The following is a 53,401-nucleotide window of genomic DNA, read 5'->3' on the forward strand; positions in this document are numbered from 1 at the left end:
GGTAAAGGAAAGCCCCGCGCCGGCCTCGACATCGGTGGCGCCAGCCCGTTCCAGCCATTGCCGCCAGACCGGCGCGCGCGCATCGTGGCGGCGCAGCGTGCCCCAATCGTAGTGGATGAGCGTCGCGTGCTTGAGGTCCGCGGCACTGGCCGGCGCCAGTCGCGGCACGCAAACCGGGGCGAAACGATCGGCGAACAGCGGTTCGGTGACGAGGCCCGGATAATCACCGCCGCCAAGGCGGATCGCAGCATCCGCATCCACCTCCAGATCGACCATCCGGTGGGAGGCGTCCAGCCTCAGCGTCCACTCGGGATAGGCTTCGCGGAAGGAACCGGCAAGCGGCGCCAGGCGCTTGGCGACGAAGGCGACGGTGGACGTCAACCGCGCCACCTTGCTTGCCTCCTGCCGGCGCATGTCGGCGATCGCCTGCTCGAAACGGTCGAGGCCATCACGCAGCACCGGAAAGAGCACCTTTCCCGCAGTGGTCAGCCGGACCTGCCGCGTCCCTCGTTCGAAGAGCTTGGTCTCCAGCCTCTCCTCCAGCTGGCGGATCTGGTGGCTGACGGCAGTGGCCGAGACGTTCAGTTCCTCGGCCGCCAGCTTGAAGCTCATCCGCCGGGCGGCCGCTTCAAAGACCCTGAGTGCGCCGAGCGGCGGCAACTTCCTCATGATTTCCTCAATGGATGAACTCAGCTCATCTGTCGGCTGAGAAATCACTCTTTGTCAGCCGCTGAATGCCCAAGCATATTAGGATCAACAGCCAAGGCAACAGCGCCAAGCTGAGAAAATCTCAAGCATGAAAGGACATCTTATGTCTCTCGAACAGGTCGTCACCCAGCCGGATCCCTACGCGCCCTTCCTGCTTTCCCAGGCGATCAAGGCCAATGGCTTCGTCTTCGTCTCCGGTCAGGCGGCAATCGGCGACGACGGCAAGCTCGTCGGCGTCGGTGACTTCGACCGCCAGGCCGAACAGGCGTTCCGCAACCTCGACCGGGCGCTCAAGGCGGCGGACTCTGGGTTAGACAAGATCGTCAAGGTCACGATCTTCCTGCGCTCCATGGAGAATTTCGCCAAGATCATCGAGCTGCGCCGCACGTGGTTTTCCGCCCCCTATCCCGCCGACAGCATCATCGAGGTCTCCTCGCTCTATTCACCGGACGCGCTGATCGAGATCGAAGCGATCGCGCTCGATGGAGGCAAGTGACATGAACGCACCGTTTGGCATCGCGTCCCCCGCCTTCACCGGCACCCGTCTCAAGGGGCTTGATTTCGCCAATCGCCTGTCCGTGGCGCCGATGACCCGCATCAGCGCCACGGCGGCCGGCGCGCCCAGCGAGCGCATGCAGCACTATTACCAGCGCTTCGCCCGCGGCGGCTTCAGCCTGATCACGACCGAGGGCATCTACACCGACAAGGCCTATTCCCAAACCTACAAGGACCAGCCGGGCCTGACCGACCGGGAACAGGCTCTCGCCTGGCGACCGATCGTCGAGGCCGTTCATGCGGAAGGCGGGCGCATCTTCGCGCAGCTCATGCATGGCGGCGCGCTGGCGCAGGGCAACCCGCACAGGCCCGAGACGGTGGGCCCCTCCGCCGTCCGGCCGAAGGGCAGCCAGTTGACCGGTTATCACGGCGACGGCCCCTATGCCCTGCCGCGCGAAATCAGCGATGCCGAAATCGCCGAGGCGATCGAAGGGTTCGCCAGTGCCGCCCGGTTTGCAATCGAGGTTGCCGGTTTCGACGGCATCGAGATCCACGGCGCCAACGGCTATCTGCTCGATCAGTTCTTCACGGACTTTTCGAACCGGCGGGCGGATCGTTGGGGCGGAGATATCGTTGAGCGGCTCGGCCTGTCGCTCGAAGTGCTGAAGGCAGTGCGCGTGGCGATCGGCCCCGACGTCCCGCTGGGGCTGCGGCTCTCCCAGGGTAAGGTCAACGACTTCAGGCACAAATGGGCAGAACGCGAACAAGGTGCAGCCCGCGTGTTCGAGGCGCTCGCCGAAAGCCCGGCAGACTTCGTGCACGTGACCGAGTTCGAAGCCTGGAAGCCGGCCTTCGAGGGCGGCGACGCGTCGCTCGTTTCCCTCGCCCGCCGCCACGCGCCGCGCCTGTTCATCATCGCCAACGGCAGCCTGCACGATCTCGACCGCGCCGAGGAGGTGATGGAAGCCGGTGCCGACATGATCGCGCTTGGCCGCGGCGCGCTCGTCAATCCCGACTGGCCACAGCTCACCGCGAAACGCACCGCTCTGCGTCCGTTCGACCTGCCGTTCCTTGCGCCGATCAGCGATATCAAGGACAGCGAACTGGCTCTCTGAATGCAGAGAAACGGGCGCGCCCCGCAGGAGGCGCGCCCGTCAACTGTCCTAGTGATTGCCGGCTCCAGGCGGTCACCCCGCCGCCACGAAGCGATAGGCCGCCCCGTTGCGCTCCGCCCGCCCGATCCCCGGATAGGCCCAATGATAGCCAAGCAGCGCCAGCCGCTCCGACGCGGCCCGGTCGATCAGGGCCTTGCGGTTCTTCAAGGCCAGCTCCGCATCCGTGTCGAAGCCGAAATGCCAGTCGGGGTGCTCAAAGAAGACGATGTTGCTGGTGACCGCATCGCCCGTGATCACCAAGCCCTCATGTCCGGCGCCGTCACCGCCGGAAAGCTGAAGCGAGATATGACCGGGTGTGTGGCCCCGCGTGTCGAGCACCTGCATGCCGCTGACGATTTCGTCGCCGGGCTTCACCAGGGTCAGCCGGTCCTTGACCGCAAAGAGATCGCGCTGCGCACCCTTGGCAAAGCCATGAAGCACCTGCGGCATGGTCTTTTCGAAGTTGGGATCGGTCCAGAACCGCCATTCCCCCTCCGAAACGAAGTACTGCGCATTCGGAAAGGCGAGCGTGCCGTCGGCGCCAACGGTGCCGCCCGCATGGTCGGGATGGGCATGCGTCAGCACCACCTTCGTCACCGCACTCGGGTCGATGCCGGCCGCAAGCAGATTGGCGTGAAGCTTGCCGGCGCTCTCCTGGAAACGTGTGCCCGAGCCGTCGTCGACCACAATCAGATCGTCGCCAGTGCGAATGACCGGAATATTGGTGTGAAACGGCGCCTTTTCGGGAGTGCCGCCAAGCCGGCGCATGATCTCCGGCCGCTCTTCCGCCGTTGCATCCGGCAGCACGATGCTGACCGGCAGCATGATGAAGCCGTCGCTGACGACGGAAATATCGAAGCCGCCATGCCGGAAACGTTTGATATCTGCGGCATGGGCACCTTTCGGCAGCAGGGCGGAGGCTGCAAGCGCACTGGTGCCTGCAAGGAATTCACGACGGCCGGGGCCGGAGACGTCGGTGGGATTGTGGGAAGAGGTCATGGCTCTGATCCTTGGCTGAAGCGTTTGACATAGGGTGCCGGCGCCACCTGCGAGGCGGCACCGGCGAACAACCATCAGGCCTTGGCGAAGGCGAGCAGGTCGACGTTGAGCTGGTCCTTGTGGGTGTCGGTGATGCCGTGCGGTGCGCCGGCATAGACCTTGAGCTCCGCATGCGGCACCAGCGTCTTCGAGGCCCGTGCCGCCGCATCGATCGGCACGATCTGGTCGTCGTCGCCATGGATGATCAAGGTCGGCACGTCGAACTTCTTCAGGTCCTCGGTAAAGTCGGTCTGCGAGAAGGCGACGATCGAGTCATAGGTGTTCTTGTGTCCCCCCATCATGCCCTGCAGCCAGAAGCTGTCGATCATGCCCTGCGAGGCGACCGCACCCGGGCGGTTGAAACCGAAGAACGGGCCGGACGCGATGTCGCGGTAGAGCTTCGAGCGATCCTTCAGGCTTGCCGCCTGCAGGCCGTTGAAGACTTCCTTCGGCAGGCCGCCGGGGTTCCTGTCGGTCTTGACCATCAGCGGCGGCACGGCCGAGATCAAACCGGCCTTGGCGATCCGGCTGGTGCCATGGCGGCCGATATAGCGGCTGATTTCGCCGCCGCCGGTCGAAAACCCGGCAAGGAAGATACCCTTCAGATCGAGCGCGTTGATCAGATCCGCGAGGTCGTCGGCATAGTGGTCCATGTCGTTGCCGTCCCAGGGCTGCGACGAGCGGCCGTGGCCGCGGCGGTCATGGGTGACGACGCGGAAGCCGTTGGCGGCAAGGTGGAAGGCCTGCGCTTCCCAGCTGTCGGACGACAGCGGCCAGCCGTGGCTGAGCACGACGACCGGGCCATCCTTCGGACCCCAGTCCTTGTAATAGATCTCGACGCCATCGCGGGTGATGATGCGGCTGCCCATGGTGTTTTCTCCCTTAGTGCCGGAGGCGCCGGCGGTTGCTGCGGTGGTGGATGCGGCCTTGGCCGGCGTGTTCATGGCATTGACCGCGGCTGCCGTGGCGGCAGCGCCAAAGGCGGCCGAGAGAACCGTGCGGCGGGAGATGCCGTTGGAAACGCTTGCGGAAACTGCTTTTGCCTGTGTCATTGTCCTCACCTCTTTGATCTCTGTTGCTCGGGCTTCCATTCGGCGGAAGCGATGGTTGAATTGATAAATCGGTGGGCCTAACCTCTCGACCGGCAAAGCTGACAACGATGGGGGCAGAAGTGACAAAACGACCCGAAAACGAGCCGGCGGAGATCGGCATCGTCGTCTATCCCCGCGCCCTGATGTCGGCGATCCATGGGCTGACCGACATGTTCCAGGTGGCGAGCATGCAGTCGGTCGAGCAAAGCGGCAGAGACGCGCCGCAAATCCGCATCAGCCACTGGAAACTTCAGGAAGATGGCTCGGTATCGAAATCGCGCGACACCCACGAAGGCCCCTCCTCGGGCCTTGTGGCCCTGATCCTGCCGCCGACGCTCTCCGATCTGCCGGTCGGCGATCGCATCGGTGCCCTGCCCGCCTTCGTGCGCGAACAGCATCAACGCGGCGCGACGATCTGCTCCGTCTGCGGCGGCGCCTATCTGCTGGCAGAGTCCGGCCTCGCCGCCGGCCGCACCATCACCACCCACTGGTCGCATCAAGACCTGATCTCCAACCGCTACAGCGACATCCGCGTCGACACCGACAGGCTGCTGATCGACGAAGGCGACATCATCACCGCCGGCGGCATGATGGCCTGGATCGACCTCGGCCTGAAACTCGTCGACCGGTTCCTCGGAACCGACGTCATGCTGGCAACCGCACGCTACATGATCATCGACCCCGGCGCGCGCGAGCAGAGCTATTACAGCGTCTTCGCCCCGAAGCTCGATCACGGCGACACGATCATCCTGAAGATCCAGCACTGGCTGCACGGCGCCAACACCAAGGGCGTGACGCTGCAGATGATGGCCGACCGCGCCGGTCTCGGCGACCGCACCTTCCTGCGCCGTTTCCAGAAGGCGACCGGCTTCAACCCGACCGAATATTGCCAGCGGCTACGGATCGCCAAATCCCGCGATCTGCTGGAGCGCTCACATCTCTCGATCGAGCAGGTTGCCTGGCAAAGCGGCTATGACGACACCAACGCCTATCGCAAGATATTCCGCAAGATCCTGGGTCTCTCACCGAAGGAGTATCGCCTTCGCTTCTCGGTTTCGGAGAGCGTCCGCACTTTGGGCGCTCCGGCAAATCCGATACCGGCCGTGTGATCATCGACGGGCGAAACCCTTTAGAGCACCAAACGCAAAAAGCGCCGCGCACCCTTTCGGGTGCGCGGCGCTTTGATTAAAAGACGTAGGTCAAGCAGCCCTGAGCGCTAGGCTTTTCCGGCAATCACGAACACGATCCGCCGGATCGCTTCGGCAAAGCTGACACCGAGGGCCATCGCAGCAATTCCCGTCACTCCTAGTGCGCCAATACCCATGAGCTTCCACCGCCTGACGTCATCAGTCACCGGCTTCATATCGGAGATTTCGGCACCGATAGCGGAAGCCGACGCTTCCAGTTCGTTGACCCGCTCGGCGAGTTCATCCATGCGCCGGTGAACACTGGCCTGACTGGCGGCAGATTTATCCTCCGCCCGCCTGGCGCCATCCTCGATCCGATGAATGGACTCCTGCAGGCCGCGCATGCCGGCAACCAGTTCTCCCAACTGGCGATGAACAACGATATCGATTTCAGCCAGCGACATGATGGTCTCCCCCGTGCTTCGCGCATTCGGCCTTCGTCCAGATATCCGCGGCACAAAGGCCGACGACCGTGCGATCGATCCGGCGCTGATCCGCTGCCGATGCTCCGCGCGCGCCGACAAGATCAGTTCCGACCACGGCGCGCAGCCCGGGAGCACTGGCCGGACGCGAAGTCCCACAGCCTGCCAGCATCAAGGCAGGAATCGTAATCAAGGCGCTTCCCACGAGCGCGGCTCTGAGCGTCATTGTTCTGCCTTTCGATGGCATTGGCGTAGGATCGTGCGCCGTCCGCGCGAATTTCATGGATGAGCCAGACGAGACCCGCCAGGATGAGGCCTGAGATGAGGAGCTTCGGCCAGGCAAACATCATTTCGCCCAGCCAAGGCGTCGCGCCAGCACGTACCAGCACTCCGAGAGAATGCCCGCACAAAGCCCGATACCCACCTCCATCAGCATCTGCACGTCGGGATCATCGGCAAGCACCAGCCCCGCCTCCGGCGCCAGCAGCCCTTTAGCCACGAGCAGCCCCGCGCCGTAGCGCAGCAGGATACGGATGACGACAGCACTCATTTCGTCCACCGCCCAAGAAACCCGGCAACCGCCTCGATGAGACGGCGCAGGCGATTGAATTTGGCCCCGTGCGAAGCGTTGACGCCTTCCATGTCGGGCGCCCTTTCGACCGAGCCGGGCCGCAGCACGACAACAACGGAGGGATCGGCCGAAGCGCTCTCGCGACCATATCCGGCCGCACGCAGCGCCGCCTCGAAGGCGCGGCCGTAGGCCTCGATCTTCGGCCCGTTCTGCCTGATATCGCCGTTGATAATCGCGCGTGAGGCGGCATAACGATAGCCGGTCGCGGCTGGAGACCGGCTATCGTCCGTGTCGAAATCAGTCAGTCGCTTGCCCGTGAAAAGCCCGTGCACCATGCCGTCGAAAAGAATGCGAATGGCCGTTGCCGGATCACAGGCACGATCCGGCATCTCCACCAGACCAAACTTGCCATAGTTCGCGCGACCGGTAATTTGCGCCAGTCCTCGCCCGCGAAAGACCCACCCGTCGTCGTCTTCGACATTGCCAAGCCGCCCGCCATAGACCCGGTTCGCAAGCTTGCGCGGATTGCCCGCGTAGGGTTCCGCGCTCGCAAGCGTCGGAAATCGCGCCGGCCATACTTGCATGAGCCGCCCTGCCGAGTAGTTCAGATTCTCCTCGACCGGCCGCATTGTGCCGCCGGTTTCGTGATGGGCCTCGGCGAGAATTGCGGCCAGATGGCAGAGGCCTACCGCACGCCGGCGCCCCTCCAGGACGACCGCGTCCAGGCTTTCGAACTGCTTTGCAGAATAGGACTTGAATACACCCGACGCGGGATCGCGCATCCGCATCCCGGTCCCAGGCGCAAAGCGCTGCGGCAAACGGGTGGTCCCAGCCGAAATCGAGCCCGCCGATCTGCACCCAGTGTCGTGGGATCTCGAAGGGTTCGACCCGGATCTGCTCCTCCGTCACCGGGAAGATTCTTCCCGACCCGAGCGTCGGCACCCCCTTGGTGCGCGCTTCCTTCTCATGCGCGGGGTAGCTCGCGACGATCTTCGCACGTTCCTCGGGCGAATAATGTTCGGCATCGTCGATCGTCATCGTCACCACGGTCCGGTCGTCTGATGGTTCCAGCAGATAGCGGCTGACGACCGAGCTCATGCCTTTCAGCGGCGTAAACGTCACGGCGACCGATCCACCGGTCGCATTGGTGCGGGTGATGCCCTCGAAATAGACGTCTTCCGGCGGCTCCTCGTCGAACCAGACATAGTCGACGGTGTTCGCCTGCCATTTCGCCCGGCCCTGCTCGTAAGCCTTCAAGAGCAGCGTCGAGGTGCCGCCCGAAGTGTGCCGCACGGTCACGCTGTCGAGCGCGCCGGAAGCGCTGGAGCGCCGGGTCCAGCCTGAGATCGCCGCCTTCGGCAGATAGCCCGTGCCCCAATCCTCCTCGCTCATCGGCGGGCCGACGAGCAGCCGCTGCACGCCATCGCGTGTCAGCTCGTGCGATTCCGAACCGCCGATCATCGTGATCGGCCGGTCGAACCGTCGGCCCGCCCACCAAGAGGGATAGTCGCCTGTCAGATGCATCGCCGCTTCCGCGGCCCCCGCCAGCGTCTTGCCGAGCTGGTTGCCGGCCATGAACAGCCGCTCGCGAAAGGTAGCGCCGGCCTCATGAAATGCTGTCTGCTTCGTATAGGGCTGGTAATAGCGCAGCCTATTCGTGTTCTGCCGCCGCCCGATCTCCATCGCCAGTTCCACCCGCTCCCTGAGAAGCGAGGAAAGGCCTGATGGTCTGGTCGAGCTTGCGGATCCGCTCGAGGAGTTGTTCATCCGTCATCTCGCCCATCTGGTTTGGATTGATGGTCACGTCCTTCGGCATCAGCGCCGCTATCGTCTTCAGGAAGTCGTTTGGGTTCTTCTCGATCAGCGCGTGGATCGCGGCCGCCCCTCGGCTCTCCCAGGCCGAAAGCATGTCTTCGAGAAAGAGTTCGCCGAGCTTGGTGCGGACCGCCTTGCGCGTGCGCGCCCGGGGGACGGCCCCATCCCCTCCGGCGCGCGGCAGAAAGCGCCCGGTCTTCGGGTCCTTTGCGGGTTTCACTGTCATGGGATTTGCTCCGGGGCACGAGGCGATTGCTCCTCCTGCGCACGTTGGATCGGCCGCCGCTTGACCAAAAGTTGCATTCTGCCATCAAAACCGACCGGTAGCGGCGGGATTTGGAGGCGATCGCAGGTGATCCGGCGTTTGTGGACGAAACTGCTCGGCATGTTCGAGAGGCCGGCTCCGGCCCTGCGTCCAGCGCGACCCCGAGAAAGCGTTTCGCTGGTGGTATAGTGCTGCGCGTCAAAATCACCGCGGCGCACAATTGATGGTCGCCGTAGCCTTTGAACTCGGTATCGTCGTGACGGCTGATCTACCGGAAGCAGCCTATTGGGCGTCGCTCTCCTATTTCAATGCCCGAGGCGATCCGGAAAAACTGGAGATCGTCGATCCCTGTTACCGGTCGGTCCCGGACAAGTTGACCTACGAACAAAAACTGGCGCTCATAGAGCGGCTCGAGCGTCAGGTTGGGCGGGATTAACGGGTGGCAAGGGCGCTGTTCGTCCGCGACCGCCGAGCGGCACTTCGGTCTCGGCGCCCGCGCCTCGCACACAGCAAGCGTGACAGCCGATCACAGAAAAATGCGTGTGTCACGCCGGATGTCACGCTTGCAACCTTGACTTCAGGTTGCATTCGGTCATCAATACCGCTCACCGGGTTGCCCCACATCGGGTGCTTCTGGCGCAATGCATCGCAAGCGCTCCTGCTCTACCGGCAGCGGCCAGGGAAAAGTCAAATTAGTTCAAGATTTTAAGCAGTTTTTCAGCCTAGCAGTCCAGCCGCGGGAACCATGCAATGAATGCAACAGGTGCCAGATGATCCGCAACACGTTCAGCAAGTTGAAGACCATTTTCACCCCGCGGCCGTCCGCAACGAATATCTCGCCCAGGTTGCTTGAACTGGCGACGTCAGGAAATGTCGATGCCCAGGCGAAACTCGCCGAAATCTATTTCAACGATGGCGGCGCGGAACACTATGCGGCCTCGCTTCATTGGAACCGCCAGGCCGCCCGCCAGGGTCATCCGGCTGCCCAGGCCCGCCTCGTGACCATCTATCAGAGAGGCCTCGGCGTCGAGCGCGATCCGAAGGAAGCCTCGCGCTGGCTGCGCAGCATCGGGCAGCCCCGCCCGCGACATGAGACCGGCGCCTCCGTCACCGGCAAGATTGCCAAGCAGGAAGCCTAAGGCTTTCGCGTAAAAGTGGGCAGCGGTATTGCCGCAACGACATGCATAAAAACAAGATCTTAAAGCCTGTCGCGTGAGCCCTTTCCACGCGACCAGCTTTAGGGCTTTCGCACCAGAACATGCGGCGATCTTGCGACAGCAGCATGCGGGCGCCGAGGACGTGAAGCCCAAGTGCGGATCCGAAAAATCGCGAAGCGCCGTGATGCCGTAGCGGCCGTCGTCACCCGCGTCTCAGCGGTCGCAGCCGGCGCCGGCGCGGATTTGAGTTTTTTGGATATCGGCATCAGCGCCCAGGCAAGGCCGCGCCAATCCGCCGGAATCAAAAAGGCCGTTTCAATGACGAAACGGCCAGCCTGTAATATCCTTAGCCCGCTTCCGTTCGCTTGGCAAGCCCCTTTGCCAAAATTTGTTTCTGTTTTGTTCGTTTTCTTCCTTTACCCCCGCCCCGCCTCTTTGCCAGCCCATGTGCGCGATCGGTGGTACAATCGCGAGCGCCATGCAAGGCCGCTGGCGCCATGTCTCCTTCCTCAACGGATCCGGGGCCGGCGGCGGCATGGTTGATCCGTTTCGATGAGGAAGCGGTTGATCCCGCTCCCACGACCACGGGAGGTTCCCATGACACGACAATACCTGATCGCCGCTCTATGCGCGGCACTTCTTGCTTTTACCGGCTGCACCACCGACCAGGCGAGCCGCGCCAGCACTCCTGCTCCGAACCCCAGTTACCAGGGCATGCAAGGCGTCCAGGGCATGAGTCAGGGCGGCGGCGGTGCTGGCGGTTATTGAGGTCGCTGATGCTTCGTAGACGGCGAAGCTGGCGGGGCTCGACGTTGGTCCAGATCGCCCGCCCGCAGTGTCGCTCCCGTGCAAAGCCTCGGCCGAACGCACCGCGCACCGAAGCCAATCGGATTGAACATCTTGGGCCGACATGCGTTGAGTAACCATGACGCGCATTCTCGCTGCCGCGCCATTTGTTTGCGCGCATTCTGTGTTAAGCTTCCCCTTGGGAGGAAAATGCCATGGAGAATTTCTTCGCACTCGCCGCCATCGTCGTCGGCTCCGCAATCCTGGGGCTCGCGCTCGCCTACGGGTTTCGTCGCAAGGACGCGCACCGCCCTCCCGAACATGACGACGCCCGGTTGAAGTTCTAGAAGACGTTGAAGTTCTAGAAGACCGGGCTTTTCCGACCTCGCCGGTCCGCGGCCGCTCCGCTTGTCTGCCTCTTCGCGGGGTTGCCGCAATGAGCGATTCCTAGCAGACGCCTCCCCTGCAAACGCGCGACGCGGCAGAGTTCGCCCGATATCATCGACAGGATGTCTGGCTCGATAGCGCGTGCTTGGGATGCCGATTGCATCGCGGACCAAGACTTGGAAAACGACAGGAGCCGGATGCGATGTCCCCCAATCCGCACGGCCACGCCCCCTCATTGAACCACCTCCAATCTTGAGATCTTGAACGCCCAGACCGGAACCTTTTCCGCGCGCCTCGGCTTATTCCTGGCAAACCGCCAGCAAGGAGATGCGACGATGAACAAGGCAAACCCGAAATCCCGTGACCGAGAGACACCGGAAGACGTGCCCCCGTCTGGCGAAACACGCGCAGTGCCGATCGGTAAGATCCCGCCCCTCCCCGTCGACCAGCTTCCCGCGGGAGACGATCCGACGCCGGTCGACCACGGTCGCGTGCCGCCCGTTCCGAGCCGCGACGAAGCCAATATCGATCCGGACGATGCACTGCCTGACGACCGCGAAGAGAAGATCCTCGAGGATGATCCGGGGCGCGAGAAAACCCGCTTCGACGAGGAGATGCCGCGCAGCAGTCGATAGAGGCTGCGTTCCCACCCATGCCGGGCCGCGTTCCCTCAGCGCATGTGAACGCCAGAAAACAAAAAAGAGGCCCGCCGGTCAGCGACCGGCGGGCCTCCTTAAAACACGCTCGCCTCAGAAGTAGGGCGAATAGCACTGCTGGCGCGGGCCACCATAGGGCTGGAACGAGTTGTCCCAGGCACGGTAGGAGCGATAGCGCGCATAGCACCAGTCGGCATGGCGCGGGTTGACGCCGGTCTCGTAGCGACGCGCTGGCGGAGCGGCAATCGCGCCGCCGATGATGACTCCGGTGCCGAAGGCCGCCAGCGGATACCACCAGCCGTCATTGTGGCGGCGATAGCCGTAGCGCTCGTAGCGATAGCCGCGGTGGCCGTTATAGTAGCCATAGCGGTAGCCGCCGTCCCAACCCGGACGCGGACGATAGCCGCCATGCCAGCCTGGCCGCGGGCGGTAACCGCCGTCCCAGCCGGGGCGCGGCCGATAGCCGCCGTGCCAGCCCGGCGGACGCCGGCGATGGTGACCGCCGTTCCATTCCCGGTGCTGCACCAGTTGAACGTCGCTCTTCTGCACCCGCTCGATGGCAACAGCCGGCAGGGCGTTTGCCGGCGTGATGCCCGAAAGAGCCGTTATCGCCGCAAGCACGACGATGCCAATCTTCTTCATTTCATCACCTGTCCGTTTGTAACAGGTGCGAGTTTTGGTCGGGGCGACGTGAACCCACAATGAATGCGACAATCCTAATATGGACCGCAACTCATAGGTAGCATCGCAATACTCCAGGGTGACACTGCCCCTGGGCAAGCCCGCCATCCCCGGCGATGGCCTGCCATACCCGGGTTGCCCCTGTCATCCCCTCAGGTGCGCGCCCCCGCCTTGCCGCGCAGCTTCAGCGCATGGGCGATCAGCGTCTCCACCACCTGGCCGTAGGCGATGCCGTCGGCTGCCAGCGCCTTGGCGTACATACTGATATTGGTGAAGCCGGGAATGGTGTTGATCTCGTTGATCATGAGGCTTCCATCGGCGCGCAGGAAGAAGTCCACCCGCGCCATCCCCGCGCAGTCAAGCGCCCGGAATGCCCGCGCGGCCATGTCCTTGGCCTCGGCGATCACCTCTTCGGAGAGTTTGGCGGGCGCCTCGACGACTGCGCCGCCGGCATCGACATATTTGGCGTCGTAGCTGTAGAAACCGTGGCTCGCAGCCGGAATGATTTCGCCCGGTCGCGAGACGGTGAGCTGTCCCTTCGCATCCTCCAGCACCGAGCACTCGATCTCGCGGGCCTGGACGAACTCCTCGATCAGCACCTTGTCGTCGTGCCGGAACGCCTCGTTAAGCGCCGCCTGAAGCGCGTCCAGACTGTCGACGCGGCTGACGCCGACGGAAGATCCCTGCCGCGCCGGCTTGACGAAAACCGGCAGTCCCAGGCTTTCGAGGATGGTCTCGCTTGAATAGGCGTCGCCCGCATGAAGGCCGATCGCCCGCGCAACGGCAATGCCTTCGGCCACCAGCAGGCGCTTGGCGAGCGCCTTGTCCATGGCGACCGCCGAAGCCGCGACACCGCAGCCGACATAGGCGACATCGGCAGTTTCCGCATAGCCTTGCACCGTCCCGTCTTCGCCGAAGGGACCATGCAGAACCGGAAAGATCAGGTCGATCGCCGGCAGCAACCCTTGGCGGCCGTCGGCCGCGATGGTGACCGCCCGCCCCCGTCCGCCGGGGATTAGCGCCACCTGCGTTCCCGACACGGGGATCGCCTTCGGCAGTTCCCCGTCTTCGAGATCGACCAGCATCCAGCGGCCATCCCTGGCGATCCCGATCGGCACGATCTCGTAGCGCGTCCGATCGAGCGCCGCGACGGCGTTGCGCGCCGACATCAGCGAAACCTCATGCTCCGCCGACCGGCCACCGAACAGCACGGCAATGCGCAACTTACCTGTCATGATCCTTTTCCCTCCAGAATCGTGGTGCATCGTGCGCAACCAAGCGAGCGAAGATGGCAAGAAAAGGTCGAGAGACGCGGCATCAGCGCGGGAGGAATATTTTCCTTAAGGGCAGCCTTGCCGCTTGAATTCCGCCGAACGAAATACAATTGATGCGCGAACACTGGTTTGAAGGAGAAGCTGCCGATGGCCGAGGTCCTCGTATTCCACCATGCCCAGGGGCTGACACCCGGCATGCACGCTTTTGCCGACGACCTGCGCGCGGCCGGGCACGTCGTCCACCTGCCCGATCTCTTCGAAGGACGTACATTCGCGAGCATCGAGGAGGGCGTTGCCCATATCGAGGCGGTCGGCTTTGAAGAGATGCGCGAGCGCGGCGTGCACCTCGCCGATGCCCTCCCCGAAAACCTCGTCTATGCCGGCTTCTCCTTCGGTGTCCTGCCGGCTCAGAAACTCGCCCAGACCCGCCCCGGCGCCCGCGGCGCCCTGCTCTTTTACTCCTGCATCCCGATCAGTGGCCAGTGGTCCTTCGGCCCCTGGCCGGCCGGCGTACCCGTTCAAATCCACGGCATGGACAACGACCCGATCTTCGTCGGCGAAGGCGATATCGACGCCGCCTGCGAGATCGTCGAGAAGGCAGAGGACGCCGAACTGTTCCTCTATCCGGGCGACCAGCACTACTTCGCCGACAGCTCGCTGCCCTCCTATGACGCGGCGGCAAGTGCGCTGGCGATGAAACGGATACTTGCCTTCCTCGAGCGGATCTGACCGGCGCCTCGAAAGCCCGACGATCGAGCGGCGCTGCCATGATCAGACAGCGCCGCTTCTCATTTTCCGGTTCAGTTGCCGGTCGGCATCGGCAGACTGAAGCCTTCCTTGCCGAGCTCATCGCGCAGCCACTGGAACTGCTGATACTTCGAGATTTCGATCGGACCGGTATAGGTCCCGCTTTGAAGCTTGCGCGGTGGATATTTGACGTAGGTCATCATCAATTGCTTGATGGAGTCGCTGATGGTCACCATCGTCCAGGTGCGCTCGGTGTAGTTGTTCATGAAGATGTCGTAGCGCTCCTGCGGGTCCTGCCAGAGGTCGAAGATCTGCGGCACCGTCGCCACATATTTGTTCGGACCCTTCCAGCCCTGATTGCTGTCGACGGCAAGGCCGCCGGTCGCCTGTCCATTGTCGCCACGCAGGTTGAACACCGCCTTGTAATTGCCGACGCGGGCAGCGCCGGGAGACAGTTCGTTCTCGGTGAAATAGAACCATGAGTTCCGTTCCGACTTGCCGGTTCCCAGAAGCACTGGCGACATGTCGAAGCTGTCGAAGATGATCGGCTGGCCCTCGCGGTCCTTGTCCGGCAGAGCGACACCGGCAACCGAAGCAAATGTCGCCATCAGGTCGAGGCCGCCGACGATGTCATGGTTCTTGGAGCCGGCCTTGATCTTGCCCGGCCAGACGGCGATGGCGGGAACGCGGTTGCCACCCTCGCGCACCGTGCCCTTGGTGCCACGAAACGGCGTATAGCCGGCGTCGGGATAGACATCCTGCCAGGCGCCATTGTCGGTCGTGTAGAAGACCAGCGTATTCTTGTCGAGGCCGGTCTCGCGCAGCTTGTCCATGATGCGGCCGATGCGGGTGTCCAGCTCCACGATGCTGTCGGCATATTTCGACTTCGACAGCGATTTATGCTCGAACTCGGGCGCCGGCATGTTCGGCTGGTGCACCTTCATGAAGTTGACGTCGATGAAGAACGGCTTGTCGGATTTCGCAGCGTCGTCGAGAAACTCGATGGCCGCCTTTTCGACGTAGCTGTCGAAATAAGGGATGCCGACGACCCCTGCCGCGCCATTGACCGTGGGCGTGTCGATATACTGGCCGTTGATCTTGAAGTCCTCGACCGCCGTTTCGCCGGCCTTACCGGAGAGCGCGCCCTTGGTGACCTTCTGGAACATGGCCCTGAGCTTGGGGTCCATATCCGGGAACCAGGTCGGGTCGGCGTAAGTGTAGGCGTTGAGGTGGTAAAGGCCGCAATACTTCATGACGTCGAAGCCATGAGCGTTCGGCAAGGCATAGTCCGCCTCGCCCAAATGCCATTTGCCGGTGAAATAGGTCTGGTACCCGCCGAGCTTCAAGACGGAGGCGAGCGTCCATTCGGCCGCCGGAAGACCGCCGCCTTCCCCCTGGAATGCAACCGTCGTCATGCCGCTGCGGTTGGGAATACGCCCGGTGATCATGGCGGCGCGACCCGGCGTGCAGCTCGGCTGGGCATAGAAATCATAAAACAGCATGCCCTGTTCGGCCAGCTTGTCGATGTTGGGTGTCGGCATGCCTCGTCCTTCACCGCCGCCATAGGGGCCGAGGTCTCCGTAGCCGGTGTCATCGGAAACGATCAGAAGGATGTTGGGTTTTGGTGTTGCTTGCTGCGCACGCGCCGGGGTTGACAGGCCAGCGACAATGCTCAGCCCTGCCACGCACGACGCCAGAAGTTTCATCGGAAAAGTCCGCGACACGCAGCGGGACGAATTTGAATGATCAGATGCCTTTATCATTGTCAGGTTCCTTCCTGCGATGAGCCATCGCGCGAAAAACTGATCTGGGAAGAAGCACGTCTCCATTGAGGTTCGACGCGCAAAGCCATGCCTGAATTTTCAAACAAATTTCGGCTGCCAAAACGGCAACTCACGACCGATTGCGAAAGGCCGTTGCCGTCTGCGCGGGCATGCTGCTCCTTTCGCGCGGGCAATCAAGTACGTAACTGTAACGAACGCCATAAACGTGGGCGCTCAACCGGTGGCGCAGTGACCGCATCGGGCCGAAATCGACCGGAAACGAGCCTCCCTTGAGCCGCGAACGGACCTCATTCTTGGATTTGCCTTGCAGAAAGATCCAGGCACTGGAAATCTGATACAAATACGCAATACTGAAGAAATCCGAGGTGACCGCAAATCATTCTCGAACTTTCAAATAATATTGCTGCAAGAATTGAAATTGTTTTGGAGTAACCGTGCTGATCTACTCGGACGAAAACCTTGAAGTCATTTATCGACCGGGTTCATCCCCCTATCTGCTGGTGACCTTCAACGAGATGGAGATCCAGGCAAACGGCAGCCGCTACTGGGGCCAGCGCTTTTGCGAGAAGGCCGACATCTCAGCCCTCGGCTTCATCAGTAGGCGGCCCAACTGGTTTCCGGCGGCAAGCGTGGTCAAGGCGGTCGAAGCCGCAGCACCCATTCTGAATGCAGCTCCCGAGCGCATTCTGTACGGCCATTCGCAGGGTGGTTATGCGGCGCTTCGCTATCGCCGGCGCTTCAATGCCACCACGGCCATCGCCTTTTGCCCGCAGGTCTCGATCGACCCGAAATCCGTCCCCTACGACAATCGCTTCCTCCGGCATTTTTCGCCCGATCTGCACGCCAATATGGGCATTTCGCCCGATCAGGCCGCCGGCCGCGCCTTCATTTTTTATGATCCCTTCCACGCGATCGATCGCCGCCACGCCGAGCGCATCGCAGCACTTCAGGCCGAAACGCATCTCGTGCGCGTTCACATGACCGGCCACGGCACCGTCCGTGTCTTTACCGGCACCGAGCGTGCCCTTTCGCTGATCGCCGCCTGCAGAACCCATGACGTTTCGCGCCTGCGGGGTCTTGCCCGCGCCGCCCGGGTCGATGCGCCCATGCGTCCCTATCAGGTCGCCGTCGCCGCCATGGCCCGGCATCCCGCCTGGTCCGACGCGCTCAACGCCCGCTTCGGCGACCGTTTTGCGCCAACGGAGCGGGTCAACTTCCTTTATCACCGCGCCAATCGCCACATCCGCGACGGCGATCTCGTCACCGCACGCAATATGCTGGCGAAGGCTCTCGCCCTCCTGCCCGGCGATCCCGCCCTCACGCACCGGCTGAAGGAACTCGACGCTCGCATCCTGCGCGAACGGAAGGTTGCGAGGAGCCTCGTAGGGTAGGATAGGCGATGTTATTCGGCCGGCTGCGCGTTGCTTAGCTTTCCTCGTGGGGCGGAGCGCGTCGGAGATAGACCTCATCGACGGCTGCCAGGAGAGAGCTTTCGGTTGAGGTAGACAAATTGAACTCGAACATAAGAAACCGGGCAAGATGTTCGGCGCAGCTTCCCTCCCGCGGTATCTGGTGCTCAGCGCAGGTCGCCTCGAACACACACCGCAGCAGCTCGATTTCCGCGACGCTCATCAAGACATTTCCATTCGCGTCAGACACGGGCGTTTACCTCGCCTTCTTCGGGCCCGCTGTGGTGCGTTGAGAAGCACAGCGGAGGCCAAATTGCTGGTCGAGGCCGGCCATAGTCCAGGAGCCGATATACAACCGCGCTCCCGTCCAGGACCCGTCACGTTCCACACGCCTGCCATATTGATCGAGTTCGCCCGTGTTGCCGGTTGCCCCACCGTTTCGCAGCCAAAGCGCGAGGCCAATCTGATGTGTGCGATGGAGCGGTTTCATCGGCGTCTATCTCCTTGTCTTGACGCAGATCAGTTGCTCTACAAAAGCCGGTGGCGCTCCTGCGTATCCCGGCTGCGCTTCAATATGCCGGAGCTGTCATGACGTTCCTGCGGCCTTTCGCATGCCTTTTGACTGGCCGGCTTTGCGACCGTCAGCACAAGACCACGGTGACGGATTTCAGGTTTAACCCGGAATAGTCGCTTCAATGTTTCGACATAGCGCATGGCATTCCTCAGTGGCTGCGGGTCATTCCCCAGTCGATCGGTTCCAGATTGCTTTCAGCGCTGACCCGCTCCTGTCCGAGTTCATCGTTGCGAATTCGATATTGAGGGGCGTTGTCGCGTAGCGGCATCTTTGCGGTGATGCGATAGGTTTCGGCGGTTCTCGGTGAGAGATTATGACGGTCTCGCAGGCGAACGGACAGTCCGACGGGATAGCGATGCTGGGACATGGTTTTATCCTCACTGTCCGGGCGCATCTGATATCTCGGCGCCGCTGAGCGCGACCAAACGCGCCAACTCGTCGGGTTCGATTTGTATCAACCGCATTCGGTAGTGGTTCTCGACTGTCGCGGGCAACTTGATGAAGGTGGCAACACGGCGGTAGGCGAGCCAGGAAAGCCCTTCGATCGGCACCTCGTCGTCATCGATTTCGTAGGCGCCGGCGACGATCGTCTCATCGACGCCCGGCAATCTGAACGGTCGGTCGAAATGGATTGTCCGGTGAATCGTTCGGTCGAACATGACATCTCCTCCCGATACCGGCAGTCGCCGGCACGCGATCTCGTTTGATACCGCTGCGTGCGGCAGCGCTACGACGCGGCGATCTAAGGGGGAAATGGCGGGTCGAGGTTCTGACGCCGCGAGAAGCCAAGCAGGCTTAAATCGATTTAATCAGCGTGCGCGTCAATTGAGGTCTATTCAAGGCCAAGATGAGGCGGACCCTTCGTGGCCTGAATACCCCGGGCGCAGGCGGCTGGCGACCCCTGACGAAGCAATCGGCCGCATCAATGACGCGAAAGTCTGGCATGCGGTCAACGAGAAAGCCCGGGGCGAAATCGCACCGACCTTCCTCATCATCGCTCTTACACCAGTGCCAGTACATCCGTGGTCAAAAGCCTAAAGCGACACGGCAATTGCGAGCAGCGAAACGTTCAGCGCTCACCTGCATGATGTTTTCCTACGAACCGGAGGTGGCCGCCACGACCGAGTGAAGAGCCTTCCGCGGATAATCGTTACCGTGCCTGAGAGACCGGCGCGCGCCCCATCCACGCGGCTCCGGTCGCATCCGCCCGCCCCTCAGGCCGGTTCGAGCGTCGCGTGTTCAGCCGAACATGCGACGCTCGTCGCGGTGCGCAGCCGCGCTGACGCGAGGGCATTCGAACCCGCATCGCGGCAAGCGGCGCTGCGAAGCGCGAGCCGGGCTTGAAACCGCGCCACTGGCAGCGGCCGATCCGCGCCGCTCGCGTTCACGCCCCTTCCTTCTCCCGCGAAAGCCCCAGCTGCCAGTGCAGCTCCATCAGTCCGCGCTTCAGCCAGGCGAGCTGCGGTTCCGGCATGGTGCGCAGCATCTCGTAGTCCATGATGCAGACGTTGAAGACAGTGGTCTTCACCTGCGGCCCGTCCGGCAGTTTCAAGAGCACGCCTTCCAGCTCCATCATCCGGTTCGCCGCCTGGCGGGCGCCGCGGGCGCGCTCGGCGCTCGTCTCGCCGGCAAAACCCTTCACGTCGAACAGCGATTGGGCCCGCACGCTCGGGAAAGGAATGCCGGTGAGGCTGTAGTAGCGCGCCATCTGCCGGCTGTATTCGTCGCCCGCCTCGCGCTCATGCGCCGTCAGCTTGCCGTCGAGGAACATGCGACCGAGCGTGTAGCCGGCAAAGGGGCTGGCAACATCGGCATCGCGCCTGCCGGAAAAATGCATGCGCCGGCGCGCGTCCAGCGCCACGGAGCAGACCTCGCGCTCGCTTTCGCCATGCTTGATCTGCCCGCCCGGATAGCGCGCCACATTGGCCTTGCGCGGCCGGCCCGCCCGGCTGGCGCGCTTGATGCGGATGCGCTCTGCCTTTGATGTCATGGTCTCTTCTCCTTTTGCAATCTGCATGTGCCCTCGCCCGATGCATGTGTCTGCGGCCGCGGGCGGGACTGAAATTCGTCGGAAAATCAAAATGCCGGCGCGCCGATCCCGTCGGCACCGGCATTCGCGGGCAAGCGGCCCGGCTGCTGGGTCCGTCCGCGCCGCCGCGCATTGCCGGGCTCGCGCTTGTTGACGGCGTGCAGCACCGAGGTGTGGTCGCGCCGAAAGATCCGCCCGAGCGCCGGCAGCGATAGATCCGGACGCTCGTCGTAAACGGCGGTCATGCAGCGGTGCCGCGGCTCGACCAGCCGCCGCTCGCGGCCAACCCCGATGATGTCCTCGAAGCTGATCCCAGGATAGGCGCCAAGCACCTCCTCGATAATCGCCCGCACCGGCCGGCGGTTGAACAGATCGCTGTTTGCCACCGCCGTGGCACCGCAGATCAGCCGCGCCTGAGAGAGGATGCGCGCCTCGGCATCGGCGAGCGCCAGTTCCAACTCCTGGATCCGGCTCGCCTGCGCCCGCACCTGAACGGCGACGAGGCCGACGAGATCGTCGAGCGTCGCCGGTTTTGCAGCCGCGCTCCCCGCTTCGTCCCCCGAGAGCATCCTTTCCGCCGACCCTTCCGCTGCGCGGCCCGGTGCCTGTCCTGTCGTCAATTCAGTGCCTTCAGACCGCATGGAAAGCCTCCCTCGAAACGGCTGGATTGAGATTTGCACGCTCGACGCCGGACACGAGCCAGTCGCGAAACGCATTCCGCGCCGCCGGATTTTGCGGGGCCGTATCATCCGGCTGCCTATCAGCTGCGCTTTCGGTCGGGACGTTCGCGCCTTGCGCCCGCCCGTCGGAGGAAACTGCATCCCGCCCGGCCTTCGCTGCCGCATGCGCCTGACGGAAGCTTTCGACCATCGCCCGCACCCGGCTGCGGCTTGCCGGCGATCGCCGATCGTCGGCCGGGCGCGGCGTCAGCGCCGCAACCATCTCGCGTTTGCGGGCAAGATCCGCCCTGAGACCCAGCGCCTCCGCCTTGGCGAGCGCTGCCAGCACCGGCGGCTTGGGTATCGTGCCGAGAAGCACGTTGGGATTGGCGGCATAGTCGCCGCGGATCAGTTTCTGCGTCGCCGCCGAAAGCCCCGAGGCCGGCACGCCCGAAAGCGCGTAGTGGTAGACCGCAATGATCTTCCTCGGCTCGATCGTCGGGGGCATGGTCATGCCGGCCGTCTGCATCGCATCGAGGCTGCGCAGCACCGCCGCCTCGTTGACGCAAGCCAGCCGCTCAGTGAGCGCGGTAATCTCCCGGCCCAAGGTCGAAAGCCGGGCCTCCGCCGGCGAAATCATCATCTCTGAATAGGTCATTGTTCTCGTTTCCGTTCAGTTGGTTTTCGATTGTCTGCCTGCATTCCCGCTGATGGCGGGCAAAGGCGGTCTCGTGCGGCGGCGCCTGGGGGTGATGGCCGCGACGGGCCTGTCCGCCACCGCGCAACCCGCGGCCGCCGGCATTGCGCATCCAGTTTCGCCAGGTGGCGGCCCAGTCGAGCTTGGTCGCATCGCGTCCGGATTTGGCGCGCCAGTAGTCGCGGAACTTGTCGAACTCGACGCCGGCCTCGGCCCGGCCGAAGCCGAGGCCGGCGGCAAAGCCCCAGTCAGGCTCGAAATCTTCAGGCAGCCGCATCGCCCGGCCGCTCCCGTTGCGCCGCGAGCCTGCCGCATCCGGAACGGCTGCAGCCGGAACAGGCCGGTCGGCGTCCCCACCCGGATTCGGGTCGGGAGAGTTAGTTTCTTTAGGGGGTGTGGGGGAGCTTTCTTTATCAGAGAGGGCACCGTCGGCCGTCACCGTGACATCGCGTGACGTCACGCGGGCCCGACGGCGCTGCTGCCTTTCGCGGTCGCCCGCCCGGCGGCGCTCGATCTCGGATACGTGCCCCGCCTCGGCAGCGCGCACGGCAGAAAGGATCATCTCGGGCGACGCGCCCGATTGAACCAGGGCTTCGACGATTGCGGTAATGCGCATGCGCTCAAGCCCTCGCCGGCCGGCGGAAAGGAGAGCGCACCACCTGGCGGGAGAAGACGCCCGCCACCCGGCTTGGACGACGAAGCCCGGGCTTGGAACCGACGTCCCCGGTCGCCAGCCGCCCCGGAGTTTCACACGTCGGCAAAACCCCGCGCCCTCCCGGCGCCTTCCCTGTCAAATCATTGTCAGCCATGCCGCTTCCCATGCTTTCCCCTTTGGCCGTGCCCATTGGCACGGCCATTCGTCGCGCCTGCCGCGCGCCCGCTTCCGATTGTTCTTCCCGTCACTGGCCGGTCGCCTTGCCGCTCACCGTCAGGCAAGCAGCCGATCGCCTTCGCCGTCCCCTCCCGGTGTCAGGGGCCACGCCTCCGCCGAAGGAGGCACTGCAACGGCCGAAACCCGTGACCTTGGCGCCGCCGGCACGCACTGGCTGCGCGCCGGCTGCTCTCCACCGACGTGGCGCACGTCACCGGCCACGGACCGTCATCGGCCCGCGTGGCAACCATGCGCCGGCGCGCCGGCATCGATTGGAAAAGCGAGAGGTCGCCGGGGAGGAAACGACGGCCTCTCGCCTGGACCACCGCACAAGATGCGGCGATCGATGCTGAATGCGCCCCCTGGTCGGCATCGGCTGAGACGGATCGATCATCCGCATCCAGTCCGCTTGCTGGCCCACTGGGCGCCGTTACGGTTGCTGCAGCGGGTTTCTGCCGCTCATTTCCGTTGACATCCTATTCATAGTAGGATTTCTTATTGCCATCAAGAGGAAAAATCCTATTGGACGACGGAAACGGAATCTGGGATGCCAGTGCCATGGACGAATTGCGCCACCTCATCCGGGAAGCAGTCGACGCGAAGAAGACGACCTACAAGGATCTGTCGATCGCGATCGGGAAGAACCATGCCTATATCCAGCAGTTCGTGGAGCGGGAGACGCCGCGGGAACTGCGCGAGCGCGACGCCCGCGCGATCGTCGAGCTGATCCAGGGGGCTGCCGCCGCCGGCGAAGCCGCGCCCAGACGCGCGCCGGGTTTTGCGCCGCAGATCGTGCCCGGCGAGCAGCTCGTCGGCCATCGCGACCTGCCGATCTTTGCGGCCGCGCAAGGCGGCGACGGCCATGTGATCGTCACCTTCGATGCGGTCGAATATGTCAAGCGCCCGTCCGTGCTCGAGGGCGTCAAGGGCGCCTACGGCATCTACCTCACCGGCAGCTCGATGATCCCGGCCTATGAGCCGGGCGACATGGCGCTCGTCCACCCGCACCTGCCACCCACGCGCGACAAGGACGTGGTGCTCTACCACGTCCCCCCCGCCAACGATGCCGAGGCAATCATCAAGCGGCTCGTCTCGTTCAACGACCGCGAATGGACGCTGAGGCAATACAACCCCTTCCTGGAGTTCACCGAGAGCCGGGTCGAATGGTCCTTCTGCCACCGGGTCGTCGGCAAATACAGCGCGCGGTAAGCGGGGCGAGCACCACAAACAATCACAGGATTTTAAAGAGATTGAGCGGCAATCCGGTCGGGATCGCCGAGCAGCCGCCGCTTAGGTACGCCGCAATTTTTCAGCCCGCTCGTCGCGCTTTAAGTCTTTGATTTCTCGCCCATCGCCGCCGCAAACAGCACAAATAAGCGAGTTGCCTTAGTCGGAACACCGATCGACCAAGGCCTGAAAAGCAGCGTCAACCGCTGTCCGAGGGCTGTTTGCGACCACCCAGATCGGATCGGCCGCAGCGACGACCCTATCACCGGAACCACCAAGGTCAGCCGCCCGAACCGCCTCGAAAATGGCGCAGGCGCGCTTGCTCCTGCGATTGTACGCAAGCTCGAACATGGCCTCCGGAGGCCCGGCAGGATCGGCAAACACCTGCACGACATAGGCCCGAAATCCGCGCCTGTCGTCGCAAAAATTGATCTGTCGCAGGAGAACGGGGCTCAACTCGGCCTCGTCAACCGGAATGGGCGAAGACCAATATTGACCGGTAGACGGCTCGCCGCTTGCACGACTGTCGACGGACATCATTTCACGCCTCCCAACATTGCGCGACGACATTACCACGGCGCACCCAGCTCGTAACCAATGAACATTGAGTGGCTCCCAAGCGGTGAGCGCCTTCTTCGACCGCTCACGGATGTGACCGTTACGGGCCACCCCTGCCCGGCGACAGCCGTCACGCCGCCATCGCCTCCTCGATCTCCGTGGGCAGGTCGCCGATCGTAAAGAGCACCCTGGCATTCTCGAACTCACCGGTCGCAAGGTCGCCCGAGCGGCTGAAGGCGATCACCCCCACCTTGGTCGCCGCGAGCCTTTCGGCCAGCCGCTGGGCATGCTCGGGTCCGGTCGCCTGCACCGGATCGTCGGCGAGAAATGCGCCGCGGCTCCCCAGTGTGAAGCTCTGAACGACGAAGTAGGTGATCATCCCATGCTCCTTTTCCGCCACCTGGAATGGCGGCCCCACAGTGGCGCAATCACCCGAACAAAACAAGAACAAACAGTGCGTCATCGACAACTTGAACAAGGCAATTCCTGCCGGCAGTGTTTTTCCTATTGACTGAAAGATAGGATTTTTCCTATATCTACATCAGAAACACAGCCGGAGGGGCCGACAGGAAACCCGCGAAGGGTGTTCCAGTGCGCACCTCGAACAGACGAGGTGAACGATGTCGGATGCGATCTCCGTGGGCGCCGCAACGGCGATGAGCGCAGCACCCTTTCTAAAGCGCCGAGAAATCATTCTCGCCATGATGACGCTCGGTGCCGGCACCTTCTGCGACGAGACCGACACGACGGGCACCACCTACCGAACCGCAGCCGACTGGCTCGATGTGCATGACGGCGAGCATGTGGAGCGGCTAATCCGCTTCGATCTCGACGCGCTTCACGGCGAAGATGTTACCGAGACCGTCGCCGATGCCTGGCTGAACGGTTTCGACCAGAGCCCCGAGCAGGAACACAGACTGCCCGCTTTCGTGCGAACGTCGCAGGCATGGGAACGCTGGTGCGCCGATTTCAGCGCGCAGTGCGCGCCTTTCGGCCAAACCGCCCACGGCACCCTCAACCACCGCCAGCAGTTCGGAACCAGCCTGCGATGACCGTCACGCTCGACAGATCCGCCCTCTTTGCAGCCATCGAAGCCTTCTGGGAAACCGAAGGCGGCAACGATCGCGGCATCGAGGCGGCGATTTCGGCTTACCTGCAGCGCCAGGGGCTCACCACCTTCGACGGTATGGCGACGCGCAAACGCGCCACGCTCGCCGCCACCACCGCCCGGCCCGCCTGACCTTCGCCTGCCCGGACGCCCACACACGCCCAATATTGGCAATCTCCAATCATTTGCGAACATGCTAATAGACAGCAGAGGCATCGCGGAGGAGACAGTCCATGCCAAGGCTTGCGCAACTCTATTTCAAGACCGCAATCATCTTTCTGATCATCGGCCTCTGCATGGGCCTGCACATGGCGATCAGCCAGGACCATGCAGCAACGCCGGCCCATGCCCATACGAACCTGCTCGGCTGGGTGACGATGGCGATCTTCGGCATCTATTACGCGCTCAACCCGGCCAAGGCCGAGCGGCGGCTCGCGCTGATCCAGTATTATGTCTACACGTCAGGCGTCGCGGTGCTCGTGCCCTCGCTCTATCTGATGACGACAGGCAGGCCCGAGATCGAGCCCATCGTTGCCGCCGCGTCTATCGTCGCCTTCCTCGGCGTGCTGCTATTTGCCGTGGTGATCTTCAGCAGCGCTGAAAGTCCCGCGCGCGCCAGCACCGCCCCATCGCGGTAGATAGGCCGTCGCAGCCCAGGGCACCTCGTCTCGCGTCACTTCGATGTCGATTTCAGCACGCGATGGGTCGCATCGTCCAGCGCGTGGCCGGTTTCGACACCGTCCTGCCGAAAGCCGCGCGCCGTGTTGGCGCAAGCCGAAAGCACAAGCACCGCCAGGCACAGGAACGTCAGCATCGCCTTTGACATGATCGTCTCCGTCTTTTCCCCAATCGGAAATGAAGCGCCGACCGGCAAAGTCAATCGATAGCCTTGAAAACCGACCCGTGAAGCGACCACAGGGGCGCGCCTGCCCGCCCGTGCGCGGGCCACTTTATTTTGGCAACCGTACCAGAATCAGCGAATCCGGCCTTTCCCGCTCCGGCGGATGCACGTTAGCTTCCGTACCGCGCAGTACGTTCTTTCTGGACTGCGCTTCCCCGCACCCCGAGCCATTTTGGGTGCCTGCTTGCCCCGCCCTCGTGCGGGGCTCTTTCTTTCTAGTGGCCTGCCGGGTCGTTACCAACCGGTCTCAATCAACCTTGAACACTGCGTCGCCGACAAAGACGATGACATATTGTCCGCCCTCACCCTCGCGCGCCCAGCCCTGCAGCACCGCTGCATAGGGTGCGCGCTTCCAGGCGTCCGGATGGTCCGGATCGACGAGAACCGTGACCTGCGGTCCCTGGCGATAGATCATCATATGCGAACGCGCCGGATCCCACGCCTCGCCCAAGGTCTCGTCCGTACGCCAGAGACAGAGAAAGTCACGGCAAAGCTGCGGCCGGTCCTCATAGATCCGGCATCCCGCACCCGTGCAATGCCGACACCAGGCATTGGCCGGCTTCTCCAGCGCATCGATATCCGGCAGGCGGCAGCAGAGCGTACAGGTGCCGCAGGCGCGCTCGGCGAGCGGGGTGGCGTTGAAATGGGAAAGTGCGGTCATGCGGCGAGGTCTATCACCGTGCCCGGCCGCAAGGAAACCCGCAAAACTTCGACGTTACCCGACCGCCGACGCCGAACGATTGCCGACGCCGGCCTATGCGAGAGAACGATGCGATCGTCATGCGACCGCCCAGCCGTTATCCGATGCGCGGACAGCCGCTGCGGTTCGCCAGATAGATCCGGGCATATTGGCCGCGCCGGGTTTCGCCTTCAACGACGATCCGGTTGCGGCTCATGGCGGCAATTTCTGGATCGCGCAGCCCGGCGCGATAGGCCCGGCGCAACGCCTGGCCAGTGCTGCAGCCGCGCGGGCGAACGTAATCTTCGTCGTCATAGCGCCGCTCGCGACGGAAGTCGTCGCCGTAATAATCGCGGTCCCGGCCGATATAGAGGTCGAGTGATTGCGCCGGCGAGACGGCCGGCATTGCGGTGACCGATCCCGCGGCCACCAGGGCCGCCATCAATAGCTTGCTCATCATGCTTGTCATGTCTGCCTCCTCCACTTCTTGGCGCATCAGCGCGAACGTGGATGAAGGAGAAACAGGATAGCGGGCGAAAAGTTTCGCAGAAAACGCTTTGACGTCAGGCTGCGCACCAGTGCCGACCTGCTTGAATGCCGCCTTTTGCGATTGAAGGATACCCGCAGAAACTGTAGCAGCCGGGCGCACTCCACGTGTGCGAGCCACTCGACACAGCGATTTTCGCTCCCCATATCCGTGCGATCGTATGGATTGCCACGCCTGTGCTTTTGATTTAGTCCGGGTTCATATTGTTTATGACAAATGTCGGAATGAGCATGACGGATATCGCGTATCCCTTCAAGAATCGATCCGATGCCGAGTCGATCACGGATCGAAGCTTGTTTGATCGCATCGCGACCTGGTACGAGACGACCAAGGTCGAGCGGCGCGAGCGCAGGATGAACCACGCGGTCGATCTGCGCTGCGTCAGCCCCCAGGGGCAGACGTCGCTCTATCCCGATGACCTGCCGCTGATCTTCCTGACCCGCAACGACGCCAAGCTCATGCCGGGCTTCCTCGCCCATTACCGGTCACTCGGGATCACCCGCTTCATCTGCGTCGACGATGCCTCGACCGACGGCACCCGCGAATTTCTGCTCTGTCAGCCGGATGTCGACCTGTGGGCATCCTCGGTCCGCTACAAGGATGCGCGGCGCGGACGTGCCTGGAGAGAGTCGCTGTTCGCACTGTATGGTGGCGAACGCTGGTACGTGAACGTCGATTCCGACGAATTTCTCATCTATGACGATTGCGAAAACCGCACGCTCTGGTCGGTCATCCACGCGCTCGAGGGCCTGAAGATCTCGCGCCTCCCGGCACCGATGCTGGACATGTATCCGGTCGATCTCGGGGCCGCCGACATCGACCAGTTGCAGACAAGTGCCCCCTGGGAAGTCGCCGATCATTTCGACAGCCGCGGCTATACGCTGACGACGACGAAGCGGGCGATCACCATCAAGGGCGGCGCTCGCCACCGCGAGTTCGACTCGGACCTGGAAATGATCAAGTATCCGCTGATCTATTGGGACGAGGACTGTCGCTTCGGCCCCAGCATCCACCAGCCGCTCCCCTATCAGCGCAACTTCTCGTCTATTCTTGGCACGCTACTGCACTTCAAGTTCTTTGCCGACTACCAGAAGGTCATCAACGACGCGGTGGCCGATGGGCAATATTTCGACGGCTCGGCGGCCTACGCGAAGATGACGGATGCACTCTCCAGCACTGGCGCCCTGCAGCTCTTTTCCGAGTCTTCGATGAAGTTCGACGGATCGAAGCAACTGCTGCGGCTCGGCTTCATTACTGCGGTCCCGAAGGCTCCCGACGAAGGCACCCGCTAAGGCGGGTTTGTCGGTTCGCGCTTTCACTTAGCCGGCTGTCGATTGGGAAAACCACCCGGCTCATGTTTACACTTCAGGGACAGCCGCACACGTCGGGGCGGTCGCAGCCGCCCCACGCCACGTTTGGCATGTGTTTTTCAACCGACCCGCGAACCGGCCCGTTGATAATTCGACCAACCGCTCCATTTACAGCTTCAAGGCACTTAACCTGAGGAGAAGCCTTGATGAATCGAAACACCATCATCGGTATCGTGGTTGTGGTCGTGCTCATTGTACTTGCTGTGATGTTCCTGAAACCGGGGGCGAACCAGCAGGCAACCGAGACAGCGCCGACAACGACGACGACACAGCCGGCAACGACCGAGCAGCCAGCGACGACCCAGCAGCCCGCAACGACAGACCAGTCGGCGACGCCGCCAGCAACAACCACGCAGCCGGCCACGACGCAGCCCGCGACGACCCCGTAAACGCCCGCGAGCACCCGGCGCCAAAAACGAAATCACCCACGGGCGTCGCCCGTGGGTGATCCTTCATCGGAATTTTAAAGGCGAAGCGGCGACGGACGTCGCCCAAGCCGCGGGCGGGCCCGCGCTATTTCCTCACCACGGCCTGGATATTGGAAGGCATCATCGAATCGATCTTGTGATCGTCGGTGTATTTCCACGTCGTATCGTACTGCTGGGTAATGAAGACGTCGAAGAACCGGGCCGAGCGCGCCATGAGTTCGATGAACGGTCGCGCCAGCGGAAACACGTCGCACTGCAGGAGAATGCGCTGCATCAGAATGCCGATCGTTTCGAACGGCATGCTCGAGCCGCGCAGGTCCTCGATCTCGCTCCAGTCCTTGAACAGCATCTTGAAGGAGAAAGGCGTGAAGTGGAAATAGTTCTCGGGCCCCTCGTGGAAGGAGAACACCGCCGAGGCGGAGATGATCAGCTTGCCGTTCGGCTTTAGGATGCGGCGCATGTCGTCGATCAGCCGCTGCGGATCGGGAACATGTTCGAGCAGGCCGGTGCAGAGCACGATGTCGTAGCTTTCGCTCTCGATGGCATCGAGATGGTAATGCGTGTCGACGACGAGATCGGCCTTCTTGCGATCGGACTTCGAGACCAGGAACGAGTTCGGGAAAAACTCAGTATAGTCAACGTCTTCGGTGTGAACGATGATCGTGCGCTTGTTCGAAGCATTTTCCTGGCATAGCCGGACCAGGTTCTTCGTCGAAAGCTTGCCCCCGAAGTAGTTCTTTCGCGAGAGCTTTTGCCAGCGCGTGCGTTTCGCCCGCTGTTCCTTGCCGCTAAGTTCCGGGGAAGTCATTTCCGTCATGGATTACCCGCCTTTGTTTTGTGGCGCTGGCATATCTTATCGGCGGTAAGCATTGCAAGCGCCATGACTGTCAGTACTGGATTGGCGTAGCCGTAGGAGGTGAAGACCGACGCGCCTGCCGCATAGAGATTGTCGACCCCGTGCACCCGGCCATCGCGATCGATGACGGACATGTCGGCCGAGCGGCCCATACGCGTCGTGCCCATGAAATGGGAATGGATGCCGGTGATGTCCCAGGGCTTGCCTGCCGGCGGCAGCGTCGAGATCAGCTTGCCGATATTGTGGCGCAGCAGCAGCCCGGAAAGCTCGTCCAGAAATTCGCGGATCGACGCCTGGTCATCTTCTGTCAGCGACCAGCGCACGACGCCCTTCGGCAGCCCATGGGGATCGCGCGCCTCGCTCAACTCGACCCTGTGCTCGGCATTGGGATGTTGGTCGAAGAAGCCGCGCACCACGAGGATCGAGCCGCCCGGCCCGAGCAACCCCATCTTGCCGATGACGTTGAAGGCGACCTGGCCGACAACCGCCAGAGCCGAGGTCAGGCGACGACGCAAGGTCGATTGCGGGCGATCGCCGCCCTCGCCGGCAGCCACCACGTGCTGCGCATGTTCGAGAAGCTTGAGCCCGATCGATTCAAAGCGCGGCGAAAACTGAACATAATGGTTCAGCTGGTCTCTCTTCTGACCCTTGCGCACGCCGACACCGAAGCGCAGCGAGCTGCTGCCGCTCTTGTGATCGCTGAACAGCGGCCCTGCCGTCTTCACCGTCTTGAACAGGTGAATGCGCCCGACATTCGCCTTCGGATGGGTGGAAAAGAAGCGGCCGATATTGTCGTTTGCCAAAAACCCGCCTTGGCGGCTGTTCAGCATGATGCGCGGGTTTTCTAGCCCGCCGGCGCAAAGCACGAATTCCGGGGCGGAAAGCTCCACGGTTCGCCCCTCGCCGATCGCCGCTCGCACCGCGCCGACGCGATCGCCGGCGGCGGTCGGGATCACCTGCAGCACGCGGCAATTATAGACGATGGTGAGATCAGGGTTCTTGCCCGCAAGCGCCTTCAGATAATCCTGACCGTTGAAGGCCGGACGGCTCCACTGGAACCGCTTGACGGAGACGGCCGGGTCGGAGACAAAATCCCGCCAAGGCGCCGAGCCGCCGTCATAGGCTGGCACCTGGTCGATGGCGCCGATCGGCTTCAGCTGCAGGAGTTCGATCGCCTGCTGGTAATATCCATCGAGTTCAGCGCGCTCCAGCGGCCAGTCGTTGCCGGACGTCAGGTCGACATCTTCCAGCGGCGCGACACGCCCGGACCAAAGATTGGTCGCGCCGCCGATCTGGAACGAAAGCCCGAACGGCTCCTGGTTGGCGATCTCGAAGAAGGGCGAGCTGTCGGAGTTGACGAGGTTGTCGCCGGTTTCAAGCAACGTGACCTTCAAGCCCTCCGCCAAGAGCCGCGTCGCCATGGCGCAGGCCGCAGCCCCCGACCCAACAATCAGCACATCGGAACCGATCGCCTGCAGGGCCTCGTCGCTGCACGCACGCGCGTCAATAATATTCCTGGTGTCCGTCATCGCTACTGCACTTCCACCCGCGGTTTCAAATGCCGGATGTCCCGACCTCGTCACCGTCATAGCTAATTGAGCAAACCGGGCAAGCGCGCTCGTCGATATAATCAGGGAAAACCGGCCCGTGCGGCCGGCGAGAGGCGGCGTTCACCAGTCGACCACCCAGAAGTCCGGGCGAGATCAGGTACTTTCCCACTCCCAGAAAAACCGCTTGCGCAGTTCCAAGAGGCTTTCTTCCCAACTGTCGCGCTGACTGGCGGCGAGCGCCTTGACCAAGTGCCCCTTGAGAACCGCGTGGCTGTAGCGTGGCAACGCCAGAAATCGCGTGTGCGGGGTCCGGCCGGGCCTGTTGTTGGGGGTGACCACCAGAACGGAAAAACTCTCCGTCCAGCTTTCCTCCTTCGTGCCGATCTCCAGCTCCAGCGTGAACTTCACGTCGTCTGGCGAAGTCGCCTCGGGTCCTTCATCGCAATCGAAGTCGAACTCCGTCCAGGCGCCCGGTAGCAGGCCGAAGGCGATGGCCGACTTCAGGTCGATCGCGCGAAACATCGGAAGTCAGCCCACCGAATCTGGCTGATCTTGCGCAGGCACGCGACCAGCAGTCGTCGGGCTTAGAAACAAAAACAACGCCAGCGCCACAGGGGCGACTGCTCCCCAGGCGCCAAGTGCCCTGCCAAGTCCGCCGGCTGCGACCGAATATGCATAGAGAAACAGGAAGGCGAGCCCTGAATTGGCAACGCCGAGATCGACCAGTCGTCGCAACGTCAGGAAAACCGCATAGCCGCAGCCGAAAATCAACGCCGATTTCGCTGGCCACCCTACTTCGTCAGCCGCCGCGAACGGAAACAGGGCTGCCACGAGCAAGGCGCACAGCGCGATGCCAAGCAGATAGTCCAATCGAGCAAGCGGGACCGTGGAGAGCAATATTCTTCTGACCCTTGCAAATCGCATCCGCCACGCCCGCACTAATTGAATGCCGGCGATATACACATCGCAGCCGCAAGGTTCTACTTCGATGTCCCACCGAGCTCGGAAACGCCGGGGGACGCGGCGCACCGATCGACAATTCCAAAGCCGCTCGACCTTTTCGGCCAAGCCATTGCCGTCTGTTCCCCTATCGCCCGCCAATGCTATCAATTCGGAACCCACCCACGGAGCCCCTGAATGCGCGTCGTCTTCCTCTCTTCGCTGCTCTTTCTTTCATCCTGCATACCGCACATCCCGGAGGACGTTCTCGACGCCGGCTGGTGCAGGGAGATGGCGGCGGCAAGGGCGAAGGCGACCGGCAAGGGGCGGGAAAACCTTGCCGCGGCGATGATCAAGCATGACTGCGCGGCCAAGCTCGCCGCGCCAGTCCCCCAGTGAACCGATTGCCCTCTGAGCCGTTGTTCATCGGCCACCGGTTGCTGCGGGAAAAGAGGCCCGCTTGACGCGGGCCTCAGTTGTGTCTCGTCACCGGATAGCCGACCGGCATCTGCCAGAGCGAGATGTCGGCGATCTCCGGCTTCTTCACGCCCTCTCCCGTTTCTGCGCCGATATCGCGCAGCATACGGTCGGAGAGGTGGCTGAGCTGGTTGAGCGTCCGCTGACGCCTCCAGGCAGCAAGCAGGAAAGCGCCGACCGTGCGGCGGAAGCCGAACGTTCGAAAAAGGTCGTCCATGATCGCCGGCAAAGCGCCAGCGGTGGTCAGTTGCAATTCGCGCATGATTTTTCCCGCCGCGCAAAGCGGTCGGGTCCTCTAGATTATGGATGCGCGCGGATACGGAACTACGTTCCGGAAGCCGGTCACATCAAGTCAAAATGGAAGATACGAAAAGGCGGAACTCAGGACGCAGTTATGCGCCGAAGTAATACACAGGATTACGGCACACTCGTCGTGACGGGTGAACCATTCCACCAGAGGCGCGCATCTGAACAAAATTGATATTCATCGTATGCCTCCTCTAGTTTGAGCTCCGATTTGGCGAAAATTACACAGGATTACTTTGTCGGCAAGAGAACAATCTGCAGACGCAGGATTGAAGATGCGCCTGTTGCATGACGGCAACACCAGCAATGCGGCGGGCTTTGTGAGCCTTGCGACCACCCCTGGTTCGGGCGTGACCGTCATCAATGGAAACGATCCCAATTGCACCGCCAATTGAACGGAGCCTGTTGATCTCGAAAACATAGGGGCGGCCGACGCCGAACGGTGCCGGCGGCACAACTGGCCGAGGGTCGGTCGCGCCGGCCGCGACGCCGGTGGCCCGCACTTGAGGATCCGTGATCCAGCCCTTATGGAACAGACATCAATTCGGCTCAGACCAGACGGATGTTTCCATGAATTTCGACGTTCAGGACCTCAACGGCGCCTGCCACTGCAAAACGGTTCGCTTCAATGTTCGGCTGAAGAATGGCCTCCATACGGCCCGCCGCTGCACCTGCTCATACTGCCAGCTGAAGGGCGCGGTTGCCGTCTCGGCGGCCAAAGACGGCGTGACTGTGCTTTCGGGCGGCGAGGCGCTGACCAAGTATCAGTTCAACACAAATGCAGCAGAGCACTTCTTTTGCTCGAAATGCGGCATCTACACCTTTCACAAGCCGCGCTCCAACCCCGATTTCTACGGCGTCAACGCAGCCTGCCTGGAGGGCGTGAGCCCCTTTGATTTTGAAGAATTGCCGGTCAACGACGGCATCAATCATCCGATGGACACTAAGGGCTCAACCGGTCCCCGGCTCGCCGGAACCCTTCGATATTTTCCGGCCAAGTGATTCACGAGCCCTGCAAGACACGGCGCGACGGCGGCCCGGCCGTCGCGCGCGCTTGGCGACTGATCGCCGGAAGACCGATCACGCTGGCCCAGCCCTGTCTTTGCGATCCTCATCCGCCGCCCGTCCCACGGGTCAGCGGAATGCGCGCCGCCCACTGGGGGCGCAACATCGAACCGGTATATTTTGCAACGGAAACGGGCCGTGACTTCTGCCCAGAAGCCCGGACACATGCGATCGGCGCAAATATAGGAATTGTAATCTAATCAGCGCTTTAGGAGAAGTTTTGGTGGGTGATCACGGGCTCGAACCGTGGACCCGCTGATTAAGAGTCAGCTGCTCTACCAACTGAGCTAATCACCCATCCGTGGCGCCGCTTTAGCGCACGACCTCATCACACTCAAGAGGGTATTTGCATCTCGCAATAATAAACTCACAGCCGTTTCCGCCGGAGCGGTCGGAAACGGCTAGATTCTTGCCTTCAATCACCCCCGTCGTCAGCGCACGTCGATGAAGTTGCCCCTGAGGTCGAAGCGGCAGTTGAAGAAGGTGACGCCGCGGCCGCCATCGTAGTTGCCCTGCACCCAATAGTAGCGGCCGCTTCGGAAGGCCATATTGACGGTGATCCGGTTGGGACGCACGCCGAAGGCGGCAGACGCTTCGCCCTGGCAGAAGCGCGGCATCATCCTTGCGTCGACACGATCCGGCTGCTGCGTGTCGTCGTATTGCGGCGGGCGTTCCGGGCGTGGCCGTGTGTTGCCGTCGGCAGACGTGACACGGCAGACGCCGTTGCCGGCGCCCCGGCGCGTATAGCTGATTGAAGGCGAACCATCGCGGTTGACGCTGATCGAGATCGTGGTTCGTCCCTGGCTCGCCTCGTAATAATCGCTGCTGAACCGCTTCAGACGGGCCTGGCTGCCATTGATGAAGACGGGACCGCCCTGATCGGCGTGGACCTCGATACGGCCGGGGCAGGTGGCGTTGAAGAACGGCACTTCGGCCTTCGCCTCGGTGGCGAAGCCGGCAAGGATACCGACGAGCATTCCTGTGGCGATCGTGCTGCGCATGGGGATACCTCTCCAATCATCGCTCGTTTCGTGTGCCCGGCTCGCTGCAGTATGCCGACCATGCGCCTCGCGTCAAACGGGTCTTTTGTCGCGTTTCCCCTGTGGCCTGTATCCGCAGGGATGCGCGAGGGGTGGCCGGAACGCGCCCGGTTGATAGCGGGCGAGTTCTCCACAGGGGGTGCTCTAGCCCCACGAGATTTTTCAAAAGATTTTCACAAAGGCGCTGGACAACCAAACCGAACGCCTTTATACGCCCCCTCACGACAGCAGCGGGACACACCGCGGCGGTCGCGGATGGGTGATTAGCTCAGTTGGTAGAGCAGCTGACTCTTAATCAGCGGGTCCACGGTTCGAGCCCGTGATCACCCACCAAAACTTCTCTTAAAACGCTGATTAAGCTGAATTTCCCAAGTCTTACGCCGACGCCTCAGACGTAGAGTTCGCCGGCCGCAATCTTCACCGCATGGCCGCCGATGCGGGCGTTGCTGATCTCGCCGCCCGAGATGTCGAGATGCAGGTGAATGAAGGACGGCCGTCCCATTTCCACGCCCTGCTCGACCAGCACCGGATGATGGCCGTCGACGAACTGGTCGAAATAGTGGATCGCGCCGGAAAGGGCGGCAACGGCCGAGCCGGTTGCCGGATCCTCCAGATTGCCGGCACCAGGGCCGAACTTGCGGGCGTGAAAGCGCGCCGTGTGGTTCACGCCGCCGCGACAATACACGTAAGCCGCGGCCAGCCGTCCCTCGGCCATCGGCGTCAGTTGCTCCCAGCGCAGCGAATCGAACTCGATCGACGAAGCCGCCGCCACATCATGCACCGGCACCATGACGAAGGGTGCGCCCGCGCTCCAGAACGACGGCACGTGATTCTCGAAACCGATCTGCGACAGTTTCAGGCTTAGCGCATCGGCGATCGCCTGCCGGTCGAAGCGTGCGTCGAGCCTGACCGATTTTCGCGGCAGGTCGAATTCGGCAAAGCTCGCCTGCCCGGGCTTGAGCCGCACGGCGCAGCGCACCGGCCCTACCTTCTCCTCCAGCACCTGCACGAGGTCGAAACCTTCCTCGGTCGCGCCACGCTGGGCCTCGGCGATCGCAATTGCCGCACCGACGGTCGGATGGCCGGCAAAGGGCAGTTCCTGGGCAGGCGTGAAGATCCGGAGCTTCGCCGTGTGCGCCGCACCGCCGGGCCTGCGGATAAACACCGTCTCCGACAGGTTGAATTCCTGCGCGATCGCCTGCATCGCTTCATCGTCGAGCCAGTCGGCACCGAAGACCACGGCCAGCGGATTGCCTTCCAGTCGCCTGTCGGTGAAGACGTCGTAGATCGCGTAGCTGAGCGCCATTCATGTCCCCTTGCGAATATGCGCGAACTTTGCAGCGTCGGGACGCGGGCGGCAAGGCTTAAAAGCGCCGGTACACAGCTCGGCGCGGATCACGTTTTCTTTAGCTCCGGCTCCGGCAGCACGCTTCGCCGCTCACGCGGCCAAAAACCCTCCCGGCCGCAACCGGCGCGCACCCGCGGCCGCGCGGCCGCGTGGCGACCCCCGCTAAAACGCACAAATACAAGGAGATGCGACGTCCCGTTGATTCGAAATCAGAGCGGCTTCTCGCGCCGAAACAGCCAGTCGAGGATCGGCGGTACGAAGGGCGGATAGTTGTGCGCCACGGGATCCGGGCCGAAAACCGCGATCGCCTCGTCAATCTCCGGCTCCGGGTCCGCGGCAATGTGCTCCGCCACGCGCGCAACCAGCGCTGCCGCCTTCTCCGGATAGCGATAGACGCGGATGAGCGTCACGGCGCGGCCCATATGCAGCAGGTGATAGCCGGGCTCCACGGTCGCGAGCGAAAGGTCGATGCCGGTTTCTTCCATCGCCTCGCGGCGGATATTGCCGTCGATGTCGCAGCCGCCATCGACGATATCCTCGGGCTCGAGCGAACCGGAGGGGCTGTAGACCCGGCCCGGATTGGCCGTGTGCCCGCCCATGCGCACGAGGATCAGCGCACCGTCGGAAGAAAGGATCGCCGGCATGGCAAAGAGATGAAAGGCACTCTTTGCTCGCGTCTTCCGCCACCAGAGAAAGGTCGAATAGGGCACCACATGCCCCTCGCCCCGCAGCCGGCCGTCCGCGATGCGAAGCGCCCTGAGCAACACCATCCGCCCGTCGAAGAGGTGCGGGTTGGCGGTAATCTCCCGTTGCCAGTTTTCCTGCGCGCGCTCCACCTCCTCCTGGTGAAACGGATGTGCCGCGCCGGTAACGCGGACATCCACCGCATCGATCGGGATGTTGACGCCTTCATCCGGCCAGGCGTCCGTGTTGCTTTCAAGCGCGCTCATGCTCACACATCCAGGGTGATGGCCACGGGGCAATGGTCGGACGCTTTCGGCCGGTCCCAGCCGGTGCGCGGATAGCGCTCCACCTCCAGATCAGGCGGAAAGATCGTGCGGAACGGCTGGCCGCCGCGAATGACCTCGGGCACCTGGTGCGCGTTGCGCTTGGCAAGCGCCGGCGAAAGCCAGATATAGTCGAGCTGGCAGAGATGCCGCTCCTGCGGCCCGCGGCTGTGGAACAGCGTCCAGCGATCCATCACCGGACGGCGCAGCATCGGGTTCTCGACAAAGCCGCCGCGGGTGAAGACGTCAAGCGAACTCGTCTCCTCCTCATGCGGCACGAACTGGTAGCCGGTGCGCCGGTCGCCGAGGATGTTCACCTTCTCCTGGTAATCGTTCATGTCGCCGCAGATCGCGAACATCTTGTCGGCCGTCTTCCCGCGGCCGAAGCGGCTTTCGATGATGTGGCGCACGGCCGAGGCTTCGGCCACGCGCAGCGGCATCGTCGCCTGCCGGCCGTCGAGCCCTTCGCGCGCCGGCCCCATCGACTTGAAATGCACCACGTAGAGCGTCAGCGGCCGCCCGCCGATCCTTAAGTCCAGCTCCAGGCAGTCGCGCTTGAAGATCCGGTCGGCCGGACGGTTGGTAAGCGCTATTCTGTCGTTGAAGAGGTCGAGGTCCTCATAGGTCAGCCCCGCATGGCTCTTCACGTCGAGGCATTCGATCGGCTGGCCGTCGCGCGTCTCCTCGCGCATCAGCACGGCGACGTCGATCCCGCGCGAATCATTGCCCTCTATCAGGTACTTCTGGCGATAGCCGTTGCCGACCATGCGAAAAAGGTAGTTGTATTCGAAGGCCTGCAGCGAGGCCATGTTGTCGGCTTCCTGCAGGCAGAGGATATCGGCATCGCAATCGGCGATCGCGAGCGCCGACATCTGCCGCGTATCGTCCGTATGCGCAATCGTGCGCGCCTCCTCCAGCCGCTGGTACTCGGCTTCCGTCTTCACGTCGAAGAGCCGGAGCACGCGGTCCTGTTTCAGCTGGTTGCGAAAGCCGGAAAAATCGAAGCGGCTCAAAAGGTTTTCGATGTTGAAGGTGGCAAGGCGAAGCGACATTTATCAATTCCGTGGCATGAAATGCGGGGAGCTTAAGCAATTCCAGGAAAAGTGTGAAACGGTTTTCCGTTCGGAATTGCGTCATCTCAAAAAGCAATTCCAGGAAAAGTGCGAAGCGGTTTTCCGTCCGGAATCGCGCCATCTCAAAAAGCAATTTCAGGAAAAGTGTGAAGCGCTTGTCCGTTCGGAATTGCGTCGCCTCAAAAGCAATTCCAGGAAAAGTGCGAAGCGGTTTTCCGCCCGGAATCCATTGAAATCCCGTACACCCCGGCGGCCTCCAGCTTCGAGCGCGACCTATCGCGTGGCCTCGAGCATTCAATATGATCCATGTCATCCAGAACACGAACCAATGTGCTCATATGGCATTATCGCGTTGTCTCTTGCACTTGTTGGAGGATGGGGTTGAACACGGAAATCGAAATCAAGCTCGAGCTTCTCCCTGAAGATCTCGATCGCTTCGCCGCATCCGGGCTTCTGGGTGAGCCGGCGCGCGTCGAAAGCCAGCGGTCCGTCTATTTCGATACGCGCGCCCGCGACCTGTTCCAGTCGGGTTTCACGCTGCGCATCCGCACGTTCGGTTCTGCCCGCACCCAGACGATCAAGGCGACGGGAGCGAGCGCCTCGGTTTTCGCCCGGCCGGAATGGGAGCAGCCGCTGGACAGCGACGAGCCGGTGGTCGACCACACCACGCCGCTTGCCGCCCAGTTCGACCTCGAGCCAGGCGATCTGCAGGCGCATTTTGCCGTCGATGTCGAGCGCACCACCTGGAAAGTGAAACAGGATGGCGCCGACGTCGAGGTCGTGCTCGACCGCGGCCTGATCACCGCGGGCACCCGCCAGACCGCGATCGGCGAGATCGAACTTGAGCTCAAGGACGGCGCGCCCGAGGCGCTCTTCACGCTCGCCCGCCGTATCGAGGCGATCGTTCCCATCCGCTTCGGCGTCATGTCCAAGGCCGAGCGCGGCTTCCGTCTCATCGATGCCGAGCAGATGGTCTTCAAGGCCGAGCCGGTCGAACTCGACCGCGAGATGCGGGTGGCAAAGAGCTTCCGCACGGTCGCCCTTGCCTGTCTTCGCCACCACCGCCTGAACGAAGACGTGCTGCGCGTGCGCCAGAACCCGGAGGCCCTGCACCAGGCTCGCGTTGCCCTTCGGCGCCTGCGATCGGCCTTCTCGCTCTACAGGGATTTGCTTCAGGACGACGAAAGTACGCGCCTGAAAGGCGAGCTGAAGTGGCTGGCGGGCGTCTTCGGCAAGGCCCGCGACGTCGACGTTCTCCTGGCCCGCGCATCCCAGCCGGAACTTGTCGAGTGGCTGAAGACAGCCCGCGCCGCCCGCTATCGGGAGGTGTTCGCGGCGCTCGATGACGGACGCGGCCGCGCCCTCATGCTCGATCTCCACCAGTGGCTGCACTGCGGCGCCTATCTTTCATCGCCGCCCGCCGAACTTCACGATCGGCCCGTGACCGATTTTGCCGAGGCCGTGCTCGACCGCGAGCGCCGGAAGCTGAAGAAGCACGGCCGCGCGCTCGCCAAGATCAACGACGAGGAGCGGCACGAGGCCCGCAAGGACGCCAAGAAGCTGCGCTATGCCGCCGAATTCTTTGCGACACTGTTCGACGACAAGCGTGGCGCCAGGCGCCACAAGCGCTTCACGGCCGCAATGGCCGCACTGCAGGATGAACTCGGCACGCTCAACGATCTGGTTTCGGCGCCGAATGTGCTCGGCGAGATCGGCCTCGAAGATCACCCGGACGCCGGAACGCTCGTCGTTCAGGCCAACAAGGACAAGCTCATCGACCGCGCGCAGGCTGCGCTCGACGACGTGATCGACGTCAAGCGCTTCTGGCGTTGAGCACGCCGGGCAAACCGACGTCGGTTTATCCCGGCACCTTGGCCCCCCTCATGCCGCAACCGTGATCTTCGGCGGCTGCCAGGTGCCGTCGAGGATCGCGTCCTTGCCCCAATAGGCGCGAATGTAGAGCGAGAAGATTCCGTGCGGCGCCGGCAGCCAGTTGCTGTCCTTCTCCCCGCCGGGGCGCTCGGCGCTCACGTAGAGCGTCAGCGAGCCGTCGGCATTGCGCTTCAGCCTGTCGCTCTTGGTGCCCAGCGAATAGCGCTTGAAGTCGTTGGTGTGGAAGAGGTGCTTGTCGTCATAAAGGGTCAGCGACCAGAAGCCGTTGACCGGCGGTTCCTGGCCGGGCGCAAAGGTGATCTCGTAGAGTTTCACGCCGGTCAGCTGGTCGCCGGCGCCGTCGAAGTCGGTATAGAAATACTGCGTCTCGCTCGGCCGGTTGTTGAACATGTTCGACTTGGCGGTGCCGGTCCGGTTGAAGTAGTCGATCCCCCATTGCGCATTGTTGACCGAGCGGTTCCAGCCATTGCCGGCCGGCAGCCCGTTGCGCTGCCATTCCAAGAAGGGGTGGATGACCTTGTTCTCGGTCTCGATCGCGGTGTCGACGAGCATGCCCCGAAGCTCGGGATCCCGCTCGGCCGCGTCGAGCAACAGGCGGAACTGGGCAAAAAGCGCCTCCTCCCCCGGCAGCGGATCGACCGCGGCGATGGCGTCGCCGAACTGGTCGAAGAACGTCTCCGGCGTCACCCATTTGGTTTCGGCGTCGGTCGCGCCGCCGTTTAAGGGCGGAGCCGGAATGTCGGTCAGCTTTGCCCATTCGATCGTCTTCGCCTCGCCGGTAAACTCTTTCAGCGGATAGAAAACCACCTGGTTGATCAGCGGCTGGATCGCCTGGTTGTCGTCGCTCACGTCGGTCTGGAAGATGCGGGGAATGGCGCTCGCAAGCGATGTCGGGGAGCGGATGATGTCGGTGATGCCGGCGGGCTTCAGCCCGTCCCAGTCGGGGCCGACAAGAAGATAGAAGCCGGGCCGCGTGCCATAGGGCTTGCCGAGCTGGCCGAACTGATCGGTGCGGGCATCGTAGAGCGAATAGAGCCAGAAGCGGTCGCCGAAGTCGGGCACCTGCGCGACGACGGGCTCATCGTCGAGCTCGAAGAAACCGAGGCCATAGACGACGTCCTGGTTGGGGCATGTGACGAAGGTTTCCGACGGCTCGATATAGTCGTGCAGCATGCCCACCTGGCCGCGCGGGGCCACCGGCGAAAGGCCACCGAGCAGACCCGCATAGGGCGCCTGGGTGACCTTGGCCCTGCGGTTCAGCATGTTGACGATCGGCCAGCCCCAGATATAGGCCATCTGCCCGATCGTACGGGCATAGCCTGGATGCATGGCAACGCCGGTCACCGGCAGCGTCGGCGCTCCCGGCCCGAGCGCTTGCTGCGCCTCGGCGGGCGTGGCCGAGGTAACGACCGAGGCGGCGGTCAAAGCCGCCGGAACGGCCGCGCCGGCACCGATCGCGGCAAGCGAGGCTGCTCCGATCCCGCCTTTCATCATGTCGCGTCGAGTGATTTCAAGATTGCTGCCGGATGTTTTCATCATCGTCTCCAGGCGTCCTGATCAATCAGCTTTCGAAAGGCACCCGCACAGGCGCCCCGTTTTTGGCACACCGTCCATCTCGCCCGGCTTCGTCCTCGCGCCGGGAAACCGGCCTTTCGCCCTCACCCGTGACGGTTCAGGACACGGATCGCTCGCAAGAATGGTTCTCTGTTTTTTTTCCTCAACTGCGGCATTTCAATGCCCAGCAGCACGGGTCCGCACAGGGCCGTCGGACACCGCGCGTGAGGACCGCTATCCTGCCGAAACAAGCCGTTCGGCGAAAGTACGTAACTGTTAAAATACGATGCAAACGACCACGCAAAGCAGGGCGATCTTCCTTTCACCGGTCGCCCCGCCTTGAGGAACCGTCGCAGGCTCAGCGGCGGCCGTCCTGCGCCGCTATCGCCCTTTCGATCCTCAGCGCCAGGTCATCACTCACCGGCACCATCGGTAGGCGCATCTCCGGGCTGTCGATCAGCCCCGCGCGCCACAGCCAGTGCTTGATCGGCCCGGGGTTCGGTTCGGCAAAGAGCAGCCTCGGCAGGTCGGCAAGGCGCTGCCATGCGGAAAGCGCCCCCGCCTGGTCGCCGGCAAGCAGCCTGTTGCGAACATCGGCGAAGGCTGCCGTCTGCACATGGGCAGACGCCGTGATCCCGCCTTCGGCCCCTTGCGTCAGCGCCGTGTAGAACAACGGGTCCTCGCCGGTCAGCACGGCGAAATCGCGCGGCTTGTGGCGCAGCAGATCGAAGGATTGCGTCGCATCCGCCGAACAATCCTTGACGCCGACGATGTTTCTCCGTTCCGCCAGTTGCAGCATCGTCTCGTTGCCGAGGTTGACGCCCGTCCGGTAGGGAATGTTGTAGATCAGGATCGGCCGGTCCGTGGCATCAGCAAGGGCCGAGAAATGCGCAAACAGCCCCCGCTGCGACGGCCGCGTGTAATAGGGGCAGGCAATCAGATAGCCATCGACGCCCCAAGCGGCCATCCGCTCCAGCGCCTTCACCGACTTCCGCGTATCGTTGCCGGAAAGCCCGAAATAGACCGGAATGCGCCGGCCGGTTCCAGCCAGGGCCTGATTGGTGATCGCAACCACCCGCTCGCACTCCGCCTCGTCGAGCGCCATGCCCTCGCCCGTGGTCGCGCCGAGAATGAAGCCATCGATCGGCTCGGCCGCATAGTGGGCGACCAGCCGGCGGAGTGAGCGCTCGTCCAGTTCACCATCGCGAAAGGGCGTGATCAGCGGCAGCCAGAGGCCGCCAAGGCCCGGCGATTGCGTTGAAGCTGTGCTTTCCATGAAATTCCATCTCCTTGAAAAAACCGGAGACGGAGAGCGCAAGCGAAAACCCCGTCCGAACCGGCGGGGTCGATCTGGTCCTTGTGCTTGCTATGCTCTGCGCGCAACGACCGACAGCCCCGGGTGCGGGGCTTTTTTTGCAGTCGTCAGTTTGGCGAGGCGGCAGGTCATGGGCGCGAAGGTCGAACAGTCCGGCTGCATTGTCAAGGAGGACCCGCTCCTAGCGACGACGTGCCTGCGCTCCCCGATCGTCGCAGCAACGCCTCGATCTTGCAATTTTCAGTTGTTTACAGTTACTTGGCCGCATCAAATCCAATCTTGCAGCAGGCCTGGCGAAGGCTGCTGAAGATTGCATGACGCCGTGCGCGGCACGCGCTTCGACAGGCTGATACAGCGCTCGCCGGCAATCCAACCCGCTTAGCCCAAACTTGAGCTTCCGCTCAGTCCGGACGTGAGCTTCCGCTCAGTCCGGACATTCCGCGCCGGTCTCCACCCAGGCCGTGATCAGCGCGGCGAACTCCGGTTGCGAACCGGGCGGCGCGCTGCGGCCCTCACCCGGATGCCAGGCCCAGCCGACCAGGTGATCCTCGCCCATGTGCTTGATGAGATCGGCATGGGAGCGGTTGCCGTTACGCTCGGTGTCCTTCACCTGTTCGCAGATCTCGCGAACGGTGAGGCCCTGCCAGGCCATGCTTTCGGGCGCCAGCTGCCAATGGGCGTTGCCGGGGATGGACTTCAGCCGGCTGCCGACGATCGCCCGGTTCTCCGCGCCGTGGCAGGTGCTGCAGGCAAGGCCGGCCGGCCCCATCGAACTGTCGGCGGCGATCATCAGTGGCACATGCGGGTGCATGTCCTCGCCCTGCGTCGGGCTGCGCGTTGCCGGGTGGCAGTTGATGCAGCGCGGATGGGTGAGCACCCGGCTCGCCTCGGCAAAGATCGCCTTCGAGCGCTGGCGCGCATCGGTGATCGAGGCAAAGTCGGCTGCACCTTTCAAGGCGCCGCCACTGGCGGTTTCGGCAAAACCGCTGACCGGCTCGAAAGTGGCGATGAGACCTGCCGCCACGAGCGCGGATGCAAGCGAGAGAGCAAGGGCGGGCCTGTTCATGGTCAAACCCTCCTCAGGTCGCCCTGGTCGATCGGCAGGGTTCTGAGCCGCTTGCCGGTCGCCATGAAGATCGCGTTCAGAAGCGCCGGCGCCACGCCAGGCGTGCCGACTTCGCCGATGCCGCCGGGCGCCTCGGCGCTCGGTACGATATGCACCTCGATCGGCGGCGTCTCGTGGATGCGCAGGACAGGCGCGTCGTCGAAATTACCTTCGACCACCGCGCCGTTTTCGACGGTGATGCGCCCGTAAAGTGCCGCGCTCAGGCCATAGACGACGCCGCTCTGGATCTGCGCTTCGACCGTGTCCGGGTTGATCACCTGGCCGCAATCGACCGCGCAGACGATACGCTCGGTCTTGAACCTGCCGTTCCCGTCCAGGCTCACTTCGGCGACCATCGCTGCGAAGCTGCCGAAATCCTCGGCAACCGCGATACCCCGCCCCCTGCCCTTGGCAAGCGGGGTCGACCAGCCGGCCTTCTCGGCTGCAAGGTCGAGCGCGCCGAGCAGCCGCGGCTTGTGCTGCAGCAGCCGCCGCCGGTATTCGAGCGGATCGATGCCCGCCAGTTCCGCCAGTTCGTCGATTCCGCATTCGACCGGGGGAATGTTGCGGGTGGCGCCGACACCACGCCAGTTACCGGTGAGCATGCCATCCGGCGCCTCTTGGCGGGCAAAATCGGTTTGCCTGTTTTCGATCGCATAGGGCGTTTCGGCCCCTGCCATCTGGTCGAGGTCGACACCGTCCTTGGTAAAGCCCGGGAACCAGCGCGCCATGACCGACGGGCCGATGACCCGGTGCCGCCAGGAGACCGGCATGCCGTCGGCCCCGAGCGTCGCCGTCACCTTGCTGTAGTTGAGGTAACGATAGCAGTCGTGACGGATGTCCTCCTCCCGGCTCCAGGTCACTTTCACCGGGCCCTTCACCTGCTTGGCGATCTTCGTCGCGAGGATCACACCGTCGACATCGAGCCTGCGGCCAAAGCCGCCGCCGAGCAAGTGGTTGTGCACCACCACCTTTTCGACCGGCAGGCCGGTCACGTCGGCCGCCGCCTGCCGTGCCCGGCTCATGATCTGCGTTCCCACCCAGACCTCGCAGCCATCGGGGCGCACATGCACGGTGCAATTCATCGGCTCCATGGCGGAATGGGTCAGGATCGGCATGCGGTAGACGAATTCGTGCACCGGCCCATGCTCGGCCTCGGCCTTGGCGACATCGCCTTCGCTGACATGCGGCAGGGCCTTGCCGTCGATCGCCGCATCCATGAGGTGCTCGAGTTCGGCTTGCGAAACCGAGGCGCTCGGCCCCGGATCCCATTCGATCGAAAGGGCCGCGAGCCCCTTCCGCGCAGCGCCGGTATTGTTGGCGACGACCGCGACGGCCTCCTCGATGCGGATCACCTGGCTGACGCCCTTGATCGCCATGGCCGGGGCCTCGTCGACTGAGCGCAGCTTGCCGTTGAAGTGCGGACAGATCGCGATCGCCGCATAGGAGACGCCATCCGGGCGGGCATCGATGCCGAATTTCGCCGTGCCGTTCACCTTCTCCGGGCTGTCGAGACGATGCACCGGCTTGCCGATCACCCGGTAGCTGGACGCCGGCTTCAGCGGCACCTCCTGCGGCACGACTTCAGAGGCCGCAGCCGCAATCAGGCTGCCATAGGCGGCGCGCCGGCTGCCGGCGGTCTCGACCACATGTCCCGCCTCGGCCTTGCAGGCGTCGGGCGAAACGCCCCAGTCGCGCGCCGCAGCGCCGATGAGCATGATGCGGGCCGCCGCACCCGCCTTGCGCATCTGCTCGTAGACACCGCGGATCGCAAAGGAACCGCCGGTGATCTGGTCGCCCAGCAGCGGATTGGCATATTGCTTGGGGTCGGCCGGCGCATGTTCCAGCACCACCTGGTCGAGCCCGACCTCCAGCTCTTCGGCAAGCATCATCGCGACCGCCGTATAGATGCCCTGCCCCATTTCCACCGAGGGCATGACAAAGGTGATCTTGCCTTCCTGGGGAATGCGGATGAAGGCGTTCGGCGAAAAGGGCTCGCCCGCCGCGACGGCCGCCTGCGGCCTGAAGCCGATCACCAGCCCCGCGCCGGTCAGCGATGCGCCGATCAGAAGCTGGCGGCGCGATAAGGAAAGGTTCGTTCTGTCGAAGATGGACATGGCATCACCCCCGCGCCGCAAGCTTGATGGCTGCACGAATGCGCGGATAGGTGCCGCAACGACAAATGTTTCCGGCCATGACGGCATCGATGTCGTCGTCGGTCGGCGTGGGATTGGCGGCAATGAGCGCGGTCGCCGACATGATCTGCCCGGATTGACAGTAGCCGCACTGCACCACGTCGATGTCGAGCCAGGCCTGCTGCACCCGTTTGCCCTCGGGCGTGTCGCCGATCGCCTCGATCGTGGTGATCGGTTTCTCCGCCGCCTCTGACACCGGCATCACGCAGGAGCGCGCCGCCTGCCCGTCGACATGCACCGTGCAGGCGCCGCACATGGCGATGCCGCAGCCGAATTTGGTTCCGGTAAGCCCTATCGTGTCGCGCAGGACCCAGAGCAGAGGGATATCGCCGTCCACATCGACGGCATAGCTCTTTCCATTGACCGTGAGGTTGTAAGGCATGCGACCATCGGCCCCTCAGGGCCGCTCCCCTGTACATGCGAAGGCGCGAAAATACCAACAAGGGCGACGATCGGCCAAATTACATTCTTGTGAGGTCCCGTCGGGAAAATCCCTCCGCCGCCGCCGGACGCCATGCGTAGAGGAACGAGCGCTGCTGAAACGAAATCGGGATGCGCCGCGGCTGGTGACCAGCTCAGGCACATCCCGATGATATCAATAGGTTTTTTTAAGCCGAAATCAGAGGAGATTGGTCTCGACGTCGATGTTGCCGCGCACTGCCTTGGAGTAAGGGCAGATATCATGGGCGGCGTGGATGATGTCGTGCGCAACGTCGCGGTCGAGACCATCCAGGCGAACGTTCAGGCGGGCACGCAGGAAATAGGAGCCGTCGTTGACGTTGAGATCGATCTCGGTATCGACCTGCGGCCCGGCCGGGAGCTTCACCTTGCGCTGCAGCGCTGCGAGCTCGATCGCGCCCAGGTAACAGGCCGACCAGGCGGCGCCGAACAGGTTTTCCGCGGCCGGATGCGGCTGGGTGAGCTTGAGTTCCAAAGTGCCGTCTTGGCTGATGGTGCCGCCGTCGCGGCCGCTGGTGTTGTGGGTCTTGCCGGTGAAAAGAAGCTTCTCGGTCATGTCATTTCCTCTCTGTTTGATTTTTTATCTGATCCGCTTTAATCGGATACGATGTTTATAGATGAAGCGTGAAGCACCGTCAACACCATTGCGATTTAATCGGATACGATTTATATTAAGTGCAGACAACGAAAAGGAAAAAAGATTCCCATGTCCACGTCCAAGACTGCCAAGGACCCTGGCACTGCATCGGCCAAGGGCGGCAAGAAGCTCTCGAACTTCCTGTGCTTTGCGATCTACTCGGCAAATCTTGCCTTCGGCCGCGCCTATAAGCCCCTGCTCGACAAGCTGGGCCTCACCTATACCCAATACGTGACCCTCGTGGCGCTGTCGGAAGAGGACGACCAGACGGTGAGCACGCTTGGTGAAAAGCTCTTTCTGGAATCGAACACGCTGACGCCGATCCTGAAGAAGCTCGAGGCTGACGGTTACCTTCAGCGGCGCCGCGATCCCGCAGACGAACGCCAGGTGCGGCTGACGCTGACGCCGGCCGGCCAGGCGGTGGTGGATGCCGAGCCGGGTGCTGCGCTGACCGACGTGATCGGCCTCGGTGACGACTTTGAGACGGTGCAGCGGTCGGTGGCAAAGCTGCGCGACAACCTGCTAGGCGCTGGTCAGCCCGGAAACCGGAAATAGTGAAGGTCGCTGAAACGCCCGCCTGCCGCTGCCGCGATTATCGCTCGCGCAAAGGCCGGCACGGCGATTGGAGCGGCCAGCATCACGCGCAAGGGCGGCTCTCCGCCGTCCTTGCCGCTTGGCCGGATCAGGCACTCAAGCGCTCACGCGGCACCATCATTTCCGCCGCTTTGGCGTAACCGCCGTCCATGCCGTCGAGAAAATGTAAGTGCGCATCCGGTCGCGCCGACGGCACAAGGCAGGTCATCAGCGCGTGGCTCTGCCGATGCAGTCCGAAGATCACCTCGCCCCGCGCCTTGGCGGCCGCAAGGATCGCCTCGATGCGGTCGATCTGCTCCGTCGTGCAATCCACCGTCAGGCGCAGACCGTCGTCATATTTGCGAAAATCGGAACTGGCGGCCACTCCCGCCCAGCGCTCGGGCGCAACCCGCACCCGCGCGTCCTTCGGCACACCCATTTCCTCCGGCAGAGGATGCGACTGCCGCGGCCCTTGATCGAAGACAGCGATCACCGCGCGCGCCACCGCGGCAAAGCGCTCGGGCGTCACGTCGTCGGCGGGTTCGGCCAGCAGCGACAGGATCTGCCCCTGCCGGCTTGGAAACGGCCGCCATTCGCAGGCAAGGCCGGTCAGATCCGGTTCGGCTCCATGGCTTTCCGGCGAAAGCAGATAGCGCCCCTGCTTCAGCTGCCGCTCCGCCCACTTAAGCCCACCGCCGGCAAACATCGCATAGGTCGCGTTTTCCGATGCGGCATAGCGGGCGATGCGCACATCCTGGCCATGGTCCCTGATATCCCGGACCGTCAGCAGGCCAACGCGCAAATCGAGACCAAACCGGTCCCTTGCGAAGGCGGCGAGCTGCCGCAGCGCCGAAGCTGCCATTGTCGCCCCGCCCGGCGCCAGCGCAAACGCCGCGCCATCGCCGCGAAACACGAAGGGAAAATCGAAATCGCCGCGCGCATTGCCGATGGCGGCAATCACCGAAGCGCCGACATAGTTGACGTCCTCGTAGCGCCCGGCCCGGATCGCGCCGGTGGAATTCACGACGTCGGTGATGCCGATCAGCCAGTCGTCCGGCAGCGGCTCGTAGACATCGGGATCGAGCACGCGGGAAAACTCGCGATAGGCGCGAACGGGCGTAGCGTCACCAGTGTTGTGCATGTCCATTCTCCGTACCGACGAACCGAGCAAACCTCTTGGCCGCCTGCCTCCGGCAAGCGCCTCCGATCATCCGGCACCGCCAAATTAGATCGGACGCGATATAAATACCGAGCAACAGCGGAATGTCAAGATGACACTATTAAATCGGATACGATAATAATAACCACGAATCCACGCGATCAAGCCGATACGCTAAAGGTCAGGAAATCGCGACGATCTCGAGCTCCTGGTCGCCGACCGTGACGAGGTCGCCCACTGCCTTGCCCATGAGGATGCGCGCCACCGGCGAGACATAGGAGATCGATCCCGCCTTGGGGTCTGCCTCGTCCTCGCCGACGATCCGGTATTTTTGTACCCGCCCGTCGTCCCGGCTGAAGGTCACCGTGCTGCCAAAGGCGACGATCTCGTTGGAGGCAGGTTCGGGCATCAGCTGTGCGGTGCGCAGCCGTTCGGAGAGATAGCGCACGTCCCGCAAGGGTCCCGCCTGCTGCCGCCGCTTTTCGTTCACGTCGTCGATCGTGGCTGCCGCTTCATAGGCGACCCGCGCCTCCTGCATCTGCGCCTCCAGCGCCGTCAGCCCCGCCTTTGTCACCAGGTTCGGATGCGGCGAAACCGCCCGGTCCGGCAGCAACGTCTCGGCGGCGGTTTCGGCACTTTCTTCCTTGGTGAAGGCAACGCTCAATCTTCAAAACTCCGTATCGCGGGCAAGAGGCCGGCTTCATATCGGCCCCGGACCGGCCTATCAACACTATAAGCCGCTTGCCCGCCCGCCGGCCACCGGAATGTCCACCTGCTGCCGCGTGGCCGAAGCCGGGCCGCGATTGCACCACGCGTGCATCCTGCCCTCTCCTAGTCGCCGCCGGAGACCACCAGCTTTTGCTTGGCGCCGCCGCCCGAACGCGCAATCGCATCCACGACCCGCACACGGAACTCCGCGGGTTCGGCTTCCACCGCCTCGAGTGCCGCACGCACGCCCAGTTCGACGGCAGCGTGGACGGCGGCCGCATCGGCGCCTTCAAACACGGCGATCGCGATTTCCAGACCATCCGGCAGTTGCACGAACTGGAATTGCCGCACCCCGGCCGCACCCGTCAGCGGCGAGCGAAGCCGGTGGGCGTGCACATTGACCGTCCCACCACCACGCCTGGGCAGCCGCAGCGTCTCTTCCCTCCGCCCGGCAATCGACCCGATCCGCCAGAACGGCAGGCCGCAGCGGCACGGCTCAGTCGCCATCGCCACGATGTCGGAGATCTCGTAGCGCACCAGCGGCAGCGCGCGATTGGCAAGGGTCGTCACCAGCAGCTTCGCGCCCTCCACGCCGTCGGGTACCGGGCGGTCGTCTCCGTCCACCACCTCGAAGACGAAGCTGTCCTCGGCGAGATGCAGCCCGTCGCCAAGCAAGCATTCGTGGCCCATGGGTCCCGCCTCGGTGCAGACATAGCTGTCGGCGATGGCCGCCTGCCAGGTCTCGGCCGCAAGCTCGCGCACCTCCTCCGTCAGCGTTTCGGCGCTGGTTCGGAAAAGCCGCGGCCTGATCCTCAGCCGCCCCGCCTGCTGCTCGCCCACCAGGACACGCACGAAGGACGGATAGGTCGAGATCACCTCGGGCTGGTTCAGGTTGAGTCCCTCCACGATCTCCTCGATCGGCATCAGCACGTTGAACCGGGGCGCCGGCGGCCTCAACGCCCGAAGTTCCACGCCGATATGGTAGGAAATATGGACCGGCGACGAGGCGAATATGGCAACACTGCGCGTCGTCTCGTCGATGCCGACGATCGCCTGGAAACGTACCATGTTGGCGATGGCCGATAGCCAGGCTGCGGGATCGAAGACCGCGACCCCACGCTCGCCGGTCGTGCCGCCCGTGGCAACGGCTCTGTATTCACCAAGCAGAAGCGAGCCGGAAGACTGTCCGCCGAGATGCCCCTCGACCAGTTGCCGGCTCAGCCTCGGGTCGGTAACGATCCGGTCGAAATTCTCCATAAGCGCCCGCTTCGTCAGCACGGGCAGATCCTTGAGTGCGGCCCCCTTCGCCAAGCGGTCGCCAATGGTTTCGCGATAGTAGGGTGACGCATTGACCGCATGCTTCAGGGCGGATTGCAGCGCGCCGCCTTGAAACGATCGCAACAGCTCCCGCGACCATTCCGAGCGCAGCAGACGCTCCTGTGCCGCCTTCAGCAGAAGGTCGCGATCGAGCGTCGGAGACGCGACGGTGACTGGCGACATCGGATCAATCCTCGTGTCCTGCTTCAGCCTGGAACCGCGCCAACTGCCACCGGGCACGGTCAAAAGGTCCGCATGCGGACGAACCGTCGCTCCGGCAGATGGAACCGGGCCCCTTGCCGCGGAAAGCGGAATCGGCCCGCCTGCCCGCTGCAACCGGGATTTGCGGCGAAACGTCCAATTGCACCTCAGGGCCTTGATTGTATCGCGAAAGCGGGGATCTATGCGGCTGCAACGCGAAAAAGCCGCCCCGCCCCAGTCTCGACGCAGGGCGACCAGGCTTCGGCCGGATTCGTCGCGGCACGATCAAGGAGGAGAAAAGCAGTTGGCCGAGCCGTTTGTCGTCTACGGAGCCTCAGGCTCAGGATCGGTTCCGATCGAGGCCGTTTTGAGCCTCATCGGCGTGCCCTACCGCGTCGAGGAACACACCCCCTGGGAAGGAAAGCAGGAGGCGGACAGGCTGGCGCGCATCAATCCCCTGCGCCAGGTTCCGGCCCTCGCACTCCCGGCCGGCGAACTGATGACCGAAAGTGCCGCGATCCTGATCTGGCTCGCCGATGCCTATCCCGAGGCCCGGCTGGCACCGGCGGTGACCGACGCAAGACGACCGGCGTTTCTCCGATGGATGACCTTCGTATCCGCCGCCATCTACGCGCTCTACTGGATTGCCGACGATCCCTCCCGCATCGCCGAACGGGAGGAGGACCACGCGACCGTCAAGGCCCGCGTGTTCGACCGCGTCGCCCATTGCTGGCAGCGAATGGGCGCGGAACTGCAACCGGGCAAATATCTTCTCGGCGATGAACTGTCGGTCCTAGACCTCTACGTCGCCACCGCCTCGCGCTGGTCACCCGGCCGCCGCCGCTTCTACGAGGTCGCCCCGACCCTTGCCGACATCGTCCGCCGCGTCGATACCGATCCGAAGCTCGCGACGCTCTGGGCGGAACGCTTTCCGTTTACCGAGGGCTGGGAGCGTTGAGGGCAGGAAACCTCGTTGATGTCGTCGCTGCAGCCGCAGCGCGATGGACATCCGGCCGATCGCTCAGAGCGGCATTCTGCCCTCCACGATGGCCCTGAAATAGGCCACGCCGAAAGGAATGGCATCGTCATTGAAATCGAACCGCGCATCATGCACCGACGCGCTGTCGCCATTGCCGATCAGCATGATGTTGCCTGGGCGCGCTTCGAGCATGAAGGCGAAGTCCTCCGAGCCCATCAGCGGCTCCAGAGCGTCGTTGACGTGCGCGTCTCCGACCAGGGAGCGCGCCACGCTGACGGCAAAGGCGGTCTCGCTGCCATGGTTCACGGTCGGCGGAAACATGCGTTTGTAGGTGACCGTGGCGCTGGCTCCGTAGGCCTCGGCAATCCGT

Annotated in this window: 63 protein-coding genes, 2 tRNA genes and 1 pseudogene (2 of these 66 cut by a window edge); 23 read left to right on the top strand and 43 right to left on the bottom strand. The window is 63.2% G+C overall.

The genetic code is table 11. The features are described from left to right. Positions 1-669: the 5' portion of a LysR substrate-binding domain-containing protein gene (locus IB263_RS08555; protein ID WP_192438269.1), read on the bottom strand. The gene continues 225 nt to the left of window position 1, outside the view; only the first 669 of its 894 coding nucleotides appear in the window; the start codon lies at positions 667-669; its stop codon lies beyond the left edge, outside the window. 142 nt (positions 670-811) lie between these two features. Between IB263_RS08555 and IB263_RS08560 the strand changes: the two genes are divergently transcribed. Together IB263_RS08560 and IB263_RS08565 are read left to right on the top strand one after the other, a co-directional pair. Continuing rightward, positions 812-1,204, top strand: a complete 393-nt coding sequence (locus IB263_RS08560) for a RidA family protein (RefSeq protein ID WP_060584830.1) — start codon at positions 812-814, stop codon at positions 1,202-1,204. Between the two features lies 1 nt (position 1,205). Next, positions 1,206-2,318: an NADH:flavin oxidoreductase gene (locus IB263_RS08565; protein ID WP_192438271.1), complete on the top strand. Its 1,113-nt coding sequence runs from the start codon at positions 1,206-1,208 to the stop codon at positions 2,316-2,318. Between the two features lie 72 nt (positions 2,319-2,390). Here IB263_RS08565 and IB263_RS08570 read toward each other — a convergent pair whose 3' ends face one another. Together IB263_RS08570 and IB263_RS08575 are read right to left on the bottom strand one after the other, a co-directional pair. Beyond that, a complete protein-coding gene (locus IB263_RS08570) occupies positions 2,391-3,356 on the bottom strand; it encodes an MBL fold metallo-hydrolase (protein WP_113189802.1) in 966 nt (321 codons plus the stop codon). A 74-nt stretch (positions 3,357-3,430) separates the two neighbouring features. Next, positions 3,431-4,447 (bottom strand): alpha/beta fold hydrolase, encoded by a 1,017-nt coding sequence (locus IB263_RS08575; RefSeq protein ID WP_192438273.1) that lies wholly within the window; start codon positions 4,445-4,447, stop codon positions 3,431-3,433. A gap of 119 nt (positions 4,448-4,566) precedes the next feature. Here IB263_RS08575 and IB263_RS08580 point away from each other — a divergent pair, with 119 nt between their 5' ends. Beyond that, positions 4,567-5,595, top strand: coding sequence for a GlxA family transcriptional regulator (locus tag IB263_RS08580; RefSeq protein ID WP_234824412.1), 1,029 nt, complete (start codon positions 4,567-4,569; stop codon positions 5,593-5,595). Positions 5,596-5,702: 107 nt separating this feature from the next. Here IB263_RS08580 and IB263_RS08585 read toward each other — a convergent pair whose 3' ends face one another. From IB263_RS08585 to IB263_RS08605, 6 genes are all read right to left on the bottom strand, one after another. Further along, entirely contained in the window at positions 5,703-6,077 is a 375-nt protein-coding gene (locus tag IB263_RS08585; protein ID WP_060583389.1) for a DUF1515 family protein, read from the bottom strand. Next, positions 6,064-6,321 carry a hypothetical protein gene (locus IB263_RS34040; protein WP_083523522.1) on the bottom strand — a complete coding sequence of 86 codons (258 nt, stop codon included), beginning with the start codon at positions 6,319-6,321 and terminating at the stop codon, positions 6,064-6,066. The genes IB263_RS08585 and IB263_RS34040 overlap by 14 nt, the downstream gene beginning before the upstream one ends. A gap of 120 nt (positions 6,322-6,441) precedes the next feature. Further along, the gene (locus tag IB263_RS08590) at positions 6,442-6,645 is read right to left on the bottom strand and encodes a hypothetical protein (protein WP_060583383.1); all 204 of its coding nucleotides are present in this window, start codon (positions 6,643-6,645) and stop codon (positions 6,442-6,444) included. Further along, positions 6,642-7,055 (bottom strand): hypothetical protein, encoded by a 414-nt coding sequence (locus tag IB263_RS08595; RefSeq protein WP_192438275.1) that lies wholly within the window; start codon positions 7,053-7,055, stop codon positions 6,642-6,644. Before IB263_RS08595 ends, IB263_RS08590 begins: the two co-directional genes overlap by 4 nt. Further along, positions 7,036-8,433 (bottom strand): terminase large subunit domain-containing protein, encoded by a 1,398-nt coding sequence (locus IB263_RS08600; RefSeq protein ID WP_246810983.1) that lies wholly within the window; start codon positions 8,431-8,433, stop codon positions 7,036-7,038. The genes IB263_RS08595 and IB263_RS08600 overlap by 20 nt, the downstream gene beginning before the upstream one ends. Next, the gene (locus IB263_RS08605; RefSeq protein WP_192438277.1) at positions 8,318-8,707 is read right to left on the bottom strand and encodes a hypothetical protein; all 390 of its coding nucleotides are present in this window, start codon (positions 8,705-8,707) and stop codon (positions 8,318-8,320) included. The genes IB263_RS08600 and IB263_RS08605 overlap by 116 nt, the downstream gene beginning before the upstream one ends. A 190-nt stretch (positions 8,708-8,897) precedes the next feature. Here IB263_RS08605 and IB263_RS34660 point away from each other — a divergent pair. The 6 genes and pseudogenes from IB263_RS34660 to IB263_RS08625 all read left to right on the top strand — a co-directional run. After that, positions 8,898-8,951 (top strand): annotated as a pseudogene (locus IB263_RS34660) (hypothetical protein); the annotation flags it as partial. An 18-nt stretch (positions 8,952-8,969) separates the two neighbouring features. After that, a complete protein-coding gene (locus tag IB263_RS08610) occupies positions 8,970-9,182 on the top strand; it encodes a hypothetical protein (protein WP_246810984.1) in 213 nt (70 codons plus the stop codon). A gap of 334 nt (positions 9,183-9,516) precedes the next feature. Next, a complete protein-coding gene (locus tag IB263_RS08615) occupies positions 9,517-9,885 on the top strand; it encodes a tetratricopeptide repeat protein (RefSeq protein ID WP_051659282.1) in 369 nt (122 codons plus the stop codon). Positions 9,886-10,500: 615 nt separating this feature from the next. Then, positions 10,501-10,671, top strand: coding sequence for a hypothetical protein (locus IB263_RS08620; RefSeq protein ID WP_192438279.1), 171 nt, complete (start codon positions 10,501-10,503; stop codon positions 10,669-10,671). Positions 10,672-10,904: 233 nt separating this feature from the next. Then, positions 10,905-11,036 carry a hypothetical protein gene (locus IB263_RS34455; protein ID WP_255380915.1) on the top strand — a complete coding sequence of 44 codons (132 nt, stop codon included), beginning with the start codon at positions 10,905-10,907 and terminating at the stop codon, positions 11,034-11,036. A 375-nt stretch (positions 11,037-11,411) separates the two neighbouring features. Further along, positions 11,412-11,711, top strand: a complete 300-nt coding sequence (locus tag IB263_RS08625) for a hypothetical protein (protein ID WP_192438281.1) — start codon at positions 11,412-11,414, stop codon at positions 11,709-11,711. A 114-nt stretch (positions 11,712-11,825) separates the two neighbouring features. Here the strand turns inward: IB263_RS08625 and IB263_RS08630 are convergent, their stop codons facing one another. Next, on the bottom strand, positions 11,826-12,374 hold the full coding sequence (locus IB263_RS08630; RefSeq protein ID WP_034793472.1) for a BA14K family protein: 549 nt from the start codon (positions 12,372-12,374) through the stop codon (positions 11,826-11,828). 191 nt (positions 12,375-12,565) lie between these two features. Then, positions 12,566-13,648: a D-alanine--D-alanine ligase family protein gene (locus tag IB263_RS08635; RefSeq protein ID WP_034793469.1), complete on the bottom strand. Its 1,083-nt coding sequence runs from the start codon at positions 13,646-13,648 to the stop codon at positions 12,566-12,568. A 186-nt stretch (positions 13,649-13,834) separates the two neighbouring features. Here IB263_RS08635 and IB263_RS08640 point away from each other — a divergent pair, with 186 nt between their 5' ends. After that, positions 13,835-14,416: a dienelactone hydrolase family protein gene (locus tag IB263_RS08640; RefSeq protein ID WP_192438282.1), complete on the top strand. Its 582-nt coding sequence runs from the start codon at positions 13,835-13,837 to the stop codon at positions 14,414-14,416. Between the two features lie 71 nt (positions 14,417-14,487). Here IB263_RS08640 and IB263_RS08645 read toward each other — a convergent pair whose 3' ends face one another. Further along, positions 14,488-16,140, bottom strand: coding sequence for an arylsulfatase (locus tag IB263_RS08645; RefSeq protein ID WP_051659281.1), 1,653 nt, complete (start codon positions 16,138-16,140; stop codon positions 14,488-14,490). A 512-nt stretch (positions 16,141-16,652) separates the two neighbouring features. On the opposite strand from IB263_RS08645, the gene IB263_RS08650 reads away from it, so the two are divergent. Further along, on the top strand, positions 16,653-17,609 hold the full coding sequence (locus IB263_RS08650; protein ID WP_192438284.1) for a hypothetical protein: 957 nt from the start codon (positions 16,653-16,655) through the stop codon (positions 17,607-17,609). 546 nt (positions 17,610-18,155) lie between these two features. Here the strand turns inward: IB263_RS08650 and IB263_RS08655 are convergent. The 7 genes from IB263_RS08655 to IB263_RS08685 form a co-directional block, all read right to left on the bottom strand. After that, the gene (locus tag IB263_RS08655) at positions 18,156-18,341 is read right to left on the bottom strand and encodes a hypothetical protein (protein ID WP_143556319.1); all 186 of its coding nucleotides are present in this window, start codon (positions 18,339-18,341) and stop codon (positions 18,156-18,158) included. 8 nt (positions 18,342-18,349) lie between these two features. Further along, positions 18,350-18,568 (bottom strand): hypothetical protein, encoded by a 219-nt coding sequence (locus IB263_RS08660; RefSeq protein WP_034793455.1) that lies wholly within the window; start codon positions 18,566-18,568, stop codon positions 18,350-18,352. Positions 18,569-18,578: 10 nt separating this feature from the next. Continuing rightward, positions 18,579-18,860 (bottom strand): hypothetical protein, encoded by a 282-nt coding sequence (locus tag IB263_RS08665; RefSeq protein WP_034793452.1) that lies wholly within the window; start codon positions 18,858-18,860, stop codon positions 18,579-18,581. A 725-nt stretch (positions 18,861-19,585) separates the two neighbouring features. Beyond that, entirely contained in the window at positions 19,586-20,191 is a 606-nt protein-coding gene (locus IB263_RS08670; RefSeq protein WP_060583349.1) for a hypothetical protein, read from the bottom strand. 86 nt (positions 20,192-20,277) lie between these two features. Continuing rightward, positions 20,278-20,871: a helix-turn-helix domain-containing protein gene (locus IB263_RS08675; protein WP_162741367.1), complete on the bottom strand. Its 594-nt coding sequence runs from the start codon at positions 20,869-20,871 to the stop codon at positions 20,278-20,280. Next, on the bottom strand, positions 20,861-21,547 hold the full coding sequence (locus IB263_RS08680) for a hypothetical protein (RefSeq protein WP_162766029.1): 687 nt from the start codon (positions 21,545-21,547) through the stop codon (positions 20,861-20,863). The genes IB263_RS08675 and IB263_RS08680 overlap by 11 nt, the downstream gene beginning before the upstream one ends. Further along, the gene (locus IB263_RS08685; protein ID WP_060583343.1) at positions 21,468-22,202 is read right to left on the bottom strand and encodes a hypothetical protein; all 735 of its coding nucleotides are present in this window, start codon (positions 22,200-22,202) and stop codon (positions 21,468-21,470) included. Before IB263_RS08685 ends, IB263_RS08680 begins: the two co-directional genes overlap by 80 nt. A gap of 813 nt (positions 22,203-23,015) precedes the next feature. Between IB263_RS08685 and IB263_RS08690 the strand changes: the two genes are divergently transcribed. Next, entirely contained in the window at positions 23,016-23,666 is a 651-nt protein-coding gene (locus tag IB263_RS08690; RefSeq protein ID WP_082566246.1) for a S24 family peptidase, read from the top strand. A 706-nt stretch (positions 23,667-24,372) separates the two neighbouring features. On the opposite strand, the gene IB263_RS08695 is transcribed toward IB263_RS08690, so the two are convergent. Continuing rightward, positions 24,373-24,621, bottom strand: coding sequence for a hypothetical protein (locus tag IB263_RS08695; protein WP_060601173.1), 249 nt, complete (start codon positions 24,619-24,621; stop codon positions 24,373-24,375). A gap of 241 nt (positions 24,622-24,862) precedes the next feature. Here IB263_RS08695 and IB263_RS08700 point away from each other — a divergent pair, with 241 nt between their 5' ends. From IB263_RS08700 to IB263_RS08710, 3 genes are all read left to right on the top strand, one after another. Beyond that, entirely contained in the window at positions 24,863-25,294 is a 432-nt protein-coding gene (locus tag IB263_RS08700; protein WP_060516136.1) for a hypothetical protein, read from the top strand. Beyond that, the gene (locus IB263_RS08705; RefSeq protein WP_034793412.1) at positions 25,291-25,482 is read left to right on the top strand and encodes a hypothetical protein; all 192 of its coding nucleotides are present in this window, start codon (positions 25,291-25,293) and stop codon (positions 25,480-25,482) included. The genes IB263_RS08700 and IB263_RS08705 overlap by 4 nt, the downstream gene beginning before the upstream one ends. 101 nt (positions 25,483-25,583) lie before the next feature. After that, complete coding sequence (locus IB263_RS08710; protein WP_034793402.1) at positions 25,584-25,988, top strand: hypothetical protein; 405 nt, start codon at positions 25,584-25,586, stop codon at positions 25,986-25,988. A 35-nt stretch (positions 25,989-26,023) separates the two neighbouring features. On the opposite strand, the gene IB263_RS08715 is transcribed toward IB263_RS08710, so the two are convergent. From IB263_RS08715 to IB263_RS08725, 3 genes are all read right to left on the bottom strand, one after another. Then, positions 26,024-26,176, bottom strand: coding sequence for a hypothetical protein (locus IB263_RS08715; protein WP_034793400.1), 153 nt, complete (start codon positions 26,174-26,176; stop codon positions 26,024-26,026). Between the two features lie 322 nt (positions 26,177-26,498). Beyond that, positions 26,499-26,912 (bottom strand): hypothetical protein, encoded by a 414-nt coding sequence (locus tag IB263_RS08720; protein WP_060516134.1) that lies wholly within the window; start codon positions 26,910-26,912, stop codon positions 26,499-26,501. A 136-nt stretch (positions 26,913-27,048) separates the two neighbouring features. Continuing rightward, positions 27,049-27,579, bottom strand: a complete 531-nt coding sequence (locus tag IB263_RS08725) for a hypothetical protein (protein ID WP_246810985.1) — start codon at positions 27,577-27,579, stop codon at positions 27,049-27,051. A 203-nt stretch (positions 27,580-27,782) separates the two neighbouring features. Here IB263_RS08725 and IB263_RS08730 point away from each other — a divergent pair, with 203 nt between their 5' ends. Together IB263_RS08730 and IB263_RS08735 are read left to right on the top strand one after the other, a co-directional pair. Continuing rightward, a complete protein-coding gene (locus IB263_RS08730) occupies positions 27,783-28,769 on the top strand; it encodes a glycosyltransferase family 2 protein (RefSeq protein ID WP_162727286.1) in 987 nt (328 codons plus the stop codon). A gap of 224 nt (positions 28,770-28,993) precedes the next feature. Further along, positions 28,994-29,236: a hypothetical protein gene (locus tag IB263_RS08735; RefSeq protein ID WP_034793396.1), complete on the top strand. Its 243-nt coding sequence runs from the start codon at positions 28,994-28,996 to the stop codon at positions 29,234-29,236. 124 nt (positions 29,237-29,360) lie between these two features. On the opposite strand, the gene IB263_RS08740 is transcribed toward IB263_RS08735, so the two are convergent. From IB263_RS08740 to IB263_RS08755, 4 genes are all read right to left on the bottom strand, one after another. After that, positions 29,361-30,092 carry a class I SAM-dependent methyltransferase gene (locus IB263_RS08740; RefSeq protein ID WP_051659275.1) on the bottom strand — a complete coding sequence of 244 codons (732 nt, stop codon included), beginning with the start codon at positions 30,090-30,092 and terminating at the stop codon, positions 29,361-29,363. Then, a complete protein-coding gene (locus tag IB263_RS08745; RefSeq protein ID WP_192438286.1) occupies positions 30,089-31,660 on the bottom strand; it encodes a GMC oxidoreductase in 1,572 nt (523 codons plus the stop codon). Before IB263_RS08745 ends, IB263_RS08740 begins: the two co-directional genes overlap by 4 nt. Positions 31,661-31,834: 174 nt before the next feature. Further along, complete coding sequence (locus IB263_RS08750) at positions 31,835-32,203, bottom strand: Imm8 family immunity protein (protein WP_192438288.1); 369 nt, start codon at positions 32,201-32,203, stop codon at positions 31,835-31,837. Positions 32,204-32,209: 6 nt separating this feature from the next. Continuing rightward, the gene (locus IB263_RS08755) at positions 32,210-32,749 is read right to left on the bottom strand and encodes a hypothetical protein (RefSeq protein ID WP_143034192.1); all 540 of its coding nucleotides are present in this window, start codon (positions 32,747-32,749) and stop codon (positions 32,210-32,212) included. Between the two features lie 69 nt (positions 32,750-32,818). Here IB263_RS08755 and IB263_RS08760 point away from each other — a divergent pair, with 69 nt between their 5' ends. Beyond that, complete coding sequence (locus IB263_RS08760; protein ID WP_034793392.1) at positions 32,819-33,019, top strand: hypothetical protein; 201 nt, start codon at positions 32,819-32,821, stop codon at positions 33,017-33,019. A 73-nt stretch (positions 33,020-33,092) separates the two neighbouring features. Here the strand turns inward: IB263_RS08760 and IB263_RS08765 are convergent, their stop codons facing one another. Further along, on the bottom strand, positions 33,093-33,359 hold the full coding sequence (locus IB263_RS08765) for a DUF1127 domain-containing protein (RefSeq protein WP_034793390.1): 267 nt from the start codon (positions 33,357-33,359) through the stop codon (positions 33,093-33,095). A gap of 614 nt (positions 33,360-33,973) precedes the next feature. On the opposite strand from IB263_RS08765, the gene IB263_RS08770 reads away from it, so the two are divergent. Further along, positions 33,974-34,405 carry a GFA family protein gene (locus IB263_RS08770; RefSeq protein WP_060516128.1) on the top strand — a complete coding sequence of 144 codons (432 nt, stop codon included), beginning with the start codon at positions 33,974-33,976 and terminating at the stop codon, positions 34,403-34,405. A 284-nt stretch (positions 34,406-34,689) separates the two neighbouring features. On the opposite strand, the gene IB263_RS08775 is transcribed toward IB263_RS08770, so the two are convergent. Together IB263_RS08775 and IB263_RS33935 are read right to left on the bottom strand one after the other, a co-directional pair. Further along, positions 34,690-34,765: transfer RNA gene (locus IB263_RS08775), tRNA-Lys, on the bottom strand. A 134-nt stretch (positions 34,766-34,899) separates the two neighbouring features. Beyond that, positions 34,900-35,469: a hypothetical protein gene (locus IB263_RS33935; RefSeq protein WP_210338229.1), complete on the bottom strand. Its 570-nt coding sequence runs from the start codon at positions 35,467-35,469 to the stop codon at positions 34,900-34,902. A 296-nt stretch (positions 35,470-35,765) separates the two neighbouring features. On the opposite strand from IB263_RS33935, the gene IB263_RS08785 reads away from it, so the two are divergent. Next, positions 35,766-35,841 (top strand) — tRNA-Lys (locus IB263_RS08785). Between the two features lie 55 nt (positions 35,842-35,896). On the opposite strand, the gene IB263_RS08790 is transcribed toward IB263_RS08785, so the two are convergent. From IB263_RS08790 to IB263_RS08800, 3 genes are all read right to left on the bottom strand, one after another. Beyond that, entirely contained in the window at positions 35,897-36,814 is a 918-nt protein-coding gene (locus IB263_RS08790; RefSeq protein WP_034793378.1) for a PhzF family phenazine biosynthesis protein, read from the bottom strand. Between the two features lie 251 nt (positions 36,815-37,065). Further along, a complete protein-coding gene (locus IB263_RS08795) occupies positions 37,066-37,806 on the bottom strand; it encodes an NUDIX hydrolase (protein WP_192438291.1) in 741 nt (246 codons plus the stop codon). Positions 37,807-37,808: 2 nt separating this feature from the next. Further along, positions 37,809-38,915, bottom strand: a complete 1,107-nt coding sequence (locus IB263_RS08800) for an endonuclease/exonuclease/phosphatase family protein (protein ID WP_113506076.1) — start codon at positions 38,913-38,915, stop codon at positions 37,809-37,811. Positions 38,916-39,311: 396 nt separating this feature from the next. Here IB263_RS08800 and IB263_RS08805 point away from each other — a divergent pair, with 396 nt between their 5' ends. Further along, positions 39,312-40,769: a CYTH and CHAD domain-containing protein gene (locus IB263_RS08805; protein ID WP_246810986.1), complete on the top strand. Its 1,458-nt coding sequence runs from the start codon at positions 39,312-39,314 to the stop codon at positions 40,767-40,769. A 48-nt stretch (positions 40,770-40,817) separates the two neighbouring features. Here the strand turns inward: IB263_RS08805 and IB263_RS08810 are convergent, their stop codons facing one another. The 6 genes from IB263_RS08810 to IB263_RS08835 form a co-directional block, all read right to left on the bottom strand. Then, positions 40,818-42,365, bottom strand: coding sequence for a DUF1254 domain-containing protein (locus IB263_RS08810; protein ID WP_083523527.1), 1,548 nt, complete (start codon positions 42,363-42,365; stop codon positions 40,818-40,820). Positions 42,366-42,741: 376 nt separating this feature from the next. Next, positions 42,742-43,659, bottom strand: coding sequence for a 4-hydroxy-tetrahydrodipicolinate synthase (gene dapA, locus IB263_RS08815; RefSeq protein ID WP_192438295.1), 918 nt, complete (start codon positions 43,657-43,659; stop codon positions 42,742-42,744). Positions 43,660-44,122: 463 nt separating this feature from the next. Next, positions 44,123-44,764 (bottom strand): hypothetical protein, encoded by a 642-nt coding sequence (locus IB263_RS08820; RefSeq protein WP_060516124.1) that lies wholly within the window; start codon positions 44,762-44,764, stop codon positions 44,123-44,125. A 2-nt stretch (positions 44,765-44,766) separates the two neighbouring features. Continuing rightward, positions 44,767-46,920 (bottom strand): molybdopterin cofactor-binding domain-containing protein, encoded by a 2,154-nt coding sequence (locus tag IB263_RS08825; protein ID WP_192438297.1) that lies wholly within the window; start codon positions 46,918-46,920, stop codon positions 44,767-44,769. Positions 46,921-46,924: 4 nt separating this feature from the next. Next, on the bottom strand, positions 46,925-47,380 hold the full coding sequence (locus IB263_RS08830) for a (2Fe-2S)-binding protein (RefSeq protein WP_034793355.1): 456 nt from the start codon (positions 47,378-47,380) through the stop codon (positions 46,925-46,927). Between the two features lie 237 nt (positions 47,381-47,617). Continuing rightward, positions 47,618-48,013 (bottom strand): Ohr family peroxiredoxin, encoded by a 396-nt coding sequence (locus IB263_RS08835; protein WP_034793353.1) that lies wholly within the window; start codon positions 48,011-48,013, stop codon positions 47,618-47,620. A 150-nt stretch (positions 48,014-48,163) separates the two neighbouring features. Here IB263_RS08835 and IB263_RS08840 point away from each other — a divergent pair, with 150 nt between their 5' ends. After that, positions 48,164-48,649, top strand: coding sequence for a MarR family winged helix-turn-helix transcriptional regulator (locus tag IB263_RS08840; protein WP_034793351.1), 486 nt, complete (start codon positions 48,164-48,166; stop codon positions 48,647-48,649). Between the two features lie 127 nt (positions 48,650-48,776). Here IB263_RS08840 and IB263_RS08845 read toward each other — a convergent pair whose 3' ends face one another. The 3 genes from IB263_RS08845 to IB263_RS08855 all read right to left on the bottom strand — a co-directional run bounded on the left by IB263_RS08845 (position 48,777) and on the right by IB263_RS08855 (position 52,034). Then, complete coding sequence (locus IB263_RS08845) at positions 48,777-49,808, bottom strand: DUF3095 family protein (RefSeq protein WP_090294113.1); 1,032 nt, start codon at positions 49,806-49,808, stop codon at positions 48,777-48,779. A gap of 199 nt (positions 49,809-50,007) precedes the next feature. After that, on the bottom strand, positions 50,008-50,490 hold the full coding sequence (gene greA / locus IB263_RS08850; protein ID WP_192438299.1) for a transcription elongation factor GreA: 483 nt from the start codon (positions 50,488-50,490) through the stop codon (positions 50,008-50,010). Positions 50,491-50,657: 167 nt separating this feature from the next. Continuing rightward, complete coding sequence (locus IB263_RS08855; RefSeq protein ID WP_246810988.1) at positions 50,658-52,034, bottom strand: phenylacetate--CoA ligase family protein; 1,377 nt, start codon at positions 52,032-52,034, stop codon at positions 50,658-50,660. Positions 52,035-52,356: 322 nt separating this feature from the next. Between IB263_RS08855 and IB263_RS08860 the strand changes: the two genes are divergently transcribed. After that, complete coding sequence (locus IB263_RS08860; protein WP_192438301.1) at positions 52,357-53,010, top strand: glutathione S-transferase family protein; 654 nt, start codon at positions 52,357-52,359, stop codon at positions 53,008-53,010. A 63-nt stretch (positions 53,011-53,073) separates the two neighbouring features. On the opposite strand, the gene IB263_RS08865 is transcribed toward IB263_RS08860, so the two are convergent. After that, positions 53,074-53,401: the 3' end of a M20 aminoacylase family protein gene (locus IB263_RS08865; RefSeq protein WP_192438303.1), read on the bottom strand. It continues 830 nt past the right edge of the window; the window shows 328 of its 1,158 coding nt (coding positions 831-1,158); the start codon falls outside the window, past its right edge; the stop codon is at positions 53,074-53,076.

The sequence above is a fragment of the Ensifer sp. ENS03 genome, from assembly GCF_014852035.1.
GTDB classification, from domain to species: domain Bacteria; phylum Pseudomonadota; class Alphaproteobacteria; order Rhizobiales; family Rhizobiaceae; genus Ensifer; species Ensifer adhaerens.

Bases quoted from the DNA above. Each gene is read 5' to 3' on its own strand.
- IB263_RS34040 (WP_083523522.1), bottom strand. From the start codon at position 6,321: ATGACGCTCAGAGCCGCGCTCGTGGGAAGCGCCTTGATTACGATTCCT.
- IB263_RS08620 (WP_192438279.1), top strand. From the start codon at position 10,501: ATGACACGACAATACCTGATCGCCGCTCTATGCGCGGCACTTCTTGCT.
- IB263_RS08760 (WP_034793392.1), top strand. From the start codon at position 32,819: ATGCGCGTCGTCTTCCTCTCTTCGCTGCTCTTTCTTTCATCCTGCATA.
- IB263_RS08800 (WP_113506076.1), bottom strand. From the start codon at position 38,915: ATGTCGCTTCGCCTTGCCACCTTCAACATCGAAAACCTTTTGAGCCGC.
- IB263_RS08605 (WP_192438277.1), bottom strand. From the start codon at position 8,707: ATGACAGTGAAACCCGCAAAGGACCCGAAGACCGGGCGCTTTCTGCCG.
- IB263_RS08825 (WP_192438297.1), bottom strand. From the start codon at position 46,920: ATGTCCATCTTCGACAGAACGAACCTTTCCTTATCGCGCCGCCAGCTT.
- IB263_RS08660 (WP_034793455.1), bottom strand. From the start codon at position 18,568: ATGTCCCAGCATCGCTATCCCGTCGGACTGTCCGTTCGCCTGCGAGAC.
- IB263_RS08600 (WP_246810983.1), bottom strand. From the start codon at position 8,433: ATGAACAACTCCTCGAGCGGATCCGCAAGCTCGACCAGACCATCAGGC.
- IB263_RS08740 (WP_051659275.1), bottom strand. From the start codon at position 30,092: ATGACGGAAATGACTTCCCCGGAACTTAGCGGCAAGGAACAGCGGGCG.
- IB263_RS08855 (WP_246810988.1), bottom strand. From the start codon at position 52,034: ATGTCGCCAGTCACCGTCGCGTCTCCGACGCTCGATCGCGACCTTCTG.
- IB263_RS08715 (WP_034793400.1), bottom strand. From the start codon at position 26,176: ATGTCAAAGGCGATGCTGACGTTCCTGTGCCTGGCGGTGCTTGTGCTT.
- IB263_RS08560 (WP_060584830.1), top strand. From the start codon at position 812: ATGTCTCTCGAACAGGTCGTCACCCAGCCGGATCCCTACGCGCCCTTC.
- IB263_RS08665 (WP_034793452.1), bottom strand. From the start codon at position 18,860: ATGTTCGACCGAACGATTCACCGGACAATCCATTTCGACCGACCGTTC.
- IB263_RS08630 (WP_034793472.1), bottom strand. From the start codon at position 12,374: ATGAAGAAGATTGGCATCGTCGTGCTTGCGGCGATAACGGCTCTTTCG.
- IB263_RS33935 (WP_210338229.1), bottom strand. From the start codon at position 35,469: ATGCGCAGCACGATCGCCACAGGAATGCTCGTCGGTATCCTTGCCGGC.
- IB263_RS08685 (WP_060583343.1), bottom strand. From the start codon at position 22,202: ATGCGCATTACCGCAATCGTCGAAGCCCTGGTTCAATCGGGCGCGTCG.
- IB263_RS08565 (WP_192438271.1), top strand. From the start codon at position 1,206: ATGAACGCACCGTTTGGCATCGCGTCCCCCGCCTTCACCGGCACCCGT.
- IB263_RS08750 (WP_192438288.1), bottom strand. From the start codon at position 32,203: ATGTTTCGCGCGATCGACCTGAAGTCGGCCATCGCCTTCGGCCTGCTA.
- IB263_RS08615 (WP_051659282.1), top strand. From the start codon at position 9,517: ATGATCCGCAACACGTTCAGCAAGTTGAAGACCATTTTCACCCCGCGG.
- IB263_RS08645 (WP_051659281.1), bottom strand. From the start codon at position 16,140: ATGAAACTTCTGGCGTCGTGCGTGGCAGGGCTGAGCATTGTCGCTGGC.
- IB263_RS08830 (WP_034793355.1), bottom strand. From the start codon at position 47,380: ATGCCTTACAACCTCACGGTCAATGGAAAGAGCTATGCCGTCGATGTG.
- IB263_RS08765 (WP_034793390.1), bottom strand. From the start codon at position 33,359: ATGCGCGAATTGCAACTGACCACCGCTGGCGCTTTGCCGGCGATCATG.
- IB263_RS08805 (WP_246810986.1), top strand. From the start codon at position 39,312: ATGGGGTTGAACACGGAAATCGAAATCAAGCTCGAGCTTCTCCCTGAA.
- IB263_RS08575 (WP_192438273.1), bottom strand. From the start codon at position 4,447: ATGACACAGGCAAAAGCAGTTTCCGCAAGCGTTTCCAACGGCATCTCC.
- IB263_RS08695 (WP_060601173.1), bottom strand. From the start codon at position 24,621: ATGATCACCTACTTCGTCGTTCAGAGCTTCACACTGGGGAGCCGCGGC.
- IB263_RS08810 (WP_083523527.1), bottom strand. From the start codon at position 42,365: ATGAAAACATCCGGCAGCAATCTTGAAATCACTCGACGCGACATGATG.
- dapA (WP_192438295.1), bottom strand. From the start codon at position 43,659: ATGGAAAGCACAGCTTCAACGCAATCGCCGGGCCTTGGCGGCCTCTGG.
- IB263_RS08635 (WP_034793469.1), bottom strand. From the start codon at position 13,648: ATGACAGGTAAGTTGCGCATTGCCGTGCTGTTCGGTGGCCGGTCGGCG.
- IB263_RS08595 (WP_192438275.1), bottom strand. From the start codon at position 7,055: ATGCCGGATCGTGCCTGTGATCCGGCAACGGCCATTCGCATTCTTTTC.
- IB263_RS08690 (WP_082566246.1), top strand. From the start codon at position 23,016: ATGGACGAATTGCGCCACCTCATCCGGGAAGCAGTCGACGCGAAGAAG.
- IB263_RS08705 (WP_034793412.1), top strand. From the start codon at position 25,291: ATGACCGTCACGCTCGACAGATCCGCCCTCTTTGCAGCCATCGAAGCC.
- IB263_RS08735 (WP_034793396.1), top strand. From the start codon at position 28,994: ATGAATCGAAACACCATCATCGGTATCGTGGTTGTGGTCGTGCTCATT.
- IB263_RS08675 (WP_162741367.1), bottom strand. From the start codon at position 20,871: ATGCGGTCTGAAGGCACTGAATTGACGACAGGACAGGCACCGGGCCGC.
- IB263_RS08670 (WP_060583349.1), bottom strand. From the start codon at position 20,191: ATGACATCAAAGGCAGAGCGCATCCGCATCAAGCGCGCCAGCCGGGCG.
- IB263_RS34455 (WP_255380915.1), top strand. From the start codon at position 10,905: ATGGAGAATTTCTTCGCACTCGCCGCCATCGTCGTCGGCTCCGCAATC.
- IB263_RS08845 (WP_090294113.1), bottom strand. From the start codon at position 49,808: ATGCACAACACTGGTGACGCTACGCCCGTTCGCGCCTATCGCGAGTTT.
- IB263_RS08790 (WP_034793378.1), bottom strand. From the start codon at position 36,814: ATGGCGCTCAGCTACGCGATCTACGACGTCTTCACCGACAGGCGACTG.
- IB263_RS08680 (WP_162766029.1), bottom strand. From the start codon at position 21,547: ATGACCTATTCAGAGATGATGATTTCGCCGGCGGAGGCCCGGCTTTCG.
- IB263_RS08835 (WP_034793353.1), bottom strand. From the start codon at position 48,013: ATGACCGAGAAGCTTCTTTTCACCGGCAAGACCCACAACACCAGCGGC.
- IB263_RS08745 (WP_192438286.1), bottom strand. From the start codon at position 31,660: ATGACGGACACCAGGAATATTATTGACGCGCGTGCGTGCAGCGACGAG.
- IB263_RS08720 (WP_060516134.1), bottom strand. From the start codon at position 26,912: ATGACCGCACTTTCCCATTTCAACGCCACCCCGCTCGCCGAGCGCGCC.
- IB263_RS08640 (WP_192438282.1), top strand. From the start codon at position 13,835: ATGGCCGAGGTCCTCGTATTCCACCATGCCCAGGGGCTGACACCCGGC.
- IB263_RS08570 (WP_113189802.1), bottom strand. From the start codon at position 3,356: ATGACCTCTTCCCACAATCCCACCGACGTCTCCGGCCCCGGCCGTCGT.
- IB263_RS08840 (WP_034793351.1), top strand. From the start codon at position 48,164: ATGTCCACGTCCAAGACTGCCAAGGACCCTGGCACTGCATCGGCCAAG.
- IB263_RS08820 (WP_060516124.1), bottom strand. From the start codon at position 44,764: ATGAACAGGCCCGCCCTTGCTCTCTCGCTTGCATCCGCGCTCGTGGCG.
- IB263_RS08655 (WP_143556319.1), bottom strand. From the start codon at position 18,341: ATGCGCTATGTCGAAACATTGAAGCGACTATTCCGGGTTAAACCTGAA.
- IB263_RS08610 (WP_246810984.1), top strand. From the start codon at position 8,970: ATGGTCGCCGTAGCCTTTGAACTCGGTATCGTCGTGACGGCTGATCTA.
- IB263_RS08625 (WP_192438281.1), top strand. From the start codon at position 11,412: ATGAACAAGGCAAACCCGAAATCCCGTGACCGAGAGACACCGGAAGAC.
- IB263_RS08770 (WP_060516128.1), top strand. From the start codon at position 33,974: ATGAATTTCGACGTTCAGGACCTCAACGGCGCCTGCCACTGCAAAACG.
- IB263_RS08795 (WP_192438291.1), bottom strand. From the start codon at position 37,806: ATGAGCGCGCTTGAAAGCAACACGGACGCCTGGCCGGATGAAGGCGTC.
- IB263_RS08700 (WP_060516136.1), top strand. From the start codon at position 24,863: ATGTCGGATGCGATCTCCGTGGGCGCCGCAACGGCGATGAGCGCAGCA.
- IB263_RS08585 (WP_060583389.1), bottom strand. From the start codon at position 6,077: ATGTCGCTGGCTGAAATCGATATCGTTGTTCATCGCCAGTTGGGAGAA.
- IB263_RS08590 (WP_060583383.1), bottom strand. From the start codon at position 6,645: ATGAGTGCTGTCGTCATCCGTATCCTGCTGCGCTACGGCGCGGGGCTG.
- IB263_RS08710 (WP_034793402.1), top strand. From the start codon at position 25,584: ATGCCAAGGCTTGCGCAACTCTATTTCAAGACCGCAATCATCTTTCTG.